This window comes from Agrobacterium sp. 5Ca50, assembly GCF_055381905.1.
The window spans coordinates 285232-341688 of sequence record NZ_AP026440.1 but is presented as its reverse complement, the minus strand read 5'-3'; the positions used below and the strand labels follow the sequence as shown (position 1 = coordinate 341688).

Annotated in this window: 57 protein-coding genes and 4 pseudogenes (1 of these 61 only partly in view); 31 read left to right on the top strand and 30 right to left on the bottom strand. The window is 53.6% G+C overall.

The window, feature by feature from the left end:
- Positions 1-268: 268 nt before the first annotated feature.
- Genes ACZ5FM_RS23800 through ACZ5FM_RS23780 form a run of 5 tightly spaced genes read right to left on the bottom strand, consistent with a single transcriptional unit; the run spans position 269 to position 5003 of the window.
- Positions 269-1282 (bottom strand): proline racemase family protein, encoded by a 1014-nt coding sequence (locus tag ACZ5FM_RS23800; RefSeq protein WP_464041446.1) that lies wholly within the window; start codon positions 1280-1282, stop codon positions 269-271.
- Between the two features lie 37 nt (positions 1283-1319).
- Positions 1320-2093 carry an ABC transporter permease gene (locus ACZ5FM_RS23795; RefSeq protein ID WP_250984748.1) on the bottom strand — a complete coding sequence of 258 codons (774 nt, stop codon included), beginning with the start codon at positions 2091-2093 and terminating at the stop codon, positions 1320-1322.
- 1 nt (position 2094) lies between these two features.
- Entirely contained in the window at positions 2095-2943 is an 849-nt protein-coding gene (locus tag ACZ5FM_RS23790) for an ABC transporter permease (protein ID WP_250984749.1), read from the bottom strand.
- Between the two features lie 4 nt (positions 2944-2947).
- Positions 2948-3958, bottom strand: a complete 1011-nt coding sequence (locus tag ACZ5FM_RS23785; RefSeq protein WP_464041445.1) for an ABC transporter ATP-binding protein — start codon at positions 3956-3958, stop codon at positions 2948-2950.
- A gap of 4 nt (positions 3959-3962) precedes the next feature.
- On the bottom strand, positions 3963-5003 hold the full coding sequence (locus tag ACZ5FM_RS23780) for an ABC transporter substrate-binding protein (RefSeq protein ID WP_464041444.1): 1041 nt from the start codon (positions 5001-5003) through the stop codon (positions 3963-3965).
- A 143-nt stretch (positions 5004-5146) separates the two neighbouring features.
- Between ACZ5FM_RS23780 and ACZ5FM_RS23775 the strand changes: the two genes are divergently transcribed.
- On the top strand, positions 5147-6142 hold the full coding sequence (locus ACZ5FM_RS23775) for a GlxA family transcriptional regulator (protein WP_464041443.1): 996 nt from the start codon (positions 5147-5149) through the stop codon (positions 6140-6142).
- Positions 6143-6242: 100 nt separating this feature from the next.
- Here the strand turns inward: ACZ5FM_RS23775 and ACZ5FM_RS23770 are convergent, their stop codons facing one another.
- The 3 genes and pseudogenes from ACZ5FM_RS23770 to ACZ5FM_RS23760 all read right to left on the bottom strand — a co-directional run bounded on the left by ACZ5FM_RS23770 (position 6243) and on the right by ACZ5FM_RS23760 (position 9258).
- Positions 6243-6737, bottom strand: coding sequence for an N-acetyltransferase family protein (locus ACZ5FM_RS23770; RefSeq protein WP_464041442.1), 495 nt, complete (start codon positions 6735-6737; stop codon positions 6243-6245).
- 72 nt (positions 6738-6809) lie between these two features.
- Positions 6810-8105 carry a hypothetical protein gene (locus tag ACZ5FM_RS23765; protein ID WP_464041441.1) on the bottom strand — a complete coding sequence of 432 codons (1296 nt, stop codon included), beginning with the start codon at positions 8103-8105 and terminating at the stop codon, positions 6810-6812.
- Positions 8106-8203: 98 nt separating this feature from the next.
- Positions 8204-9258: pseudogene (locus ACZ5FM_RS23760) on the bottom strand (class I SAM-dependent methyltransferase).
- Between the two features lie 912 nt (positions 9259-10170).
- Between ACZ5FM_RS23760 and ACZ5FM_RS23755 the strand changes: the two are divergent.
- From ACZ5FM_RS23755 to ACZ5FM_RS23730, 6 genes are all read left to right on the top strand, one after another.
- On the top strand, positions 10171-10512 hold the full coding sequence (locus ACZ5FM_RS23755) for a hypothetical protein (protein ID WP_464041440.1): 342 nt from the start codon (positions 10171-10173) through the stop codon (positions 10510-10512).
- Positions 10513-10599: 87 nt separating this feature from the next.
- On the top strand, positions 10600-11406 hold the full coding sequence (locus ACZ5FM_RS23750) for an N-6 DNA methylase (protein WP_464041439.1): 807 nt from the start codon (positions 10600-10602) through the stop codon (positions 11404-11406).
- Positions 11407-11474: 68 nt separating this feature from the next.
- Positions 11475-11729, top strand: coding sequence for a type II toxin-antitoxin system VapB family antitoxin (locus tag ACZ5FM_RS23745; protein ID WP_464041408.1), 255 nt, complete (start codon positions 11475-11477; stop codon positions 11727-11729).
- Entirely contained in the window at positions 11729-12166 is a 438-nt protein-coding gene (locus tag ACZ5FM_RS23740) for a type II toxin-antitoxin system VapC family toxin (RefSeq protein ID WP_464041438.1), read from the top strand. The genes ACZ5FM_RS23745 and ACZ5FM_RS23740 overlap by 1 nt, the downstream gene beginning before the upstream one ends.
- 19 nt (positions 12167-12185) lie before the next feature.
- Positions 12186-12869 carry an SOS response-associated peptidase gene (locus ACZ5FM_RS23735; protein ID WP_464041437.1) on the top strand — a complete coding sequence of 228 codons (684 nt, stop codon included), beginning with the start codon at positions 12186-12188 and terminating at the stop codon, positions 12867-12869.
- An 8-nt stretch (positions 12870-12877) separates the two neighbouring features.
- The gene (locus tag ACZ5FM_RS23730; protein ID WP_464041436.1) at positions 12878-13069 is read left to right on the top strand and encodes a hypothetical protein; all 192 of its coding nucleotides are present in this window, start codon (positions 12878-12880) and stop codon (positions 13067-13069) included.
- A gap of 72 nt (positions 13070-13141) precedes the next feature.
- Here the strand turns inward: ACZ5FM_RS23730 and ACZ5FM_RS23725 are convergent, their stop codons facing one another.
- The 3 genes from ACZ5FM_RS23725 to ACZ5FM_RS23715 all read right to left on the bottom strand — a co-directional run bounded on the left by ACZ5FM_RS23725 (position 13142) and on the right by ACZ5FM_RS23715 (position 15535).
- Positions 13142-13963 (bottom strand): autotransporter outer membrane beta-barrel domain-containing protein, encoded by an 822-nt coding sequence (locus ACZ5FM_RS23725; protein WP_464041435.1) that lies wholly within the window; start codon positions 13961-13963, stop codon positions 13142-13144.
- Complete coding sequence (locus ACZ5FM_RS23720; protein ID WP_464041434.1) at positions 13921-15243, bottom strand: hypothetical protein; 1323 nt, start codon at positions 15241-15243, stop codon at positions 13921-13923. The genes ACZ5FM_RS23725 and ACZ5FM_RS23720 overlap by 43 nt, the downstream gene beginning before the upstream one ends.
- A 124-nt stretch (positions 15244-15367) precedes the next feature.
- Positions 15368-15535 (bottom strand): hypothetical protein, encoded by a 168-nt coding sequence (locus tag ACZ5FM_RS23715; protein WP_464041433.1) that lies wholly within the window; start codon positions 15533-15535, stop codon positions 15368-15370.
- Positions 15536-15653: 118 nt separating this feature from the next.
- Between ACZ5FM_RS23715 and ACZ5FM_RS23710 the strand changes: the two genes are divergently transcribed.
- From ACZ5FM_RS23710 to trxB, 8 genes are all read left to right on the top strand, one after another.
- Positions 15654-15995, top strand: a complete 342-nt coding sequence (locus tag ACZ5FM_RS23710; RefSeq protein WP_464041432.1) for a carboxymuconolactone decarboxylase family protein — start codon at positions 15654-15656, stop codon at positions 15993-15995.
- A 91-nt stretch (positions 15996-16086) separates the two neighbouring features.
- Entirely contained in the window at positions 16087-16650 is a 564-nt protein-coding gene (locus tag ACZ5FM_RS23705; protein ID WP_464041431.1) for a TetR/AcrR family transcriptional regulator, read from the top strand.
- 106 nt (positions 16651-16756) lie between these two features.
- Positions 16757-17440 (top strand): DsbA family oxidoreductase, encoded by a 684-nt coding sequence (locus ACZ5FM_RS23700; RefSeq protein ID WP_464041430.1) that lies wholly within the window; start codon positions 16757-16759, stop codon positions 17438-17440.
- Between the two features lie 103 nt (positions 17441-17543).
- The gene (locus tag ACZ5FM_RS23695) at positions 17544-18098 is read left to right on the top strand and encodes an OsmC family protein (protein WP_464041429.1); all 555 of its coding nucleotides are present in this window, start codon (positions 17544-17546) and stop codon (positions 18096-18098) included.
- Positions 18099-18171: 73 nt separating this feature from the next.
- Positions 18172-19287 (top strand): alkene reductase, encoded by a 1116-nt coding sequence (locus ACZ5FM_RS23690; RefSeq protein WP_464041428.1) that lies wholly within the window; start codon positions 18172-18174, stop codon positions 19285-19287.
- A 237-nt stretch (positions 19288-19524) separates the two neighbouring features.
- Complete coding sequence (gene trxA, locus ACZ5FM_RS23685) at positions 19525-19854, top strand: thioredoxin (protein WP_464041427.1); 330 nt, start codon at positions 19525-19527, stop codon at positions 19852-19854.
- A gap of 60 nt (positions 19855-19914) precedes the next feature.
- Positions 19915-20277 (top strand): thioredoxin family protein, encoded by a 363-nt coding sequence (locus ACZ5FM_RS23680; RefSeq protein ID WP_464041426.1) that lies wholly within the window; start codon positions 19915-19917, stop codon positions 20275-20277.
- 142 nt (positions 20278-20419) lie between these two features.
- On the top strand, positions 20420-21382 hold the full coding sequence (gene trxB, locus ACZ5FM_RS23675; protein WP_464041425.1) for a thioredoxin-disulfide reductase: 963 nt from the start codon (positions 20420-20422) through the stop codon (positions 21380-21382).
- Positions 21383-21830: 448 nt separating this feature from the next.
- Here trxB and ACZ5FM_RS23670 read toward each other — a convergent pair whose 3' ends face one another.
- From ACZ5FM_RS23670 to ACZ5FM_RS23655, 4 genes are all read right to left on the bottom strand, one after another.
- On the bottom strand, positions 21831-23087 hold the full coding sequence (locus ACZ5FM_RS23670) for an aminotransferase-like domain-containing protein (protein ID WP_464041423.1): 1257 nt from the start codon (positions 23085-23087) through the stop codon (positions 21831-21833).
- 1 nt (position 23088) lies between these two features.
- On the bottom strand, positions 23089-23853 hold the full coding sequence (locus ACZ5FM_RS23665) for an amino acid ABC transporter ATP-binding protein (protein ID WP_464041422.1): 765 nt from the start codon (positions 23851-23853) through the stop codon (positions 23089-23091).
- Positions 23850-24776: an amino acid ABC transporter permease gene (locus ACZ5FM_RS23660; protein WP_464041421.1), complete on the bottom strand. Its 927-nt coding sequence runs from the start codon at positions 24774-24776 to the stop codon at positions 23850-23852. The genes ACZ5FM_RS23665 and ACZ5FM_RS23660 overlap by 4 nt, the downstream gene beginning before the upstream one ends.
- 77 nt (positions 24777-24853) lie before the next feature.
- The gene (locus tag ACZ5FM_RS23655) at positions 24854-25708 is read right to left on the bottom strand and encodes an ABC transporter substrate-binding protein (RefSeq protein WP_464041420.1); all 855 of its coding nucleotides are present in this window, start codon (positions 25706-25708) and stop codon (positions 24854-24856) included.
- Positions 25709-25836: 128 nt separating this feature from the next.
- Here ACZ5FM_RS23655 and ACZ5FM_RS23650 point away from each other — a divergent pair, with 128 nt between their 5' ends.
- Complete coding sequence (locus ACZ5FM_RS23650) at positions 25837-26748, top strand: LysR substrate-binding domain-containing protein (RefSeq protein WP_464041419.1); 912 nt, start codon at positions 25837-25839, stop codon at positions 26746-26748.
- Between the two features lie 104 nt (positions 26749-26852).
- Here the strand turns inward: ACZ5FM_RS23650 and ACZ5FM_RS23645 are convergent, their stop codons facing one another.
- The 3 genes from ACZ5FM_RS23645 to ACZ5FM_RS23635 form a co-directional block, all read right to left on the bottom strand.
- A complete protein-coding gene (locus ACZ5FM_RS23645) occupies positions 26853-28100 on the bottom strand; it encodes a MalY/PatB family protein (RefSeq protein WP_464041418.1) in 1248 nt (415 codons plus the stop codon).
- A 217-nt stretch (positions 28101-28317) separates the two neighbouring features.
- A complete protein-coding gene (locus tag ACZ5FM_RS23640) occupies positions 28318-29463 on the bottom strand; it encodes an enolase C-terminal domain-like protein (RefSeq protein WP_464041416.1) in 1146 nt (381 codons plus the stop codon).
- A gap of 91 nt (positions 29464-29554) precedes the next feature.
- On the bottom strand, positions 29555-30124 hold the full coding sequence (locus tag ACZ5FM_RS23635; protein WP_464041415.1) for a recombinase family protein: 570 nt from the start codon (positions 30122-30124) through the stop codon (positions 29555-29557).
- A gap of 294 nt (positions 30125-30418) precedes the next feature.
- Here ACZ5FM_RS23635 and ACZ5FM_RS23630 point away from each other — a divergent pair, with 294 nt between their 5' ends.
- Positions 30419-31033 (top strand): hypothetical protein, encoded by a 615-nt coding sequence (locus ACZ5FM_RS23630; RefSeq protein ID WP_312948354.1) that lies wholly within the window; start codon positions 30419-30421, stop codon positions 31031-31033.
- 302 nt (positions 31034-31335) lie between these two features.
- Here the strand turns inward: ACZ5FM_RS23630 and ACZ5FM_RS23625 are convergent, their stop codons facing one another.
- Together ACZ5FM_RS23625 and ACZ5FM_RS23620 are read right to left on the bottom strand one after the other, a co-directional pair.
- Positions 31336-31626: a type II toxin-antitoxin system RelE/ParE family toxin gene (locus tag ACZ5FM_RS23625; protein ID WP_464041414.1), complete on the bottom strand. Its 291-nt coding sequence runs from the start codon at positions 31624-31626 to the stop codon at positions 31336-31338.
- Positions 31619-31879 (bottom strand): type II toxin-antitoxin system ParD family antitoxin, encoded by a 261-nt coding sequence (locus ACZ5FM_RS23620; protein WP_312948350.1) that lies wholly within the window; start codon positions 31877-31879, stop codon positions 31619-31621. The genes ACZ5FM_RS23625 and ACZ5FM_RS23620 overlap by 8 nt, the downstream gene beginning before the upstream one ends.
- A gap of 300 nt (positions 31880-32179) precedes the next feature.
- Between ACZ5FM_RS23620 and ACZ5FM_RS23615 the strand changes: the two genes are divergently transcribed.
- Positions 32180-32857, top strand: coding sequence for a YciE/YciF ferroxidase family protein (locus ACZ5FM_RS23615; RefSeq protein ID WP_312948348.1), 678 nt, complete (start codon positions 32180-32182; stop codon positions 32855-32857).
- 219 nt (positions 32858-33076) lie between these two features.
- Here the strand turns inward: ACZ5FM_RS23615 and ACZ5FM_RS23610 are convergent, their stop codons facing one another.
- Positions 33077-34771: an FAD/NAD(P)-binding protein gene (locus tag ACZ5FM_RS23610; protein WP_312948346.1), complete on the bottom strand. Its 1695-nt coding sequence runs from the start codon at positions 34769-34771 to the stop codon at positions 33077-33079.
- Between the two features lie 302 nt (positions 34772-35073).
- Here ACZ5FM_RS23610 and ACZ5FM_RS23605 point away from each other — a divergent pair, with 302 nt between their 5' ends.
- The 5 genes from ACZ5FM_RS23605 to ACZ5FM_RS23585 all read left to right on the top strand — a co-directional run bounded on the left by ACZ5FM_RS23605 (position 35074) and on the right by ACZ5FM_RS23585 (position 40232).
- The gene (locus ACZ5FM_RS23605; protein ID WP_312948344.1) at positions 35074-35274 is read left to right on the top strand and encodes a hypothetical protein; all 201 of its coding nucleotides are present in this window, start codon (positions 35074-35076) and stop codon (positions 35272-35274) included.
- A gap of 126 nt (positions 35275-35400) precedes the next feature.
- Positions 35401-36384 (top strand): L,D-transpeptidase family protein, encoded by a 984-nt coding sequence (locus ACZ5FM_RS23600; RefSeq protein WP_464041413.1) that lies wholly within the window; start codon positions 35401-35403, stop codon positions 36382-36384.
- 316 nt (positions 36385-36700) lie between these two features.
- Complete coding sequence (locus ACZ5FM_RS23595) at positions 36701-39055, top strand: bifunctional diguanylate cyclase/phosphodiesterase (protein WP_464041412.1); 2355 nt, start codon at positions 36701-36703, stop codon at positions 39053-39055.
- Positions 39056-39065: 10 nt separating this feature from the next.
- Entirely contained in the window at positions 39066-39536 is a 471-nt protein-coding gene (locus ACZ5FM_RS23590; protein WP_312948340.1) for a BLUF domain-containing protein, read from the top strand.
- A gap of 417 nt (positions 39537-39953) precedes the next feature.
- Positions 39954-40232 carry a DUF3253 domain-containing protein gene (locus tag ACZ5FM_RS23585; protein WP_464041411.1) on the top strand — a complete coding sequence of 93 codons (279 nt, stop codon included), beginning with the start codon at positions 39954-39956 and terminating at the stop codon, positions 40230-40232.
- Between the two features lie 42 nt (positions 40233-40274).
- Here the strand turns inward: ACZ5FM_RS23585 and ACZ5FM_RS23580 are convergent, their stop codons facing one another.
- The 7 genes and pseudogenes from ACZ5FM_RS23580 to ACZ5FM_RS23550 form a co-directional block, all read right to left on the bottom strand.
- Positions 40275-41345 carry a zinc-binding metallopeptidase family protein gene (locus tag ACZ5FM_RS23580; protein ID WP_312948553.1) on the bottom strand — a complete coding sequence of 357 codons (1071 nt, stop codon included), beginning with the start codon at positions 41343-41345 and terminating at the stop codon, positions 40275-40277.
- A 797-nt stretch (positions 41346-42142) separates the two neighbouring features.
- Positions 42143-42754, bottom strand: coding sequence for a general stress protein (locus ACZ5FM_RS23575; protein WP_464041410.1), 612 nt, complete (start codon positions 42752-42754; stop codon positions 42143-42145).
- A 39-nt stretch (positions 42755-42793) separates the two neighbouring features.
- A complete protein-coding gene (locus ACZ5FM_RS23570; RefSeq protein WP_464041544.1) occupies positions 42794-43081 on the bottom strand; it encodes a PepSY domain-containing protein in 288 nt (95 codons plus the stop codon).
- Positions 43082-43429: 348 nt separating this feature from the next.
- Complete coding sequence (locus tag ACZ5FM_RS23565) at positions 43430-43798, bottom strand: response regulator (protein WP_312948334.1); 369 nt, start codon at positions 43796-43798, stop codon at positions 43430-43432.
- A complete protein-coding gene (locus tag ACZ5FM_RS23560) occupies positions 43788-47201 on the bottom strand; it encodes a chemotaxis protein CheB (protein ID WP_312948332.1) in 3414 nt (1137 codons plus the stop codon). The genes ACZ5FM_RS23565 and ACZ5FM_RS23560 overlap by 11 nt, the downstream gene beginning before the upstream one ends.
- A gap of 35 nt (positions 47202-47236) precedes the next feature.
- Positions 47237-47809 (bottom strand): PAS domain-containing protein, encoded by a 573-nt coding sequence (locus ACZ5FM_RS23555; RefSeq protein WP_312948330.1) that lies wholly within the window; start codon positions 47807-47809, stop codon positions 47237-47239.
- Positions 47810-48539: 730 nt separating this feature from the next.
- Positions 48540-48722 (bottom strand): annotated as a pseudogene (locus tag ACZ5FM_RS23550) (tetraacyldisaccharide 4'-kinase); the annotation flags it as partial.
- Between the two features lie 326 nt (positions 48723-49048).
- On the opposite strand from ACZ5FM_RS23550, the gene ACZ5FM_RS23545 reads away from it, so the two are divergent.
- From ACZ5FM_RS23545 to ACZ5FM_RS23520, 6 genes are all read left to right on the top strand, one after another.
- Positions 49049-49516 (top strand): hypothetical protein, encoded by a 468-nt coding sequence (locus tag ACZ5FM_RS23545; RefSeq protein ID WP_250984795.1) that lies wholly within the window; start codon positions 49049-49051, stop codon positions 49514-49516.
- Positions 49517-49608: 92 nt separating this feature from the next.
- On the top strand, positions 49609-50013 hold the full coding sequence (locus ACZ5FM_RS23540; RefSeq protein WP_464041409.1) for a Rap1a/Tai family immunity protein: 405 nt from the start codon (positions 49609-49611) through the stop codon (positions 50011-50013).
- A 17-nt stretch (positions 50014-50030) separates the two neighbouring features.
- Entirely contained in the window at positions 50031-50306 is a 276-nt protein-coding gene (locus tag ACZ5FM_RS23535) for a hypothetical protein (RefSeq protein WP_250984797.1), read from the top strand.
- A 1293-nt stretch (positions 50307-51599) separates the two neighbouring features.
- Positions 51600-51854 carry a type II toxin-antitoxin system VapB family antitoxin gene (locus ACZ5FM_RS23530; protein ID WP_464041408.1) on the top strand — a complete coding sequence of 85 codons (255 nt, stop codon included), beginning with the start codon at positions 51600-51602 and terminating at the stop codon, positions 51852-51854.
- Entirely contained in the window at positions 51854-52291 is a 438-nt protein-coding gene (locus ACZ5FM_RS23525) for a type II toxin-antitoxin system VapC family toxin (RefSeq protein WP_312948320.1), read from the top strand. The genes ACZ5FM_RS23530 and ACZ5FM_RS23525 overlap by 1 nt, the downstream gene beginning before the upstream one ends.
- 147 nt (positions 52292-52438) lie before the next feature.
- Positions 52439-52777, top strand: a complete 339-nt coding sequence (locus ACZ5FM_RS23520) for a hypothetical protein (protein WP_464041407.1) — start codon at positions 52439-52441, stop codon at positions 52775-52777.
- 313 nt (positions 52778-53090) lie between these two features.
- On the opposite strand, the gene ACZ5FM_RS23515 is transcribed toward ACZ5FM_RS23520, so the two are convergent.
- A complete protein-coding gene (locus ACZ5FM_RS23515) occupies positions 53091-53456 on the bottom strand; it encodes an ArsR/SmtB family transcription factor (protein WP_464041406.1) in 366 nt (121 codons plus the stop codon).
- 414 nt (positions 53457-53870) lie between these two features.
- Positions 53871-55076 carry a CHASE3 domain-containing protein gene (locus ACZ5FM_RS23510; protein ID WP_464041405.1) on the bottom strand — a complete coding sequence of 402 codons (1206 nt, stop codon included), beginning with the start codon at positions 55074-55076 and terminating at the stop codon, positions 53871-53873.
- A gap of 489 nt (positions 55077-55565) precedes the next feature.
- Here ACZ5FM_RS23510 and ACZ5FM_RS23505 point away from each other — a divergent pair.
- Both ACZ5FM_RS23505 and ku read left to right on the top strand, forming a co-directional pair.
- Positions 55566-55973 (top strand): annotated as a pseudogene (locus tag ACZ5FM_RS23505) (non-homologous end joining protein Ku); the annotation flags it as partial.
- A pseudogene (gene ku / locus ACZ5FM_RS23500) lies at positions 55973-56457 on the top strand (non-homologous end joining protein Ku); it runs 326 nt beyond the window's last position. The pseudogenes ACZ5FM_RS23505 and ku, both read left to right, overlap by 1 nt.

Sequence of the window (56457 nt, the reverse complement as noted above, 5' to 3'; positions counted from 1 at the left end):
GTGTGATGCCTCCCGCTTTTTCAAGCGGTAAATCGAGGCACCGAGCCGATTAGCCCATCTATGCTGATTTCTCCGATACTCTTCATTCTGGTCTTGGATCACGCCACAGCGGTTCCGATCCAAGATTGTGTCATCGCGTCGCAACGAATGGTCAGCCAACCGCGCTGAAGCTGACTTCTTAATCTCGCTGGGTCAGGGATCAAAGGTACTGTTTTGCCATGGCGGGACAGCGGACGCACACAGGTTGTGCGTCCGCCAGAAAGCTTCGTCAGAGAACCATGAAGCCGGCGTCGACTGGATCGTCGCGATTGATGGTCCAGGCCGCGGTGCCCAGCATTCCGGCCGTGCCCTTGACCGTCGGACGCACGGCACGCACAGAACCAAGCGTTGTTTCGCCGATCAGGCAGCCTTCGAATACACCTGATCCCAGGAGACCTTCGGAGGTGATCGTCTGGTTGAGGGAAATGACGCCACGTTTCTCGAAATAGGCCATCATCGCAGATGTACCTGTTCCGCCGGGTGAACGGTCCAGCTGGCCAGCAGAGAAGACGTGCACGTTTTTGTAAAGGCATCCCTCGATTGTTGGTTCGTGCCAGAAGGTGACGAAGTTCAGGTTGTTGATGTGGGATTGCGTGGGATGCTGCACCTTGACCTTTTCACGGATCGCCTCTCGCGCTATCAGGCCCATACGCGAAAGCTCGGAACCGTTCTCCGGCGCGATGCGCAGTGTGGTATTGCGAAGGTCGATGATGCCGAAGTAGTTACCACCCCACACAAGGTCGGCCTTGAGGGCGCCGTAGCCGGGCAATTCGAACTCAATATTCTGTTCGGCGACGTAGGCTGGAACGTTTTCGAACCGGGTCCACAATACGCGATCACCCTCGTGTGCGACCTCGGCAACGACCAGACCAGCCGTCGTTTCGAAGCGGATCTTTGTCAAACCGCCAGCAGAGCGTCTCACCAGGCCATTGGCGACCATAGCCATGGCGACCGCGATCGTTCCGTGACCGCACATGTGCGAATATTCCTTGCCGTCGATGTAAATCAGCCCGGCATCGAATTCAGAAGATGATGGCGGTGTGAGAAAAACGCCGAACATGTCCGCATGTCCACGCGGTTCGCGCATCAAAGCCTTGCGCAGCCAGTCGTAGTTTTCCTCGAGAAAAGCACGCTTTTCGAGGATGCTCGAGTTAGCCGGATAGGGCACGCCGCTATAGATGATGCACAGCGGTTCGCCTTCCGTATGGGTATAGATTACGTTGTACACGTCCTGAACGCGCATTGTATGTCTCCTGAGAATGTTGGGGGATGGGAAGGGTTTAACTTCCAGACAGGAAGTCCAGACCGATCAACCAGTCGATCAGAATGATCGCGATAGCTGCGGCCAAGATTGTCAGCGACGAGACCGCCGCAATGGATGGGTCGACCGAATACTGCACGTAATTGAACAACTGTACCGGGATGGTATTCAGCGTCGACGTTGTATTAAAAATCGATAGCTCGACATTGATGAACGAGGTGATGAACGCAAAGATTCCACCCGAGACAAGCCCGGCTCTTATTTGCGGAAGCGTGATGAGAAAGAAGGTCGACCATGCAGAAGCACCAAGATCGCGCGATGCTTCCTCCAGCGACAGTTGCTCATGTGAAAACAGCGGCAGTAGCGTGCGCAGCACGAAGGGCGTGATGATGACGACATGGCCAACCAATAATGCCGGGAAATTGCGAACCAGCCCGATTGAAGCACCATACTGCAATAACGCTGCGCCGATGACGATATGTGGCAGGACCAGCGGTGACAGCAGCACCGCTGACAGCACCGACTTCCCGGGAAAGGAATAGCGTGCCATTGCGATCGAGGCAGGCAGTGCGACCACTATCGCAGCCAGAGTTGCCACGCCGGCAAGACCGGCACTTGTCAGGAATGAACGCACATAGGTAGGATTTTCGAGCACGACCGCGTACCATGACAGCGTCAATCCCTGGGGTGGAAAGGCCAGAAACTTCGTTTCGGTCAGCGAGACGCCGATCACCACGACCAGCGGCAGCACCAGATAGGCAAGCGTGGTCAGCGCGATAAGTCGAATGATCATGTCAGTTTCCTTTCACGTCACGCGCGCCGTAACGCGCCAGCCATGACGAAAAGCCGATAAGGGCCATGGTGAAAGTCAGGAGCGTGATCGACAGCGCGCCACCATAATTGAAGTCAAAAACCGTCGAATACTGCTGGAAAGCCAGCATCGCCAGGACAGTCACCTTTCCTCCAGACAGAAGCGCCGGTGTGACATAGGCACTTATTGCCATTGAAAAGACGATGATCCCTCCAGCCATGACGCCGTGCATCGTGAGCGGGAATGTCACACTGAAGAACGTTCGCACGGGACCTGCACCCAGATCGCGCGATGCGTGTTCCAATGCAGGCTCGACCCTCGCCAGTGCGTTTCCGATCGTCAAAACCATGAACGGCAGCAAAATATAGACCAGTCCGATCAGGATACCCGTTTCCGTTCCTAGGAAACGGATCGGACGATCAATCAAACCGGCGCCCATTAACGCGTCGTTCACGAGACCTGTACGCCCCAGAAGAACCATCCAGCCGAACGACCGGACAATGTTTGAGGTAAAAAGTGGAAGGATCAGCAGGATCACACAGGCCCGGCGCCAACTGCGCCACTTGACGATACGCACGAGGTACCACGCAAGCGGGTAGCCGAGGATTGCGCAGATCAATGTCGACAGTATAGCGAGCCGGAAGGTGACGCCAATCACCTGCCAATGGTAGCCATCCATAAGGATCCGGCCATATTGGGCAAAACCGAACTGGCCATCCGGAGCGGTCAGTGAGGCAACGAGTACCACGCCGAGTGGCATCAGGAAAAATGCCGTGAACACACAGACCGGCAGTGCCAGCAGCCAACAAAGGGTCAGGCGAGAGGTAAACATCGCCCTAGCCCTCCAGAGTATGAAGGTCTGAGGGATCGAAAGCCGCGATAACCTCGGCGCCTTCGGTAACGCCGTCCGGTAACGCACGGTATTGGCGGGCGTGCAGTGTGCGTGCACCCGACTGCATGTAAATGTTGGACGTGCCGCCAACATAGGTGGTCGCTGTGACACGCCCGGGCAGTGACAGCCAGCCGGCCGGCACATCGTCCAGGTGCCGGAATACACGTAGATTTTCCGGGCGAAGAATGCCCTCTGACTGTCCCTCGGCAAATGAGCGGCCGTTGGAACTCATGGGCAGAACGGTGGCTTCACCGATAAAATCAGCCACGAAGCGTGTCTTTGGCTGGCGATATATTGTCTCAGGTGTGTCGATCTGCTCGATACTGCCTGACGACATCACAGCGATACGATCTGACATCGCCATGGCTTCGTCCTGATCATGGGTCACGAAGATAAACGTGATACCCAACTGGACCTGCAACTGTTTCAACTCGATCTGCATGCGTTTGCGAAGCTGCAGATCCAGCGCTGACAATGGCTCGTCCAGAAGCAACAGTTTGGGTTTGTTGACGATGGCACGTGCGAGCGCCACACGCTGTTGTTGTCCTCCAGACATCGCGCGCGGGCTGCGGGGCGCCATTGCCGCGAGCCCGACCATATCAAGAGCTTCCAGCGCGCGGACTTCCGCCTCCTTGCGCGACGAGCCGGCACGTCGCGGGCCATAGGCAACGTTTTGTAAAACCGTCATGTGAGGAAACAGTGCGTAGTTCTGGAAAACCGTGTTTAGTGGTCGCCGTTCAGGCGCAAGCCCCGTCACGTCTTCTCCGTCAATCATGACACGCCCGCCGTTTGCGGACATGAAACCTCCGATGATCCGCAAAAGCGTCGTCTTTCCACAACCCGATGGCCCAAGCAAAGAGATGAACTCGCCCTGGGTCACGTCCAGCGACACGTGATCGAGCGCACGATGATGACCAAAGGACTTGGTGATGTCTGTAATTGCGAGCAGCGTCATTGGATCAGTTCGCTATTTCGCGGTTCCAGCGATCAGTGATGGCAGGTCGCTTGGCATTGACTTCAGTCCAATCGAAAAGCCGCAGGTTCTTGATCGATCCGCCGGTGCCCCATGGCAGCTTGCGCTCGACATCATCAGACAGCGTCACACCTGTAATGGCCGGACCAAGATAGAGTTTCTCCGCCAGGCAGGTTGCGGCTTCGCTTGTCAGAGCCGTGTCGATGAACTTCTGCGCAGCCTCTTCATTCTTTGTACCCTTGACGATATGCATTCGTGCATCAGTCGCCCACACCCCTTCGCTGGGAACGGTGAAGCCGATCGGCAAGCCGGCGTCGATCAGATCCCATGCACCGACATTGAAATGAGCGCCGATGACGACCTCATTGCTCTGAAAAGCGTTCGATGCTGCGCCTGACGTATCGTAGAGAAGTCCCGAGTCCAACGATTTAAGCTTCGAGAAGGTCGCATCGAGTGTTTCGGTCGCGTCACCGAAGGCACCAGCCAGGAAAATTACGAACGGTACGCCGGCAGAATTGTTAGGCGAGGGTATGGCCACCGCGCCCGCATAGGCTGGATTCCACAACTCTTCCCAGCTTTGGGGTGCCTCAGTCACCTCGGAAGTATTGTAGATCAGTCCTAGTGAGTAATAGCCGGCGCTGACGGCAAAGACATGATCACCGTTCTTGTACGCTGCCTCGGGTTGAAGTGCACCGGCATTGGCAAGCTTGGCCAGATCGATTGGTGCTAGAACCCCTGCTGCCTCTGCGATCTCGCTGACGCCACCATCCATGTAAGCAACATCAATAACCGTGTCGCCCGTCTGCTGTTGGAGTTTGGACAGTGTCGTGGTCGAGTTTCCAATCTCCGCGATGACCTGGATCCCGGTTGCCGTGGTGAAAGGTTTCGCAACACAGGCATCGAAAGCCTCTCCCCAGTTGCCACCGTAATAGGCAACCGTAATCGACTGCGGCGCCGTCTGCGCAACTCCAACCTGCGAAATGAATGCGATGCTGGCGACCGTGCCGAGAAAAATGCTCTTCTTCATCTGATAGCTCCGTCTCTGGGGTAACGCGTTGTGCGCTTGGGATCGTTGTCCAGCCACGACCATAGCAAAGACGTCAACATACCTGTTGAATAATCCGGACACATGATTGAACATAACCGACGAATTGATGAGTTGGATCAGCCATGATGAAAGTTCAGGAAAACAGTTTCGAACTGCGCATAGCGTTCATTTTGCAGAACAAATTCACGCTGGCAGCGTTTTCCGGTTTCATTGACGCTCTGAGACTCGCAGCTGATGATGCCGCCAAAAGCCGACAGATCCGCGTCGGCTGGGAGGTCTATTCACTGGCCGGTGGTGCAGTCCATGCCAGTTGTGGCGTGGCAATTGCCACTTTGCCGATCCCACGCGATGCAGCAGGGTTCGATTATGTTGCTGTCTGTGGCGGTAACAGTTTTGATGATGACAGACCTGCCCCTGCCTTGATGAGTTTTATCCGTTCTGCCCGTGCACAAGGTGTCGGACTGCTCGGTATCTGTACGGGGAGTTTCGCTCTGGCACGGGCGGGATTGGTCGCGTCACGTCGCTACTGTATTCACTGGAACGTTCTTGAAGCGTTTAAGAGCCGCTTCCCGCGTGCGCAGATATCGCTCGACCGAATTTTCGCAGACGAAGGCGACGTAATAACTTGCGCAGGCTCTACTGCTGCAATCGACCTCGCCCTTTATCTTATCGTTCGACATTGTGGTCGTGAACGGGCCCAGCAGGTGATGCGACACATGATGCTCACATCGATGCGCCCGGCCAGTGTCCCGCAAGCGCACTTTTTCCAGATGCCACCCGATGGAACGGATAGCCGTGTGCGCAAAGCGCTCTACTTCATGGAGCAACAGCTCGATCAACCGCCCAACGGCCCCGCAATAGCACGCTATTGCGCGATCTCAAGCCGCCAGCTGGAAAGATTATTCCGCGCCAATTTGGGGCAGACGATCGGACAAACGTTTCGGAACATGCGGTTGAACTACGGGCGATACCTTCTTTCAGGCGGCTCGCTCTCTGTCATGGAGATAGCGAACATTACCGGCTTTGCCGACACCGCACATTTTTCTCGTGAGTTTCGTCGCGCCTTCGGTGATACGCCGACAAACTACCGGGCCGCTTCGAGCCCAGATCGTGGCTAGCGGTGTTCTTCAAAATCACAACTGCGCGCAGTTTGACACAAAGTGAAGCTCTTGGGAGCGACATCTGCCACCTACGGCGTCTTATGGCCATCGACATCCATTATTGCGCTTGCTCAAGCGATCTGGTCATCAGGATCTCATCAAATCTATTATCATCTTCTCGAAAACCATCCGGGATAACACCGACCTCCGCAAAACCTCTTTTACGATAAAAGCGCCGTGCCGGTTCGTTATCCTCGCGGAGCACCAGCTCGATCTGCGAGATATCCTCTGTTTGAGCGTAAGCCTCGACCGCTTGCAACAGGGCGGACGCAAGACCTGATCCCCGCAAGGATTGCCGCACATAAACCATGACAAGCGTAGCGCGATGACGCATCTTGGCTGGTTGTGATCGTTTCAAGCCCATAAGGCCAACAGGCACGCCCTGAGCGAAGGCTACGAATATCGCGATATCCATTCTTTTCCGCCATTCAACATCCTCAAAAGCGCTCCATTCATCATAGGTACTCGCGAACGAATGAGGGGCACGCTGGAGCGCCTCAAGCCGGATCTGCCTAAATGCATCAAGGTCTTGCAACGATACCTTTCGGATCATCCAACTATCCTTTGGCATGGGTCACCTCTCGGCTTTTGGTCTAGGTACCGCTCCAAGGATCTGGCGTAGCCGCTATCGTTCCCGCGATAGCTCGTCGCACAAGTGAGCCCAGAATGGATCCCCTGTGAAGAACGATAGATCGCCCGCAGTCAACTCAAGTGGTTGTTGTCCATAGGCCGCGGCAATGGCCAGACCATGTCTGGACTTTTCCGTTTCGCACAGCGGGTCGGCGTGAAGAGGTTTAAGCACCCGGTGCCCCCACATGCTCGCCTGTCGATCGCCTCTGATCGCCGTCAAAAGAGCATGATCATGATCCGGATCTAGCGCCTTGGTGAAGAGTTGGCGCATCAGCGGAAGGTAAATGACCTGTCTGCTGCCGCCGAGCAGGCGGACACCCGGAAGTATCGATGTCACGATTGCCATCATCAGCAGGTTGGGCACCAGTCGCCGCTCCCGCAGAGCTTGAGCGACGTGTTGTGGATCGAAGGGAACGCTGAAGCCCGATCCATTAACACTGACAAGTACATTACCATCCAGCCGCAGCGGAAAAATCCGTCCTTGGCCAAGTCCCCAGAAAAAGTCAGTCGTGCGCCTGACCCATCCTGCCCATGGGCCATTGTTCAGATGTTCGATTGCGTGCAACAGTTTCTCTGCAACGTTGCCCTGCCTGATGAAACGTCTGGACAACCAGGAATCGTGATCTTCAAAATGTTCCGCCACGAGATCCCCGACATCCCTGTCATCAAACTGAACAAGCTGCAGCAAAGGCGGGAACGTCTGCTGCCAAAGAGCCTTGTTGCCAGCGATTATTGCATCTGCCGCCGTTGGAAATGCCGCACTCGGCAGGGCGTCTTTCAGCAAGGCTGCGGCGCCAGTTTCGGCAACGGGATCGTTGCATTCGAACCTGAAGCTGAAAGAGTTTCCCGTTGCGCACAGGTTGGTCGATCCCATTCGTTTGCGTGAAAGGCCGAAAATATTGGCTGTTCCGGCACCTGTAGCAAGAAAGCCCGGCCCTTTACGTCCTCTTTCGATAAATTTAACGGTCGAGCAGCCAAAATATATGTGCCATCGCCGCCTGTGGGAGCTTAAGCCAAGCGCGCTGAATAGGTGCGTGTAAAATGCGTCTGGATCAATCATCAGGAAGCAGTGTGGTCCGCTTTGAATGACTGGCAGTTCCGCTATTTGTTTTGCGGCATCATTTGCCTGCTCATGGTCGGCTCCCGACTGAAGCGCGACACAAGCAACAAGTTGCTGTAAACGTCCCATCGCATCGTTGCGAACAGCGCAGCCTCCACGTTCAATTTCACCGTAAACCGCATGCGCGTAGTCGATCAGCGGTCGCGTCCAGAAATCAGAAAGTTCAGGCATCAGTAATGTTAAGGCGCGCCTGACCTGAGACGCGGACACGAGAGCATCGTCACTTCGTCCACCCTTGACTGCCATGTGCGACGCCTCCCATCGACCGGTTAGTTTATCATCGAAGCCGCAGCTGACACTGCACTACGCCACAACAACTCCTCGGGAAGCGGGTCATCGACGTCTTCGACGATGACCATGGGAAGCTGCTCGTAATTATACGCGCCGGAATGGCAGGCTTCACCAGAGAAGATATGAAATCTGTGATCGAGGTCCGGGCATTGGATGAAACAATCGTGTAGAAATTTCCGCTGTTCCAGGTGATGACGCTGTAGCGAAAGTAGGGTTTCAGGGCCGAGACTGAAGTCGCCTGATCAACCTGAAAATCAATCATCTTGTTCAAAACATCCCGTTTTTTTTCGGCGATTTGCTTATCGGAAAAGAACCGTGACTTGAAGTGATCGTCTTTCTGACGTTCACGCTCCACATAGGTCGCTGCGTCCCGGTGCAACAGTTTCTGGACCTGGATCAGAAGACCATCCGGTTTAATTGTTTGCGCGACAAATTGATTTTGATTGATCCGGTCGGAGCCATACATCTGGAAAGTGGTATCTTCGAGCAATACGTCGTATCCCTCACGGAAGTGTGTGAGACGTTTATCTGCCGCATAGCGCTCGCTGGTCAGTTCGAAGAACGGCCCGTGGAAGAAATGCGCGTGATGACTGCCACGTTTTTCAAAAAAACACACACGATTACCATCTGTCGGGCTGCAATTGAGCGTCTTGACCCGTCCATCACCAAGTTTGGCCAGCGAGCGTGTCAGACTGCCAGCACCGGCTCCAAGTGTATAGAAAGTTGCCGGTCGGTTGCTCTTGGCCCAGGACTTCAGGCAGAAACGGAATATCGCAGCTCCAAGTCGACATTCCTCTTCAAGGCGATAGGGAATACTGGCAAAATAGTGGTTCTCGAATTTTCCCCATAATCGCCGATGTGTGTCGGCAAAGCTCAGGCAGTCGACATCACGAGACAGAAGAGCCGGGTCGTGTAGCGGCGCCCCGAAATCGGGCGCACCTTCCAGACCGCTCGCAGTCCGTTCGAAAAACTCCGTGAAGGCGTTGAGCCTTGGCGCGAGGCGCCACCGGTTGATTACCTGCTGATCAACCATAGCATTGTCTCCCTCTTGAGCCAGTTGCACAGAGCGCGCGTAACAAAACGGACGCCAAAGAGCGCTTTAAGTTCTGTGCTCAGGAGACTTCGCATGAGCGAGTGGCGCAATCTGACGATATCAACAGATTGACTGCTTGGCTGGAAAGTTTCGTGAGTGCGGAACCCTTGTTCAAGTTGCACGCCATGATCCGGGCGTAGTCGGTCCCGCCTCCCGCTGCGCGGCCACTATGTTGAGGCTCCTGCGGCGACGCTTTTCCGGCCCTGGCGTGTCGAGAATTCCCGAAATCCCGCCTGAAGGGCGGCCGCTTTGCTGATTTCTCCGATACTCTACATTGTCCTTCTTGGATCACGCCAAGGCGGTTGATCCAAGGCCGTGTCATTACATGACTTAGAGTGGTCAGTCGGCACGACTGAAGAAAGTAGGGCGTGCCCGCACGCGATGTATCGCGACTGCGGCGCACATTCTCCTGTTTGCCTGGTTTCCCCCCTGCATTCGGAGTGTTTCGGCGATCATGGGGCAAGCGCGCTGCGCGCTGTCACTCCGTCAAAAAAAGGCTTTCACCCTTCGGCCGAACCTTCCGTTTTTTGTTGCCTCCATGACCCCTGTGACGCCGGACCAATCCGCCAGTGGGCTGGCTTCACCCTCCCCCCTTTGCCCGGGAATACATACCTATTCCCAATCAAATTTGAGAGGGAGCGCCAACCGGGAAAATAGGAGTGTTTCGTGAGCCCTGAGCCTTCTTTGAAATATGTCGTGGTCGAACATGCCGGATATCAGGGTGAGCAGGATGTCTTCAGCCACCCTGATTTTAGGGTCGCGGCGAAGTGGCTACGGATCGGTATACCGATTTTGAGGTCAAGAACATGCACATCGACATCGCTTGTGATCTGCCCAATGGCGATCGTACCTATGAAATCTAGTCCAGCACCAGAAATGGTCCGCTACTCGTTGGCCTGGAGAAACCCCCATACACAGCCACCGGGACCACGCGTTTTGCACGCGGTTGTCGTGACGCGGGGTGAAAAGTGCCCTCAAGAAATCCTCGATCTGTGGTCGCCGGGTTGTGGTTATGCCGTGACGTGGGAACTGGTGACGCAGCGGCCTATTCGGCGCTGGAGCAAGGAAGCGAGAGCAAGGGTGCGTCGCAAGAACCTTGAACGACGCATGAGGGCCAAGTTTCCCCTGTTTGCGGTCGTGTTCATCGCGCAGGAGCTGGAGAAGCGCCCACAATATTACGACGGCGATTACTAACCCGCCTCCTACGTCCTGCCATCAATAACAATCCATCTCGCCTGAACGCTCAAAGGTTCAGTCGCGCGTTTTCCTATGGGTATTCCTATGTCCAGTTCTCATGTGTCCACCATCGTCAAGCTGTTCGAAAAGTGCCGGTACAAGCACGATCTGTATGCTGTGTTTTCTGACTGGTGCCAGTGCGCGGCGATCTCGTTGAGCAATGCCGTCGATCTGCCTAAGCGTGATGAGCGCGAGAAACAATATCTGGAAGTGGTGCGCCGGTATGACCCGGCAACATTAAAGGTGTTTCCCGAGATCCTTGGCGCGGTCGTGATGGCGTTGGAAGAAAAGCCAACGGATATCCTGGGGCAAGTGTTTCATGCGCTGGAGTTGCACAACACAGCCCGAGGTCAGTTTTTTACGCCCTACTCCATTTGCGAAATGATGGCGAAGATCAACCTAGGATCAGGCGACGATATTGCAGCCGTCATGAAAGGCCGCGGTTATATCCGCGCGCAGGAACCGGCTTGCGGTTCTGGAGCGATGGTTATTGCGCTGACCGAGGCCATGAAAGACGCAGGCCATAACTATCAGCAGTGCTTACATGTGACCGCAATTGATATTGATCGCCGTGCTGTTCACATGGCCTATATTCAGTTTGCCCTTCTCCAAATTCCGGCTGTGATCCTTGAGGGCAACACGCTTTCACTTGAGTTTCGCGATGAATGGAAAACCCCGGCGCATGTCCTTGATCAATGGGATGCAAAGTTCAGGTTGTGGGATCAGATCGACAGGGTGAAAGAGCTTTGTTCGTCGGTTTCTGCGCCTGTGTCGCTTCCGTCCGTCAAAGCCAACAACCTACCAACGCAGGATTATGCCGTTGAAAAAACGGGGCAAATTCGCCTGTTCTAGCAATCCATTATTGTATATACGGATATCCTGTGTTATATATCCGTATATACAAATCAGGAGTAATTGGCATGGCCCAACTCTATATTAAAGATGACAGCGTGAATGATCTGGCCGTCGAGGTCATGAAAATCACGAAGGCCCCCAACAAGACCGAGGCTGTGCGCCGAGCGCTTCAGCATGAACTTGATCGCGCAAAGGAAACGGTTCCTTTGAGAGAGAGGATCAAGGAAATTCAGGATCGGGTACGCAGCCGAATTGGCCCTAATCCAAAATCAGAGCCTTTCGATATGAAGGCGTTCTTAGATGAGCAGTGGGAAATCTAATGTACCTGGACGCATCCGCTATCGTAGCTATTCTGGCCGAAGAAGAAGACGCGGGATATTACATCGCCAAGTTGGAGGACAGCAAACGTCAGATTTTCTGCTCACCCCTGACTGTCTATGAGGCAGTGATAAGCTTGGCTCGCAACGAGGCAACCAAAACTGTCGGCGCACAGTCGCCTATTCCCCAACAGTGTATCGATGACGCACAGGTCGACGTCGCCTCTTTGCTCGAAACCCTCAACGTCAAAGAGATGAGCATGAACGCGTCGATCCACGTCAAGTCGATCGCAGCGGCGAGAGAATATGGCAAGGTTGTCGCCAGTCCTGCACGGCTGAATATGGGCGATTGCTTCGTTTACGCGATGGCAAAGGAATATCGTTTGCCGCTGCTGTTCAAAGGTGATGACTTTACGAAAACCGATATTGAGCGGGCATAGAGCGAGATAGGGAGGCATTATGTGCGGTCGCTTTACCAACGAAATGACCTGGAGCGAGATTCACGCGCTCTACAGCATTCTGGATAAAGGACCGCCGCCCTCGAACATGCCGCCACGCTATAACATCGCCCCCACCCAGAGCGTTCATTTCGCGCACAAGGATAGCGACGGTCATTTGATGGTCGATTATGGCCGCTGGTGGCTGGTGCCGTTCTTCGCAAAAGAGTTGCCGAAAGCGGCAATGTTTAATGCCAGGATTGAAACCGTCGATACGTCAGGTGCGTTTCGGGAGCCGTTCAAATCGAAACGCTGTCTCATTCCTGCAGACGGATATTTCGAATGGACGACCAGCACTGAGGACGGCAAGAAAGACCCATGGCTGTTTCAGATGCCAGAGGCACAAGGTTTCTCGTTCGCGGGCCTTTGGGCGCATAATGACAAGCTCAACGTGACGAGCTGCACGATCATAACAGCGCCGGCCACGCAGAAGATTTCAGAAATCCATGATCGCATGCCAGTCATACTCAATCCCACCGCCTATGACGAATGGTTTGATACCGATATCAAGGGTGACGACGCAAAGGCAATATTGCGAAGCCAACATCTGAATGAGAGTCTGGAGTTCCATCGCGTCGGCCGAGGCGTGAACTCATCGCGCTATGACGGAACAGATACGAAAAAACCGATCATTAATTCGCAGTGAGGTCGTTAATGAAATGGCGCGTCACGATTGAATATCTGACAAACAACGGTCCGGTTGATGTCGATTATATCTTCGATGACATAGATGACTTTCCTGACATCATTGAACGCGGTCCGCACTACCAGTCGATAATCAAATGCACTGTCGTTCCTGTGTTGACCGGTAGCAGGCTCACGGTTGAAGCCGCTAATGAGTTGTAAGCGGCTGCGCCGAAAGGTATCTCGCCGGAAGGGTTTAGTTGTGTATCGGCGACGAATGCACCGGTAGTAACATCAGAACTTGACCTTCCAGCCCGAGCGCACCCACACGGTTGGGTCATCACCCTCAGAGGTGACGCTGACGTTTAGAGAGGCTGTGCCGCCAGCAACATCGACTTCCGCACCCATACCACCGCGCAGCCAGAACTGGTTGGTGTCCTGCCCGTCGAAACTGAAAGCGGAAAGACCGGTGATGGTGCCGCTGGTGGCTGCGGTTTCGTTTTCAAACCGATAGGCGGCTTCGGCGCGTGCCAGCAGGCGAATGCTATCGTTCAATGCGTGAACGCCATCGATACCGGTACGAACAACCGTGCTGTGGTCGCTGGTTGAATTGAAACTGGCCGGGAAGCCACCGACGGTTTCTGTGTAAGCATCGAGCTTTGCATGGGCATAGGTCAGGCTGGTGTATGGCGTGAAGTTCCAGTCATTGGCTGAGAATGCATTCAGCCAATCGAAGCGTAGCTTTGCACCCCAGGTATCAAGATCGGCTTCACCATGCGAATAATCCATCACGCCGCCATTGAGATAACCGCGCGTGACCGTGAATTTGCCCGGTGCGTAATAAGCGCCGACCGTGGCGTAGACATATCCAGCGACCGGAAGCGTCACTTCCGGCGCAATATAAAAGCCCTTGTTGATGAAGTTGCCGCCGGTATCGATATCCTGATCGGTGTAGAGACCACCAAAGGCAAACCGGGCTGTTGCGCCACCTTCAAGGCCAAGGCCGTAACCGAAGTCGGCAAGGCCAAATGCGCCATCGCTGGCGGAGCCATTGTCATAACCAATGTCTGACGTCACCCAGATCGACTGCTGGCCAACGTCGAGCAGATTGCGCATCGGTTCGCCATGGCACCGTTGAGAACAGTGCCCGCGTAATTGATACCGACATTTGCAGATGGTTTGGCGGCCAGCGAGGCGTAAAACTCGTTCATGTCGATGATGCCGGAGCCCGTTGAGGAAACACGCGCGATAAACGCGGTGTCGTTTCCGGTCGTCCCGACCAGGATACTGCCATCGGCGCTAACACCCGTTGCGCTTCTGGTGAAATCACTTGTGATGCTTGCGCCACTGTTGCGCAACCAGTCTTCCACCGAGATCATGCCGGTCGCAGATGTCCAGCGGAAAGCGCGGTACACGTTGCTAGCACTGCCATCCTCCGACGAACCCACCACGACCGATCCATCGGCATTGACGCCACTAGCTTCGGAATACCCACCGCTATTCAGGGTTCCAAGGCTGACCATGGTGTTGGTGTCTTCCGTCCAGCGGAATGCGCGCGTGGCGTTGGAGGCGTTGCCGTCAAATGCGCGACCGACAACGACCTTGCCATTGACACTGACACCGAAGGCTACGGAATCGGTGCCGCTATTGAGGGCCCCAAGGCTAACCATGGTGTTTGATGCTTCGGTCCAGCGGAACGCGCTCATGTAGGTGGCGTTGCCGTCATGTGCGCTACCGACCACCACCTTGCCATCGGCACTGATACCGTAGGCTTCGGAAGAATGGCCGTTATTGAGAGTCCCAAGGCTGACCATGGTGTTAGTGTCTTCTGTCCAGCGGAAGGCGCGGTAAACGTTACCGGCACTGCCATCAGCGGCAAAACCGACCACGACCTTGCCATCGGCACTAACGCCTCTGGCAAAGGAGGAAAAGCCGTTATTGAGAGTACCAAGGCTGACCATGGTGTTTGAGGCTTCGGTCCAGCGGAAAGCACGGTTCCTATTGCTAGCATTGCCATCATTGGCATAGCCGACCACGACCTTGCCATCGGCACTGACAGCTTGAGCATAGGACCTTATCCCGTTATTCAGGGTGCCAAGGTTGGTCATGGTGTTTGTGGCTTCAGTCCAACGGAAGGCGCGAATATCATTGCCCGCAGCACCAACATCTGCATTACCGACCACGATCTTGCCATCGGCGCTGACAGCTTGAGCATTGGAAAATGATCCTCCATTGAGGATGCCCAAGTCCTGAAAACCATCCGGTTCCGCAGACAGGGCCGCACCGGCCGACAGCACGCCAAATGCACAGGCCAGCAATGTCAGGGCTGTTGATGTCTTCAAGAGTTTTGCACGCGGGAGAGTGCCAATGTGGCTCAAATTATATATGGTATTCATAAGTAACAAGTTCCCCATTCCGGTCCGCCAGGACCGAAAACCCTCAAGTTGAATCGGTTTGAAACAAATCAGTTACTTGCGATGTTGATGATCAAGACGTTCAAGTTAAACGTTTTTACGCCACTTAAAGTAGTGGAGCACATTGGCATGGTTGTCCTGCGCCAAGCTTGCGCAGGACCATGTCAGCGCAGATCAGAACTTCACCCGAGGTATCGAGGTCTGCTTCGCCGCGGGAATAATCCATCGCGCTGCTATTGAGATAGCCAATGCGTGTACGACGAACAGCGCTCATCGCTTACGGTCGAGTTTGCGTTTCTGTCTGCCCTTCTCAAAAGACAACTTGACCACAAAACGAGACAATGCTAACTAGTCTACCAACTAGTTGGTTGATATTGGTGTGAGTGAAAAAAATGGAAAAAAATTGGACAGAAGAACTGAAAGCTTTGGTCAAGCGAGTGGGAATTCTAAACAAGGCCAATGCACCGGTTGCGAGCGCCTTTCACAAGTTAGAAGCCGCTACGCGCGAAAACAGCGTGCTGGACGCCAAGACGCATGAACTTATTGCGCTTGCCGTAGCGGTTACGACGCGTTGCGACGGTTGCATTGCGGCACATGCTGTTGCGGCCAAGAAGGCTGGTGCGACCAAGGAAGAAATCGCGGCTGCTCTTGGTACGGCCATCGCGCTCAACGCTGGCGCTGCGTACGTCTATTCTTCCCGTGCTTTGGAAGCTTACGAAGAACTCGGCGAGTGAGCCAGAAATTTGGTGTGTTTCTTCGTATTGACAATCTACCATGTGGTAGGTAGTGTTTTATTCTAAGCTATCCAAAGCTCGAGGAAGAGATATGGCTGTTAGCACACGTGAGGCCTTGGTTCAAACCGCTGAAAACCTGATGCGTACACGCGGTTATACCGCTTTTAGCTACGCAGACTTGTCCGAAGCGGTGGGCATCCGCAAGGCGAGCATACACCATCACTTTCCGACCAAGGAAGATCTGGGCGCGACGATAGTCGAAGAGTACATTAACCGCGTTCGAACCGAATTTGGCCGGATCGAGTTACAGCATGAGCATGTGATCGGTCGTCTCGAGGCATTCCTCCAGATTTTCAGATCGAGTGCCGATGGCGGCTTGTTGCCACTGTGCGGCGCACTCGCAGCTGAAATGTCGGCATTGCCGCTTAGCTTGCAGCAATTGACGCAGCGTTTCTTCGACATGCAGTTGAGTTGGCTCACTAAAACCTTGGAGCAGGGTATACAGCTTAAGGAAATTCCGAAAGGTAGTGGTGCCAAGCACAAGGCGTTCCTTCTGTTGAGCATCCTGGAAGGCTCGAGCTTTATCAACTGGGCTATCAAGAACGAAGATCCGCTGACCCCGAACGTTGTGCGCCTTATCGTAGAGCACGCCTAACACACCTGCAGTTCGTCCCCGCAAAACGGACTGCTGCTCGTTTTTGACTAATTAACCTACCTACTAAATGGTATAGGTATGCGCAGTTGCGCTGATGGAGAAGGCTATGAAAACAGTAAAAGTTGAAGTCTGGTCGGACTTCGTTTGCCCTTGGTGCTGGATCGCAAAGAAGCGCTTCGAAAAGGCCGTCAATTCGCTGTCCGGCCAAGTCCATGTAGAAGTGACCAACAAGGCCTACCGCCTCGCCAAGGGACTGAGGCCGATGGATTACAAGACTGCGTTGCATCAGAAGCTGGGCGGTGCAGCTGGAGCTAATCGGATGATGACCGCGGTCGGCACCACCGGCCTCATTGAAGGCTTGGTCTACAACTTCGACACTATGCGTTTTGGGGACACAAGTGCCGCTCACGTTCTGATCAAAAGCATCAGGTCACCCGTCGTCGCCGAGTTGGTTGCCGAGCGTGTCTACAAGGCTGCGACCACGGACGGACTCAACATTTTCGATCAGGACGTGCTGGCGACATTAGCCAAGGAAGCCGGCGTCATCGATACCTCCTTTGATTTTGCTTCGACACGCATCCTCGCGGAAATAGAACGCGATGAAATGGAAGCAAACCGCATAGCCAATGGCGTTCCCTTGTTTCTGTTCAGCGGCAAGGTCTACGTCTCCGGCGCCCAGGAGGCCCACGTTTTCGAGCGCGCCATCCTGGATGCCGCTCGCGAGATGCCCGAAGCCATGAGCGGCGCAAGCGAAGGCGAGAGCTGCGGCATCGACGGCTGCACCCACTGATCAACCGGCCGCTCCGGCCGCCTAGCCACCCCCAATCAATCGACCGCCATGGCCGGATGTTGGATCCCTCGCGCGCAAAGCGCATTTCGAAAGGAACTATGAAATGACTAACAAGCCCAATGGTATCGATGTTGCCGCCCTGCAGCAGTTTGCAAAAGGTGTGGCAGAGGATGCTTCCAAGCGCAACGCGCGCTTCAATGTTAAGACCAAGTGGGATGGCCAGACCCGCTCGGTGGCTACGGTCAACCACTATTCCCTCAGCGGCGTGAAGTACGAACGCGACTTCCAGATTGCGGCCGATGAGCCGACCGAACTGCTCGGTCAGAATTCCGCACCTAATCCGCAGGAACTGCTTATGGCAGCCCTCAACGCGTGCCTGACCGTTGGCTACGTCGTTAATGCTGCAGCCATGGGCATTACGGTGCATAGCCTAGAAATCGAGACTGATGGCGAGCTCGACCTGCGCGGCTTCCTTGGGCTCGATGAAAGCGTAAACCCTGGCTACGACGAAGTGAGTTATGTGGTGCGCCTGCGCGCAGACGCCTCGCCTGAACGTCTGGAAGAACTGCACCAGGTCGTGACGAAGACTTCCGTGAATCGAGCGAACTTCTCGAAAGCTATCCGCGTGGTGTCCACACTGGAAGTCTTGGAAAACTAAGGCCGGACCCTCCTAAAATTCATCATCCCGGCAGCCCCTGATCGGCGCTGCGATAATTTACAAGAGAACCATCATGAGCAAGCTTTTCACCTCCTACGACCTAGGTGGTCTGCCGTTGGCCAACCGCGTTGTCATGGCCCCGATGACCCGGACGCGGACGCCGGAGAACATTCCAAGCGACCTGACCGCACTCTACTACGCTCAGCGTGCTTCAGCCGGTCTGATCATTACCGAAGGTTTGCCCGTCTCGGAGGAGGGGCGTGGCTACCTGTACACCCCAGGCCTGTACACAGACGAGCAGACCGAGGGCTGGCGCAAGGTCACTGACGCTGTGCATGCGAAGGGTGGCAAGATTTTTGCCCAGCTCTGGCACGTTGGCCGCCTCTCCCACGTCTCAATCCATCCCGGCAGTGGCGCTCCAGTGTCTTCGGGTGAAGTGCCGGCGACCAGCACCATGGTCTACGCCTGGGCTGAACCGGGCAAGGAAGGCCCGGTCCTTCCAAGCAAGCCGCGTGCCCTTAGCACCGAGGAAGTCCAGCGGGTCACTGAGGACTTTGTTGCCTCCGCACGTCGGGCGATGGATGCCGGCTTCGACGGCGTCGAAGTAATGGCGGCCAACGCCTTCCTGTTCGATCAGTTCCTGAGCAGCAAGCTCAACACCCGCAGCGACCAGTACGGCGGTTCCATTGACAATCGCCAGCGCTTCCTGCTGGAGACTATAGATGCCTTGGCCAACGCTATCGGCGGTGAAAAAGTGGGCGTGCGAATCTCGCCGTTTGGCCGCATCTACGACATGGAAGCCTTTGAAGGAGAGGCGGAAGCGTGGGCGAGCATGGCCGCAGCGTTGAACGAACGGACGCTGGCATTCGTACACCTGAACTACCAGACCACCATTTCGGATGCTGGTACTCCAGCTGGCTTTGGCGCCTCGTTCCGTAAGACCTACCAAGGCACCCTTATTGGCGCTGGCGGCTTCACGAAAGATCTGGCCGAAACCGAGCTGGCAAAAGGAGAACTGGACTTGATTGCATTCGGCACAGCATTCATCTCCAATCCCGATCTTGTGGAGCGGATGCGGAACGGGTGGCCGCTGGCAGAGCCTGACCGGTCCACCTTCTACGGTGTTATTGGTGCCAAGGGCTACACCGATTACCCGGTGTACGACGCAGGCAGCGGTCGCGCTGCGTAGCTTGGGGAGCCAGTAATCTTTGTGCCAAATGAGTGAAAAGGCCGGCGGACATTCCGCCGGCCTTCTGCATTTGTTTCGGTCCCAAGCGAACGACAGTCAATTTTGCGAAATCAAAAACCGCCCTTGACAACTATCACCGTCGATCCTATCTACCTACTACTAGGTTGGGTGTGAAGTCTTGCACTCACCTGTGCAATCGAAACCGCGGAGGACGCCCTCCCATAGATGAGGTTACAAATGGCTACCCGTAGCACCACCACTTTAAACTTTGATGCCGATGTGATCCAGAGCAAGACGCCGGTCTTAGTCGACTTCTGGGCCCCCTGGTGCCCGCCCTGCAGGGCCATCGCGCCTTCACTGGAGGAGATTTCTGATGAGCTTGAAGGGAAGCTCCATGTCATCAAGGTTGATATCGATCAGCATCCCGACTTGGCCCAACGTTTCGGTTTAATGTCTATCCCCACCCTCAAAGTGTTCGTTGATGGTAAGGTTGTCAAAGAGATCGTTGGCGCCATGCCCAAGCAGGCGCTAAAGGCGCAGGTGGGGCCGTTTGTAGAGGCCATGTAGGTTGTAACCAGCTGGCCGACCTCGATGTGAGGTCGGCAGCTCAGCGAAAGGGTAAAGTCGATGAACGTAACTCTGCCCTCGTGGGCCGGGCTGGTGGAAGAACTGGATGCAACAGAATTCAACCGCCTCACCCGCTCCAATACCACTCCCCTATTGCTTTACATCGGGGCGCCATGGTGTCCCCCATGCACGACAATGGGGCCAGCAGTTGAAGCTGCCTCCGAAACGCTTGGCGACCGGGTTCGATTCGTTAAGGTCAATGCGGCCGCCGACTCACAGCTGTTGAAAGCATTGAAGGTCGCGTCTGTGCCAATGCTCATATTGTATGGCGAACACGGCCACGAGTTGGCGCGATTCCTTGGAGTGTTGTCGGCACGCGAGCTCGTGCGGTGGGTGGATACGACGCTCGCTGAGTTGGCGTGACGGGCAGCTACCCACTCCTCAAATCTTGGTGTTTAACCTGCAGCTCAAGCTTGTTCGCGCCTCGCTCGCCCGAGTGCTGCCTGAAGTGCATGCCAAGCGCGCGAATAACGCACACGTAAGAAATTCAGAAGAAGGATAGGCTATGAACGTCTCTCTTGAGAACCATAGAAAGCTCATTATTTTGGGTTCTGGCCCCGCCGGCTGGACCGCAGCCGTCTACGCTGCCCGCGCCAACCTTAAGCCCTTGGTGATCACGGGTCTGCAGCAGGGTGGCCAGCTGATGACCACGACTGAGGTGGACAATTGGCCGGGCGACGCCCAAGGCTTGATGGGACCAGATCTGATGAATCGTATGCAGGCTCATGCCGAGCGCTTCGATACGGAAGTTATTTTCGACCACATCCATACTGCAGATTTGTCCCAGCGCCCCTTCAAGCTGACCGGTGATAATGCCGAATACACCGCCGATGCGCTGATCATTTCCACCGGCGCGACGGCAAAGTATCTGGGCCTCCCGTCGGAAGAGGCGTTTAAGGGACGCGGCGTATCTGCATGTGCCACTTGCGACGGGTTCTTCTATCGCAACCAAGACGTCGTCGTGGTCGGTGGCGGCAATACTGCTGTGGAAGAGGCGCTATACCTATCCAACATCGCCCGCAAGGTCTACCTAGTCCACCGCCGTGACATCCTCAAGGCGGAGAAAATAATGCAGGAAAAGCTGTTCAAAAAGGTGGCAGAAGGCAAGATCGAGACCGTCTGGCACCACGAGGTGGACGAGGTGTTGGGCACCGACGTAGGTGTAACCGGGGTGCGATTGGTGTCCACTCTGGATGGCAGCTCCCGCGATATCGACGCGCAAGGCCTTTTCGTGGCAATCGGCCACCACCCGAATACCAGCCTGTTCAATGGCCAGCTTGCGATGAACAACGGCTATCTGAGAATTCGCTCGGGTCTGGGCGGCAATGCCACTCAGACCTCGGTGGAAGGCGTGTTTGCCGCCGGCGACGTGGCTGACCAGCACTACCGCCAGGCAATCACCTCGGCTGGTTTCGGTTCCATGGCAGCGCTGGATGCCGAGCGCTATTTGGATTCTACTCGCACTTAAGACACGACATGCTGCGGACACCCTTGAAGACCGGGGCCATCTGCTCGCAGCTGAAGATTCCATTCGGAAACCCGCATCATCAGGTGGCGGATCGCCATTTGGGCCAGACACACGATAACTCGTAGCCGAGCGTGAACACCCCAGATAAGCAAAAGTCGTCGCAGCCCACGCTAAACCTTCGCTCTTGGCCAACCGCATTTCGCTTGATAAGCAGAATGCGGTTGAGCAGATTGATTAAAGAATAGCAGCTGCAGTCATCGATGCAGGATTTGCGGATGATGGATTGCTTTCGATGATTGCCTAGTGAGTCTCTTAAGTGAAGTGCCGCTTAGAGATCAACATTTTACGCCCCGAGTTCGAATGGACTGCGTCATTCCCTGCCGGAAGCGAGCTTTGCCCCGGAGCGCCAGTTGTGTAGAAATCACTCGCTAAGGCCGCGTCCTCGTCATTAGAATGATCTTACCCGCCTCGTGGCATCGGCTACAGCCGACCGGACATCGTCCGCGATCGTTCCATTCTTCAGATCGTAATAGGCCTTCGCAAGGCGTTGGATACCTTCTTCGATTTTGTGGGGTTCCTCATAGGAATAGCAAAGCCTGAGCGCGTTTTCGAGAGGTTCATTTGGATAGCACCGTCGGCCGGAATAGACTTTCACGCCGCGCTCCAGCGCCAGCCCCGCGAGTTCGTCTGCATTGACTGCATCCGGGAGACGCAACCACAGATAATAACCGCCTTCTGGAACTCGGAAGTCGCTATCCGGCATTAAGCGCAACAACGCATCGACCATAACGTCGCGGTGCGTGCGCAATTCCTTAGTTACGATATCGATATGATATTCGATCTCGTTCCCGCGCAGCAGCTCAACGAAAACCCGCTGGTTGAACGGACTAGTGCCTCCATCCGCCTTTTGCACGGCCATCCGTTGTATGATCTTTTCATCAGCGATAACCCAGCCGATTCTCAGGCCCGGCGCCAAGATCTTGGATGCCGTGCCAAGTGCGATTACCAGCCCTGTCGTATCAAGACTCTTGATTGGTGCAACCGGCTGCCCTTCAAAGCGGATACGACGATAAGGATCATCCTCAATAAGAATGAAACCGAACTTGCGCGCCAATGACAAAAGCTTGTGACGCCGAGCTAGTGTTGTCGTTAGACCGGTGGGGTTGTGGAAATCAGGTACGTCGAAGAACAGTTTGGGAAGTTTTTCACCACGTTCAGACGCATCTGTGAGTTTCATCTCTAATTCATCGACGAGCACGCCGTCTTCGTCCTGCCCCACAGTCCAAAACGCAACTTCATGCGTTCGCAGAATGCTGAGCGCGGTCATGTATGTTGGCGCGGTAACGATCACGCCATCGCCTGGCTCAATGAAAACGCGGCAAGCCAGATCCAACCCGTGTTTGGCGCCGTTGACGATCAGTATGTTTTCAGGGCGGCAGACGACGCCGTCCCGTGCAACGTATTCGACGATCTGCTCGCGCAGTTCCTCTACGCCGAAAACGTCAGAATATTGCATCGTTTCGGATCGCTGCGTCGCAGCCATGACCGCTTCACGGCTAATATCTGGCAAGCACCGAGGAAAAGCATAGCCATCCGAAAAGTCAAAATCGACCTTTGACGAGCCGTGGCCAGCGTTAGTGGCAACTGATCTTAGCGCAAACCTGTAGTCGATTTCGGGCGTAGAGAATTCCATATCGTTTTGCATGTCACATTACCTTGCTTAAAAACGAGCGTGTTCGCTCTTCTCGTGGCGCCGACAGCAACCTGTCCGCCGGCCCGCTTTCGACGATTTCTCCGTCCACCATGAAGTGGATCGTATCGGCAACTTCTCGTGCGAATCCCACTTCATGAGTGACTAAAATCATTGTCCGACCCTCATCGGCCAGGTCTTTCATCACACCGAGCACTTCGCCCACCAGTTCCGGATCGAGGGCCGATGTAGGCTCGTCAAACAGAAGCAATGCCGGCTTCATTGCGAGGGCACGGACGATGGCAATTCTCTGCTGCTGACCGCCCGACAACTGTGCTGGATACGAATGCTCCTTCTGCAGTAGTCCTACCCGCAACAACAGGTCTCGGGCGAGCTGTATTGCATCGTTCTTTCCGGCACGACCGAGGGCTACGGGAGCCTCGATGATGTTTTCAAGAACGGTTAGATGAGGAAAGAGGTTGAAGCGCTGGAAAACCATTCCGATCTTCTGCCGCTGGTGGGCAAGATGACGCTCGTCCAGCTCGCGAAATTTTTCCCCATGCCTTGCGTAGCCGATGGGATCGCCAGACACAAAAACCATGCCGCTCGACTGAGTTTCCAGCCGGTTGATGCATCGAAGAAGGGTAGATTTGCCCGCACCCGACGGACCGATGATACAAGCGACCTCTCCGACATGGACGTCGAAACTGACGTTACGCAGGACGTTTAGCGCGCCATAGGATTTGCTGAGATTGCGAACCTCGACGATTTTTCTGTTCACGATGCTGCCTCCCGTTCCCGGCCGGCCTTGGCTGACATGCCGACCGACCAGATGCGCTTCATTGCAGACACCAGGCGAGGTTTCTTCTGCGGGGCGAAACCTCGTGAATATCTGCGCTCCACGTAATATTGCCCGACGCTCGCTACGGAGGTGAGAACCAGATACCAAAGGCTTGCCACGACCAGCATTTCAAGCACGCGAAAATTCTCACTGTAAATGCGTGTGGACTGGGTCAGGAGGTCGCCTGCTGCAATGACCGAGACGAGCGATGTCGTCTTGAGGAGTGAAATCAGCTGATTCCCCGTTGGCGGAATGATGACCCTGAGGGCCTGCGGCAATACGATGCGAAAAAGAACTTTCGCAGGCGGCAGACCTAGCGCCTTAGCCGCCTCGTTTTGCCCCTTGTCAACACTCTGCAGCCCTGCCCGGACAATTTCCGACATGTACGCGGCTTCGTTTAAACCGAGGCCAAGCAACGCTGTAACTGTCGCCGTCATCACGGCGTTGGTCGAAATGTCCAAGAAAACGGGGCCGCCGGGAATGCCGAGCCAAATGTGCGGAAAAATGATTCCGATGTTGAACCAGAATATCAGTTGCACAAGAACAGGCGTTCCGCGAAAAAACCAGACAAATGCAGACGACAGAGCCTTTGCAACGGGATTGGGTGAGAGACCCATGATCGCCAGCACCACACCCAGCACGAGCCCAATTAGCATGGATCCGCCGGTGAGGTAGAATGTCACGATCACCCCATCGATGATACGCGTGTCAAAAAGGTAGGCGGGAACGATACCGAACTCGAAGATATCGTTTCTGCTGACGTGATAGACAAGCGCGGTGAGGCAGAAGACCAGCAACGCGCTGAAAATCCACCGCCAGGGATGGCGGCGTTGAAGAATGTGAAACTCGTATTGTTCCGTCATGATACCATCCTGAACCGGAGACCTGCGGTCGGTTTGGCGGCCATTTAGCCGCCAAACCGACCGTCTGGCTCAAAAACTCATTTCGAAGCAGCGTTGTAAGTCGCCTTCTCGATTCCGATCTCAGCAAGACTGTATTTATCAAGTATCTTCTTGTATTCGCCGCTGGCGATGATCGCATCAAGCCCGCGCATCAGCGCATTGCGGAGGTCCTCATTGTTCTTGCCGATCACCATTCCATAAGGCTCCGGGGAGAACTGGTTTCCTGCTAAAGCGAGCTTGCCAGCCGATTTTTCCGCCTTGTAAGCAGAAATCGGATAGTCGTGCATTACGAGATCTGCACGGCCGCTTTGCAGTTGCAGTAGCGATTGCGCGTCCTCGGGAAACTCGTTGATGGTGATCGGCTTTCGGTTTGCTTCGACGCATTTCTTGGACTGACGCTTGGCAAAGGTCGTCGCAAGATCGCCTGTCTGCGATGCGACGATAAGACCGCAGACATCATCGAGGGTCTTAATGCCCTTGGGATTTCCGCCCTGGACTATGATCCCTGTGCCAACATTTGCGTAATTGACAAAGCCCACGCTCTGTTCACGTTCGACCGTGTCTGTCACCCCAGTCATGCCGACATCGAAACGGCGTGCGATGACGCCGGGGATGATGCCATCAAACTTGATATTGACCCAGGCGACTTTTGCGCCGAGTTCTTTAGCGATTGCCCGGATGATATCGGCATCGACGCCGACATACTCTCCCTTGTCGTCCAGCGAGACGATAGGCGCGAATGTCGCGTTGACAGCGACAGTGATCGTCTTGTCCTCAATAAGGCCCAATTGCGCCGCAAACGATGCGGAACTGATAAGCAGAGAGGCGCAAGTGGCGGCCCCTAATTTAATGATCCGACTGAAATTTGAGTTAAATGCACTGTTGTTCATCATAGTTACCCCTTATCGATTAGCACATCTTATATTGATGAGTTTTCCTGCAACTCCACCTTGCCAGCGCCTCGATATTGCTGTCCAATCCTAATATTGGTCGCAAATATAAGTTTAGGTTATAGGATGAGATGAACCTCAAGCAACTCGAAGCGTTTAGGGGCGTTATGATTGCGGGAAGCATGGTGGGTGCTGCAAAGCTTCTTCATGTATCGCAACCCGCTATCAGCCAGATTATCAACCAACTCGAACGGGACATCGGGTTTGCGCTCTTCAAGCGTCAGAATGGAAGGGTCTACGCCACACCGGAGGCCGACGTTCTCTTCTCCGAAACCGAGCGCGTCTATGCTGGCGTTAAGGACCTCGAGCGTCTCACCGAAGGACTGCGCTTAAACAAGTATGGTAGTCTGCGATTGGCCGCATTTCCTGCCATTAGCAGAGCTGCTCTTCCCCGCATTCTCTCAACGTATCAAAACGGGAGACCGGACATCCACGTTTCGCTGCAATCCACACCCTCCAGAAATCTGGCTAACATGGTGGCACGTCGGGAAATAGATTTGGCGCTTTCTGCGCTTCCTAGCGACAGAGACGAAGTCATGGGTACGGTCGTCGGCGACCTAAGGACCGTCTGCGTCCTTCCAAGAGGCCATTCGCTTTGCGAAAAGACCATAATCCATGCGACGGATCTAGCCGGTGAAGCCTTCATCTCGCTGGGTAAAGATGACCCGTCTCGCCCCTCAATCGACAAGGTCTTCGATACGGCCGGAGTCAAGCGCAGGCTTTGCGTCGAAGTTAGCCAATCTGATGTGGCCTGCGGCTTCGTCGCCGAGCAATACGGCATCGCAATCGTCGACGAAATGACGATGTCATGGTATCGTGACGACAAAATCAGCATACGGCGTTTCGAACCGGAGATATGTTTCAAGATATGGCTTCTCGAGCTGCGCAACACGAAGCGCCCCCGGCTCCTCAATAACTTCTCGCAGTATTTGAAAGAGGAAACATCTAAATTACTGGACGATATTCAGAAACGTGTTTCGTAGACACCACCACCTCAGTGGGATTAGCCACGGCGGTTGCTCAGCGTCGGTGTTGCGCGCTCTGGATCGTGTTTAGCCGAAGTGTCAGGGCCGCTCGCAATGCGCACTCATTGCCCTACTTTCGATGAGACCGTCCCAACTATGCGTTTAACAGCCTCATCGACGGTAGAGCGCGGACAGGCCAGGTTTATCCGCATGAACCCCTCTCCCTCCACACCGAATTTAGGACCGTGATCGAGCCAGATTCTTGCTTCCTGGACCAAAAAACGATTGAGGTGTTCAGGATCGGTTATGAAGCCGCGGCAATCGATCCAGGATAGGTAGAGCGCATCGGCGGAAAGGACTGTCATGCCGATATTTGCAGCGTGGATGGCATTGGCAAAATATAAATGATTGTCTCGCACGTAGGACAGCATAGCCTCGAGCCACGGCTCACCATGTGCGTAGGCGGCCTCAGCCGCTACCATGCCCAGAACGTTGACGAGTTCGAAAGCATTGCGGTCGAGCTGGCGACTGAATTCCTCTCGGAGGCGCGTGTTTGGGATAATGACATTTGCGCTTTGCAAGCCCGCCAGATTAAAGGTTTTGCTCGGCGATGTGCAGGTCACACTGTTCTGCCGGAAATGCTCGCCAAGCGAACCGAATGGCGTATGGCGCTTTCCCGGATTCAGAACAAGATCTTCATGTATTTCGTCGGCGATGACAAGAACACCACGTCGCAGACAAATCTCGCCCATGGCCCGCAATTCCTCCTCGGACCACACATTGCCTGTAGGGTTGTGGGGATTGCAGAGGATGAACATTTTCGTGTTCGGTAGAATTGCACGCTCGAAGACGACAGGATCGAACTGGTAGCGTCCATTTTCCAAGACGAGTGGTGCTGTCGTCACGCGGCGTCCGTTCGCAAGCACGTCATCGCGGAAATGCGCATAAACTGGCGGCTGGATAAGAATACTGTCGCCTGGATGGGAGAAGGCCTGAATCGCGGTTTTTACGCCTTGGATGATCCCCGATATCTGAACGATCCACTCCGGCGAAATGTCCCAACCGAACCGCCGTCCCTGCCAGCTCACGATCGCATTCAGATATGAGGGCATCGCCCCGCCCGGATAGCCGAAAACGCCGTGATTGACGGCTTCGTGCAGAGCTTCCAGAACTACAGGCGGCGCTCTGAAATCCATATCCGCCACCCACATTGGAAGAAGGTCGGCATCAGGATTGAGACCGGCCAAGAACTTGGAGGCTCCTGTCCACTTCATCGAATTGCTTGCTTTGCGGTCGATGATCTCGTCGAAATTGAACGACTGAGATTTTTGCTCATGGGAGCGATGCTCCGAATTCAAGGTAAGTTCCATCTCAAAATCCCCCATACATGCCAATATACCTACTAGTAGGTACTTTTCTTGTCAATGTCCACGAGAACTATCGTTGGTGTCCTTTGATTAGAAAGGCAGGATTACTCTGAAATCGATGAGATTTTCGTGGCGGGCTCATGCAACATATTTTGGATGAGCTTGCCGCCTGGGATAAGGGCGATGACTTGAAGGTTTTTCAAGCCATCGCTCAAAGCCATCAAGCTAGGTTATTTGCAATGTAAGCGAAGTCTATATCTTCACCTAGACCGGGTAACTGTGATCCATGAACGAAACCATCGTTGTCCATAGGATCGAATATTGTGTGAAGATATTCCGGTGGCTTTTCATAATCGAGAAGCGGGTGAAGTAGACCCCGCTCATAATAGAAGCAGTTCGAATTTGCCAGGCAAAGCGCTAGATTTGCTGCACCACTTCCATGAATTTCGCAGTTCATTCCAAATGAGTGAGCGGTGTGCATGACCTTAAGGCAAGGTGTAATTCCCCCTGCATTGAGAACGCCGGCCCTGAGCATGTCGCAAGCACCGTATTTGATCCATTCCGCTCTGCTTCGGTTCTTGCCGGAGACCGTCTCGGGCGCGGTGACAGGAATATCAAGCTTGTCGGAAAGCCAAATGTACGAGGACATACTGGTTTCGTCCATTGGCTCTTCAAACCATTCAAAATCAAGCTTCTCAATTGCGCGGCCAATTCTGAGCGCTTCTGTACGGCTGTAGTAGTGGTATCCATCCAGTATAAGTTTGATGCGAGGTCCGACAGCATCGCGGACTGCCTGACAGGCGGCGATATCTTTATCTGCGTCCGGCGCGCCGGGGGTTGGCGGAAACCAGGTGTGAAGCTTTATCGCGCGGTAACCGCGTTCTACCAACTTGACGGCATATTCGGCAAATTCCTCCGGTGTTGAAAGACTTCCCCCTTTACTGCCTCCCGGCATGATAGAACCATAGGCCAGGATTTTGTCTCGGTGAGCTCCCATGAGCTTGTAAACCGGCAACCCGGCCTTTCTGCCAGCAAAGTCCCACAGCGCCTGATCCACGGCGTTTAAGGAACGGTCATTGAAGCGACCGCCCGCTCCCCGTTGGCGTTGCGCCATATCAGTGAACATTTTCTCGCGAGAAAAAGGGTCTTCGCCTATCAGGACCGGTCGCACGTAGTTATTGAGAATATCTTCCGTTAGCTGCTCAGGATGCTGGAAGGAAAAGCCTTCAGTGCCGTCATCCGCTAAGATACGTAACAATGCATGTTTTACGCGCTTTGGCGTGGAAGGATGTGCATGCCCTCCGCTATCGTTAGCTTTGTAGCTGGTATAGTTGAATACGTCTGTTTTGACCTCGATGATTTTCACAAAACCTCCTCAGTTTTGATAACAAACCATTTTCGGCGCCCCAGATGTCGAGGTCAAGCCAATGAGGATTCACTTTGACTTTTTATGCCCTTTAAAACCCCCGAGATTTACTCGTCGCCGTTTTACCTATCGCCCGATAAACGGTCATTCGTGACACATTCAGTTCACGTGCAATAGCGGATTTTGTCATACCATCCGTGAACCGGCGTCGGATTTCATCATCATCAATTTGCTTTTTCCGTCCCTTATAAGCGCCCGACGCTCTAGCGGCTTCAATACCGGCCCTCTGGCGATCCTTGATGAACTGAAGCTCCATATCAGCAACCATGCCGAGGATCGTAATCACCATTTTCCCCATTGAACCGGTTGTTGAAATTTCAGGTTCGAGCACGCGTAGCGAGGCACCCTTTTCCTCCAACTCGTGAGCCAGGTTGAGAACGTCGCGAGTAGATCTGCCTAGCCGATCCAGGCGAACAACAACCAGCTCGTCGCCGGCGTGTAGAAAATCCATGATCGTTTCCAACTCAGAGCGCCCTTTGCGGGTCGACCCCGATCCGGTTTCGGATCGAATGATCTCACAACCTGCTTGCTTCAGCCTTTCATTTTGAATGGCCAGATCCTGATCGTGTGTGCTGACGCGTGCGTAGCCAATGCGAGCCATGGCGATTCCGTAACATTAGGGTGGTTGGCAATATGTAACGTCACTTTTTGCAAAAAACTACCCATATGTGACGTCCTTTCCGTGTCACATGGATATGTAACGTTGAGGTATACCCTAATAATACTTTGTCTGGACTGCTCTTTGGCGAGACCCTGAGCAAAGGACATAGGACGACCAGCCTCAGCCAATGGCTCGGATATTGATTGGGTTTACCGCTTTCGGGGTCGAAAAGGCTGTAGACATACTGCACCTTGAGTGAAATGACATGTCATAAGGGTGACTGGAATCTGCAAGATGAGTGTGATGAAGCAACTGAGGTGGGTTGGAGTGGCTTTATTAGCCCTCGGCTTTCCTGCAGCTGGAATATTGCCTGCTTGGGCGGGGTTCGAAAACGGCCCTCTTGAAGTTGGTCAAGTTGTCATATTGCTGGGTGGTGCAGCCATCGCGCTCTGGTTTGCAATAGATAATCACACAAAGCTTCGATGGTTTTGGCTTGCCGTCGCTATCGTTTGGGCGATCTTGGCATTTCGCGAGCTCAGTTGGGGTGGAGTTTTCATGGCCCCGTTGTCCAACGGCGATGAGGGACCGTTTTTCTCTTCATCGCAGCTTTGGTACAAGCCTTTCATAATGCCTACACTCGTCGTCGTAGGCCTGATCTGCGCCGTATTTTCCATTAAGGGCAAGGGTATTTATGTTCTCAGGTTTCTGATCGTCACCTGGCGTTTTCCATTTGCCGACATTCTTCTGTTTATTGTCGCAATGATTGTCTCCGCTGGTGCGGAAGGACATATGGGTTTGAATTTTGGCGACTGGGGGCACATGCAGATACTGGAAGAAATGTCAGAGACTGCAGCTTATGTTTTCCTGATGTCAGCGCAGGCAAGAGTGAAGCTTGCCCTGAGGCGGTAAGGACAACTCGTAAACCAGAGCGCTTGGACCGTCACCGTACAGCCTGATAGAAGTCAGACCGTTGGGCCCGCCGATCACTGAGGAACAAACTGCAATTGATTGAGTTCACCTACAGAGCGCGGGCCGTGTCAACCGGACGCGACAGGGATGGTGAACATCGCGGTTTTTCCGGTTTCTCGCGATGGCCAACGAAACGGCAGACGAGCGCCCCACCTGTCCGGCTTGCACTCAATACTATTCAAAGTCGCCGACCTTGCAGAGTTGTTCCGGATACCTCACTCCACGATCATTCTGGATTAGCCTTAGAGAAGCCAGTTTTCGACGTCACGGGGACCGTAAACTACCGCCACGACGAAAATTCCATAATCCATTGGCTCGTAAATAACGATGTAACGCCCTTCAATCAAAATTCGGGCAGTGGGGCTAAGATCGGGACGCGCCGATCCCATGCGGGGATGCTCGGCTGCCAATTCGGTCTTATCCAGAATACGGCGCAAAAGAGCGTCAGCTGCTCTTTCATTATCAGGTGCTATCGAATGCCAAATCTCGCGTAAATCATACTCGGCCTGAGGACTGAAAATGGATTTAGCCACGTGAGCGTGCTTCCGCCTTCAGCGAAGCTAACAAATCGTCTGCAATGATATGACGGCCTTCACCACTAGCCATACCTTCATCATAAGCAATCTTCAGGCGTGCAAGCTCCATACGGCGTACTTCTTCACGTTGCTCCCAGAGCCGGAGCGCATCGCGAACGATCTCACTATTTGAGGCATACCCACCACTGTCGACAGCGCTTTTCATAAGCTCTGCTTGATAGGGTGTAAGAGAGACGTTGAGTGTACGCATGTTTGTGGCTTTCATTCTTCAAGCTTATAACACGACCAACAAGGATTGCCAATAATTGGCAAGATTAGCCGCAACACCACCCTGCCCTGCGCAAATGTCCATGGTGCCGTCAGTTTGGCCTTTCGATGTGATTGGGGACGAGCGATACCATTCTCGGTATCCTGACCCCCATAAACCTCTCCAGCTGTCGATAAGACTTCCGTCATCTTCCACCACCCACCTGCTCATTAATCGGAACCTTCAGTCGGCCGCTCTCGTTCACTCCCGCCAGATGAGTGGCATCACAAGGGAGTGAACGAGATGGCAACGGCCGAAAAGTCTACCAACGAAAACAAAACCTCGAAAAACACCGCCAAGAAAACCGCACGAGCCTCTGGGACGAAGAGCAATGCTGCGAACACCGAGACACGCAAAAAGCGTGCACAGGCCGTAGCGGCTAAGTCCGCGGCTCGGAAAGAAACACGCGCTTCTGCGAAGGACGATAAGAGCCTCTCAGACCTTTTTGAGCACGCGCTCGGTGACATCTATTATGCCGAGAAAAAGATCTACAAGGCGTTGCCAAAGATGATCAAGGCTGCTGACCACCCTGAACTCGTCGAGGCGCTGACCTCCCATCGTGAAGAAACGGCTGGCCAGATCGAGAAACTGGAAGCGATTTTCGAGCTTATTGGCAAACGAGCTAAGGCCGAGAAGTGCGATGCGATCGACGGTATTTTGGAAGAAAGCGAGAGCCTGCTCGAAGATTTTGGCTCGAGTGTTGCAGCAGACGCCGCGATCATTTTCAGCTGCCAGGCGATTGAGCACTACGAAATCACACGCTACGGCTCGATGCGCGCTTTTACTGATGCTCTTGGCATGGATGAAGCAAGGCAGCACATCGACGACATCCTCGCCCAGGAAAAAGCAGCTGACGCGAGCCTCTCGGGACTTGCTGAAGACTCGGTGAATGCTGCAGCGACCGAGTACGACGACGAGTAATCGTATTGCTCCGTTAAAAGAGGCTGGTCGCGCGGAACGCCGGCCAGCCTTTTTCGTAGATTAAAAAACCAGAAGCCCCACTATCAAAATGGCAAGTATACCATCTGCTCTCCTGGCTTTTGGAAATTGCGTCAGTCCTCGCCCTTCCGCGTAAGGATCCCAATCTCTGTTACTGCGGACAACCAGTCACGTGCGCAACAGAAAATTTTCGCGTAGAGACTATGCAGTTTGGAAAGCGCGGGAGTTTTTTGATTTGATCGGACTTGCGGCACGACGACGACGGGTTGATCGCGTCACGTCGTCAATGATCGATTGGGCGACAGTCTGGCCGAGCTCCGCAGCACTGGTGATGCCTTGGACAAAAGGCCGCTTGTGCAAGAGGTAGGAAACTGCCGGAACGTATAGACGCCGCACCGGCTTTGTCCCGGCGATTAATGGCCGACATTTTTCGTCAACATCGATCCCGCCGGAACGTGTTTGGTTTCCCCGTGGTGTGACGGTTCGCGCTGGAGATATGACGCCACTATCTTGGAGAGACGGAAACGGTAAATCTTCAGCTGACAGGTTTTTTTGACCCGTGGCGTCGATGAAGGTATCAAACTGAAGTGTGCCGCCCTCGAACGTAAGTGTCGCACCGCGCTCAAGCTTGTCCGTTGAAATCTCCGGTCGGTCGCCAAGTGCCACGATTTCCAGCTTCTTCGCCCGATGCAACGCGACCAGACGCTCGATCGAAAGATGCGGAACAGTCGCGTAGTCGTCAGCAAAAATGCTCTTAAACGACTTGTTGAACCGGGCAAGGTCATCAGCTGTGAGGAAGTTTACAGCACTTTCGATGATTTCATGGGTGATGAGGATCGCATACCGCCATGCGACGGTGTGTTTCGCTGCGTAATTATGTTTTGCTTCCGCTAGATTGGATGCCGCCCATTCGAACGGGTCATACCTGTCCCTGACGCCGTAATACGCTTCTGCAAACGTATCTACAGTCAATTCCCCTAGTCCTATAAGCCGAGCATATTCTGGGTCGGCCGACGTTAGTTCCTGACGGAATAAGTCGAACAGGTCATCGAGCAGACCACTGCTGCCGAGCGCCAGGCGGGCGTCGACAGCCTGCCTCGTGCAAATCAGCGGACTTTCATATGGTATCGGAAAGTAAAAATCTGCCTCTGGTAATAGTCCCTTGCGCGACATCATCGAGACCTCAAACTCCTTGTGACCATCGTCGGTGCAATATTCGAGGCAACCATCTGCTCTACGCCTAAATGTGCCAAATGCCGTTGCAATCGTCATCACAGCATCGATCGCGCTCAGCGATGTACCAAGTATGCCGATTTTGCTGCTCGGGACCGACTTCAGGGCCGTAGCGGGCCATGGAGCGACAAAATAACCGGGTGATGTCTCTGGCGCAGATGGAAAGCTGTGCCCTGTCGCAACAATAACGTAGTCGAAGAGCTCGTAGGCTGCCTCGCCGCCAGACTGGATCTCAAAATGATGACCGCTCTGGGCGATGTCTAAAACCTGACAGCGTTCCCGAACGCAGATTGTATGTTTCGCCTGCTCACCCATCGCGATGAGTGTTTCGAATTGTGCCCGAAAATAATCACCAATGACAACGCGTGGATAAAAGGCACGATCAGATATGGCGTCGTGCTCTATATCGAAATCTTCAAGATACTTTTCTGGTTGTGCCGCGAGCCAAGCAACTAGGGACTGAGGAAGATCAGGGATTTCGACGCTTGGAATGTTAGAGAGCATCGACGGATCGTTGATGCCGCGCTGATATGGCGTTCCCTTGCCAGCCACATCTGAAGCTTCGAAAATGACAATTGCTAATGCTGACTTCGACTTGATGAGATCTTGAATGGCATACAGGGCCGTCGGGCCCGACCCGACGATGGCGACGCGTTTACGCATTTGAGGCTCCAGAAGCGCGGGACGCGCTGCACCGCCACCAAACGATTTTATCGACCGCCTGTTCCCGTTCACCTCGTGCTACACTGATAATATCCCCAAAATGACCACTTACGCGAACACGCAGAGGCTGAATGCAAGCGTAGCAGGTTGGGGTAAAAATTTTAGGTCGCAATGGTTGCGCGACCCGAACGCGCTCTCCCGGTTATCAGAGCAATCTAACAGCTAGCTGTCGGCTCAGAGATCTTTTTGCCGGTTCGCGCGTTTTACTCCTGACAAATGTCTCGAGCAAAGGAGAAAATGCGATGGACCATAATAAAGCAGCTTGCAACGAGTGCGCCTTCTTTGAAGATCATGGGACGGAGCGCCAGCATACAGACGACGGAGGTCTCTGTCGGTTCAACCCACCTGTGACCCAGCCCGAAGCTAATGAACGCGGATTGTGGCCGGTGGTAGCCACCAATGACTGGTGTGGACATTTTTCACCCGAACATCGGGCCATGTAATTTGAAATAGAGCGGCGTCGCTGGCACAAAATAAAGGCCGTCGGAAACGGCGGCCTTTATTCAGTCTTTATCGAAATAATCCTCTCCATCGCCGGTGGAGAGTCTATCACCAATCGGTAGCTCGCCATGCAGAATGCCCTTCGAAACCTATCACTGACCACCGCCCTGATGCTTTCATCTCAAGCCGTGGCAGCGCCGATTGACGCGCAAGCCATTAATACGTCCGCCATCGCTTCCCTTCCGATCGAGGCGCAAGTGGAAAAACAGACCGAGCCCAATCCAGCCATTGTGCATCTGCAGGTCCTCGTCGACCGCGCCGGTTCGTCTCCCGGTGTCATCGACGGATATTTCGGCGATAATCTGTCGAAAGCGATCGCCGGTTTTGAGGCGCTTCAACGCTTGCCTGTGGACGGGAAGTTTGATCCTGACGTGCTGGGCCGTCTCGCTGCCGATAATGCGCCAGTGATCCAAGCCTACGCAATTACCGAGGACGATGGCAAGAATATCGTCGAGAGCATTCCAAAGGACTATGCCGAGCAGGCCAGAATGGGCCATCTCGGTTATACCAGCATCGCAGAAAAGCTGGCAGAACGTTTCCACATGCATATTGCGCTGATCAAGGCACTAAACCCGACGGCGTCCTTCAAACCAGGCGAAGCGATAGCTGTTGCCATCCCCGGCGCTACCAGCACCGGTTTAGTCAAGCGGATCGATGTTTACCGCAAGACGGCGCAGGTGTTCGCTTTCGCTGAAGACGGTATGCTTCTTACGGTTTACCCGGCAACGATTGGAAGCGAAGGTTCGCCCTCGCCGACTGGCATTCACAAGATCAAGGGTGTATCGCGCATGCCGACCTATACCTACAATCCAAAGATCAATTTCCAGCAGGGCAACAATAAGGAAACCCTTGAACTGCCGAGCGGGCCGAACGGGCCGGTGGGAACCGTTTGGATCGACCTGACCGAGCCGACTTACGGCATCCACGGGACGCCTGAGCCTGAATTGGTCGGCAAGGTCGGATCGCATGGCTGCGTGCGGCTGGCGAATTGGGATGTCGAGGAACTGAGCGGAATGGTTAAGCCTGGCGTCGAAATAAATTTTGTTGAGTAATCATGTGTTGGGAAGAGCGCCTGTCTGTCCAATTCGCTGCTCAGGTACAAATTTCATCGGTAGCAGGAAGAGCGAGCGCAAATGTTATTTCGCGTTGGCTATCCAGCCATGATGTGATGATGTGGGGAAAACCTCTGCTAGCCGACACCATCCCCGCCGCCACGATCAATGCTCTCAAAAGCCGAGGTAACTACAGTCGCGTAAGCGATCCCGATAGAATTATTTAACCTTGCTGACTAAAGTTTTTGAGTGCCCAATCACACTGGCATCGGTATTAATGTCTGCAGCGTAAGGTATCTCCCTCTCGGAGAGCCTTATGCAAGCCATTTATACCTGCCTCAAAGAAACGCACGATCACTACCTGCTACTGCTAGCTGGCGCGGTTTGCATGATTGGTGTCTACGCATCGTTCGCTATCGCCAAGCATGCTGGTCGACTGGAAGGGCGAGCCAAAACGCTATGGCTCGCGATTGCTATCTCGGCTGCCGGCTGCACGGCGTGGTCCACGCATATGATCGGCTTACTTGCATTTAATCCAGGCATGCCAAGCGGCTTCGATCCAGCACTAATGGTTCTTTCTCTTATCCTGACCATCGTAGGAATCGGGCTCGCCTTGAGCTATGCGATCGGAAGTCGCAATAGGATGCACCGTTTTGGTGCCGGATTGCTTCTCGGCACAACGATTACAGTCCTCCATTATCTGGGGCAATCTGCGTACATGGTAACAGGCGTCGTCAGTTGGAACATCGAACTTGTTGCCCTTTCAATCCTCGCGTCATTGCCGCTGTTTGGATTGGCAATGGTTTTGCCAGGAGAGCGCCGTCGAGCGTTGCGGCCATTTGCAGCGCCCTTGCTAGTCGTTGCAATAGCGCTTCTGCACTTCGGTGGCATGGCCGCCTTGCAAATCGAATTCGATCCCCGCATTGAAATCCCTGTGGCGAACCTATCTCCTGAACTAGTGGCCCCCGTACTGGCCCTGGTGAGCGCAGCTCTGGTCGCTCTGGCGTTCATGGGCCTGCGGTTTGCCTTGAATGCCCGCGCTCAAATTATTCGGGATCAGGTTCGTCTGAAGCAACTCGCCGACCTCGCCGTCGAGGGATTGGCCATTTGCGAAGATCAGATCATCGATTCGGTCAACGACAGTCTAGCGCAAATTACAGGCTTCTCTAAAGATGAGCTTTCCGGGCGCCTGCTGCAGAGTATTCTGCCAAATCTGACCATCGACGCGATAGCCGAAAAGGAAGAGCAGGACACCGTTCTGCTCAGTTCGGGTGGCGATATCGTCCCCGTGCGTGTGCTGCGTAAAACGGTTCAGGTCGGTAGTCGAGATAGGATCGTCATTGCTGTCCGCGACCAAAGCGAGCGGTTGCAGACTGAGGCAAAGATACGAGCGCTGGCGTTTTCCGACCCCCTGACTGGTCTGTCTAACCGCGCCAGCTTCGGCGAGGTATTGGCCGTAAAGTGTTCCAGGGCAACCACTGCTGACAAAGCTTTTGCTCTGCTGCTGCTTGATCTCGATCGTTTCAAGGCTGTCAACGACACACTTGGCCATTCAATGGGAGATAAACTGCTGAAGCGCGTAGCGGCGCGAATCATAGCTTGCGGTGAACCGATTGAAGCCATCGCCCGATTGGGTGGTGACGAGTTCGGAGTCATTGTTACGAATGCCGACCTGGCTGACGACATCGCTAACAAGATTATTGACCTTCTGTCCCGCCCTTTTTTGATTGACGGCAGTATTGTCGACATCGCAACGAGCGTTGGGATTGCAATAGCGCCGGAAGATGCAGCGGATCCCGAAACCATATCGCGACATGCCGATCTCGCTCTTTATGCAGCAAAGGGACATGGTGGCAGCGTTGCTTGCCGTTTTGAGCGAGAGATGAGCAATCGAGCTAATGCTCGTCGTGCACTCGAACTAGATCTGCGGCGGGCCTTGACGCGAGAGGAGTTCGAAGTCTTCTACCAGCCGCAGGTCGATCCCAAGAGCGGGCGGTTCCAAGGCGCAGAGGCCTTAGTCAGATGGCGTCATCCGACGCGCGGCTTGGTGTCGCCTGCAGACTTTATTCCGCTCGCTGAAGAGATCGGCTTGATCGCACCGCTAGGGGAATGGGTTCTGCGGACGGCGTGCCTTGAGGCCAAAACCTGGCCAAGCCATATCACCGTCGCCGTCAACCTCTCGGCCGTTCAGTTACGCGACAGTGGGCTCGCACGAACAGTCGCAGGGATTCTCGCGGAAACGGACTTCCCCGCGTCCCGGCTCGAACTTGAGATCACCGAGAGCGCTCTTCTGCAAGATGAGGCCGTGACTTATAACATATTGCACGCTCTGAGAAGCATGGGCATTCGTATATCGATGGACGATTTCGGCACTGGTTATTCGTCCCTCAGCTACCTTAGTCGCTTTCCGTTCAGTAAAATCAAAATTGACCAATCATTCGTAAGGCAAGTGCCGGGGGACAATGATGCGGTTGCAATCGTTCAGGCAATTACATCGTTGGCCGCGAGGCTACGCATGACGGTTACAGTCGAGGGCGTAGAGACTGACGAACAGCGCGCATTCATCGTTGCGGAAGGATGTGATCAGATCCAGGGTTATCTCATCAGCCGACCAGTTGAAGGGGAAACCATTCGAGCGATGTTCCATACAACAGCCAAGGCTGTGGCGTAGGAGAAACAACATGCCGCTTTATCGATTGCTTTATCGAAGCGAATTTTCTCTCAAAGAGGCCGACGGCCCCATCGAGCAGCAGATAGCCGCCATCGTTGCTTCCGCCGCACAGGCTAATCAGCGAGCCGATCTCACTGGCGCTTTGATCGCATCCAACTGCACATTCATACAAGTTCTGGAAGGGCCGTTGGCGGCACTGGAAGTGACATTTGAAAAGATCTGCTCAGACTTGCGGCATAGCCATGTTCGGCTAGTCGAGTTCGCGGCTGCCGAAGACCGCGTGTTTCCGGAGTGGAAGATGGTTCGCGTAGAAGAACGCAGTCAGGTTCTGGACCTCTGCGTCCGCCTTGGCAGTGAGGTAGAGAGCCGCCTTGATGTGACAAAAACCAGCGCGATAGTATCACTGATGCGCAGCATTCTTTTAAATAGAGCCACTGCTGCTGATGGCGTGTCGCCCGTAAGTCTGAACGATGTGAATTAAGGTCCCTACGACGGGAAAAACTAGCCTGAGGATCGATCTTTTAAAGTAGGTTTGTGGTCATACGCAAAACACGTATTTCCTCGTCATTATCAAGAATTCCTCGATGGATTTCTGAAAAGGTTTCGAAGTTTTACACCCTGCGACCTCGTAGGTAACCTCTGTTCGTCCTACTGAGATGATCGTTATCTGTCGGCCTGAAGGCATAGAATAGTTTTTACTAACTTCAATCACATCGGCCCTCATCGCTTTAAAAGAAATACCTATATCAACTAGGTAGGTCTCGATAAGTTTGGCACAAAAGAGAATTTTTCATTGGGTTTTAATTCGCCACAGAGGTCGACGTTCCGCTTACCATGATCATTTAGCGTTGTGCTCGCCAAGTAACTTTTAGGTCTTTGCAGGTTACAGGTAATTTCGATGACGGAGACTATTGAGGAAAAGATTTTACGCTTTGTTGCAAGTCGTCCAGATGGCACGACCTGCCCAAGCGAAATTGCGCGGAGCATCGCGAAGGACAACGATGCTCCCTTTTCATGGCGGAGATACATGCCATCCGTCCACGAGACCGTCGACAGCATGATCGCGCGAGGCGAGATTACCTTGACCTGGAAATCATCCGAGTTGTCGAAACGAGCGGGACCATATCGGATCGGTGCACGTAAAGCGGACGCCGCTGACGAAGCCCAGGCGGACTGATCGGCACATGACCCATCATCTGCTCATCGCACAGCAATCATATTAGTGCTGTCTAGACCTCACTATGAGACGATTAATGAAATCAAGTTTATCGACAACGGGCGGCGGCAAAACAAACGGGTAGATATCGCTCTGCCCCATTGATCTTTGAAATGTGTTCAATGCCAGACTGATCGGCACCCATGCGTTGACGAGTTGCTGCGCGTTATCTGCTCTGTAAGGATCAAAGTCTACCTCAGCATCCAGCTCGTGATGCCTGAAGGGTTCGATAGACAGACCAAATGCTCTCGTCGATTCAAGGGTATCGACAATGTGGAAGAAATGCGCCCAGCACTCGGCAAAGTCTTCCGATGGATGACAGCTTGCGTAGGTGGAAATAAAGTTTTCCTGCCAGTTAGCGGGAGGGCCTTCCGAGTAGTTTCGCTGCAGGGCAGCTTCGTAGTCCTCCCTCTCGTCGCCAAATAGCGAACGCGCTTCGGCGATCATGTCACTGTTTTCGACAAGCTGCTGAAAATAAAAGTGGCCGATTTCGTGGCGAAAATGTCCGAGCAGAGTGCGGTATGGCTCACCCATGGAAACACGAACTGTCTCGCGCACAACGTCGTCAGCCTCTGCTGCGCGCAAACTGATCAGACCGTCTTCGTGCCCAGTCATTGCCGGAACAAGATTGCCCAACCCGTCGACTACGTCTTCAAGGAAATCGAATACCAGTCCAGCATGTGGATCCACATCACGCCCGGGGCACGGCAATCCAAACCTAAGGATAGAGTAGAAAAGTTGTCGCTGAGCCGAGCCGATTTTCTTAAACCGCTCCAAGCCTTGTGGTAAATCCGTGTTTGGGATGAGCCGATTGTAACGAGCCGGGATTGCAAGAGTGTGGGGATCGTCCGACCGAACTAACCAGTTACTGCCATCAATTGCTGCATTTGCGCAAAAACGCCATTTTTCCCCTGGGCGCGACAGAATGCTCCAGAGACCGTCTCCAGCGTCATTCAAGGTGTGCAGGGTCATGGTGTCGGGAACAAAACCAACGGGTGAGGCATCGGCACCCACGCTAAAATGATTATCGAAATAGAGCGGAAGTCCACTCACATCGCATTGATACAGGCGCAAAGCTTTCGTCTCCATGGTCGTGTCGCTAACAAACGCGCGACCTGCTAAAAAGATCAACAGCCTGACGCCCTTTTCGTCCATATTCGATCTTGGACGATAATGCCCGCAAACCCTTTATCTACGCAGTTGCGTAGACGAGAGAAATGCATGAATATTCTGGAACGACATCGGAGCTCACGCATTGAAGTGATGAGACTTTCTCAACGTCTTGTTTGCTCATAATCCTCTGTGCAGCACTCTTTAAAGCCCTCCCCTCGGAGGGCTTTTTGTTGTCCAGATTTGATGAATTATGCTCTTGGGTCCACGATATATTAGACTTAAGGAACATTCATAGACGCTTCGAGTTCAACGACATGACACTTGGCTGAACCGTGAAATGCGGTCGTGTTCCACGAAAACTCAAGATTGCGAAGCATCGATGGAGCGATATTTCTTTCACTTACGAAAAAACGACGAACTCATAGCAGATGACGACGGTTCGGAATATGCCAGTAGAGAGAGTGCTCTCCCGCCAGCGCCGACGCGCGAGAAATAATCGCAAATCAAATTCTTGCAGGCCAATTGGTCCGGCGTTGGAGCCTAGAGGTCACTGCGTCTGATGGATCACTGATTGCAACAATTTCGTTTAGAGAGTTTGTATTGAGTTTGGTTGGTGCGAAGTAATCGGCGCGATGCCTTTCATTGTACCTACGTTGTAGCCAATCTAAGTTCGCTCCACGACGCTAAGGAAACATAGATCTCCCATGTAAAAAGGGCCACTCTGTTGAGTGGCCCTAATCGCTAACACCTGACTCTCATCAGGCTAGTGGATCGCGCCGGTAACGTCCGCGTTCCGCATTGATCTGCTCTGTAGTATACGGCTCAGCCGTATCATCAAATCTCGTCCAACCTTCATTGCTGTAGGCTTGACGCCGCGCAGCGACATCAACAGATTGTGGATTGCGGAGGATAGCCTGAGAGCTGGCGACCTTATCTTCCTCAACCTTGGCTGCAACGACAGCGCCACCACGACGTACACCCTCTGCATAAACGTGCGCCTCATTCTCGGAAACGCCGGATTCAATCATAGCGCCAACAATACCGCCTGCTGCTGCTCCGACGACTGCACCGGCAGCTGCACCTGCCGCCGTTGCCGCCAGCCAACCTGCGGCGACAACTGGGCCCACGCCTGGGATCGCCAATAGACCAAGTCCGGTAAGAAGGCCGCCAGCGCCACCCGCGACTGCACCCAGTCCTGCACCTGCGCCAGCCCCTTCGGCGGCATTGTTGCCTTGGCCTTCGACCTCTTGTTTGCCGTTCTTATTGGAAATAATGCTGATGTGGTCAGATGGTACACCAGATTCTTCGAGAGATTCGACCGCATCCTTTGCAGCCTCATATGAATCGTACAGGGCGGTAATAGTGCGCATTGTTAATGGTCCTTGAATTTGCGTTGGTGGATACTTGGCTCAATCCGCTGCAACAATGTTGCCTTGGAAGTCCAGAGCAACGCTGCCCTGTTTTCCATCTTTGGTAGCTGTGGCACGCCACACGCCTTGTGTGTCGAGCTTGAGGTCCGAAACGTCAACGTATCCAGCTTCCTCGATGCGGGACTTTGCTTGATCTTCGGTGAAGCTGTTCGCTCCTGCGACAGGAGCGCCAGGATTTTGTTCGCCGGAAGAGGATACTGCTGGTGTCGTCTGTGAGCTCGTTGGTGTTTCACTCTGGGCGAAGCTAGGGGCAGCAGTAAGAAAAATGGAAGCTAGGCCGAGAATAACGTTTTTCACTGAGTAACTCCTAAATCCTGCGTCATATTGAGATGCGATCTACAAACCCTCTGGCGAAAAAATGGTTCCCTCGATCACGAGCAGGTTAGGCGGCAGTGTCCCAATGGAGAATATGCTTACCATTTCCAACGCTTGAATGACGTCGCTTGCGCTCGTCGACGGCAATACAGCCATCAGTAAGCTTCTCGACAAGCTCCGGATTCGGGACCAGCTTGATCATGTTAATACGATCAAGCCGGAAGCATTGATGATCGATTACGAAGCGTTGTCTCTGATGTTATCTTAGCTACCAACGAGCTATGGTCAGAAAGTTGAGCATCATGCGTCGTGGCGTGTAGTCGTGAAGTCGTTGAGTTTTCCGATCAGCGTAGACGGATGGCAGGGTTTCTGACAGACAAGAGACTGCGGATAGTCCTGTTCGAGTTTGCTGGGGTTTGCGTGTCCCGAGTGGAAAACGAAGGGAATTCCTGAACTGGTAAGGCGATCGGCCACTGGAAAGACTTCGCCGTCTATCAGGCGTACGTCCAGAATGGCACAATCAACGGTGTTCGTTTCCAGAAATTTCAAGGTCTCGCGAATGCTCGCGTACGGTCCTGAAACATGCCAGCCTTCGTCTTCAAGGGTCATCTGGATATCAAGAGCGACGAACATCTCATCTTCAACCAGCAGAACAGTTTTATGCGTCATATCTCACCGAGCTTGGCATTTTCAGTATATGCGACAGGGTCGGACCATTGGTTTGGGTCTCGATCCTCGCTCCCAGCTGCCGTGCCGAGGTTGAAAGCAGAACCGTCCCGAAACCCGCATGGCCGTCGGCCTTAACGTCCGAACTGCCGACCTCGTTCCAAATCAAAATCATACCGTCCTCTGTCTCTGCCCAAGTGACTGTTAAATCACCCTCGTTCCTTCCAAGGACCCCATGCTTAACTGCGTTGGTGGACCATTCATGGAGAATAAGCGTGAGAGGCGTGATGCAGCTGGTGGAAACAGGGAACGGGCTATCGCATATACTGACTCTCCCAGCATCCGAATATGGAGCGAGGATTATTTTGACAAGCTCCTGCATGTCAACGGGCTCCTTACGGTGCTGGTTCGAAGCAAGCGTGTGGGCGTTTCCAAGTGCCACTAACCGGCCTTCAACATCATCAACAAGGGATTTGGTCGTCTCGTGCTTGCGAGCTGCTACGCGCAAGATACCGCCAATCATCGCAAAGAGATTCTTCACACGATGATTCATCTCGCTCAGCATCAGTTCGCGCGCTTCGGCCAACTCGTTCTCCGCCGTCACGTCGACGCTTGCACCAATGATGCGCGGCGGGTTACTGTCTTCGACATAGCGGCCAAAAGTCTTTATCCAGCTGAAGCGCCCATTGCCTTCCAGCCGCGTCGTGATCTCGAACGCCTCATGGGCGTCGGCCTCCGCATGGGCAAGCGCGGCGCGCATCCGTTCGCTGTCATTCTCTGATAGTCTGGCTAAGAATGCGTTCAACGAGGGACGTTCGTCCGCAGTTTGCAGCAGTGCCATCGCAGCACCTCCGAACACGAACTGCTGCTTGCTAGGAACGTACTCCCAGACACCAATGCCTGAGGCCTCAATCGCCAAGTCATGGCGATCTCGCTCGGCCGCGAGCTGGCTCTCTACGCTAATCGCGTGGCTAATATCAGTCAGGACGATCGTCGCGCCGTCAATCGTTCCATCATTCGTGCGGTAAGGTAGGATCCTCAGCGAGAACGTCCGGTCGCTATCGCGATCGGATACCATTTCCTGATACTCTGCTCCGTTCTCCATTACGCTCTCAACACGAGACGTCAAGTCGAAGCTGAGCAACCGGCTTGCAACGTCGGACAGGGGACGTCCCCGGTCTGTCGGTTGGAGCGGAAAAATAGATGTTGCAGCCTTGGTGTAGGAGCGAAGTCGACGCTCCCTATCCAACACGATCACTGCAAGGCTGGTAGATTCGAAGAAATTTCTAAGGTCGGTATTGGCAACCGTCACCTCGTCGACCTTCGTCTTAAGCTCGTCGTTGACCGTTGTTAGTTCCTCGTTAGTCGACTGAAGCTCCTCGTTCATCGACATCATCTCTTCATTAGAGCTTTTTAACTCTTCATTTGCAGTTTCAAGCTCCTCAGTCGCCGAACGCAAACGATGTTTTGCCGATCGCAGTTCGCGCTCTAGGCCCTCGACGTGGCCGTTGTTCGGCTCAAGGTCGATAAGATCGCCTGCATCACGTTGGGTGAACTGATCGATTTCCTGAAAGACTATGAGAAACGAGCCAGCTTCAAGCGGATCGCAAATAATGTCAGTTTTGAGTGTGCCGAAATCCGTGAGCACCTCGACGCCGCGGGCCAGAACGCGCTTTTTGGCGGACTGAACCTGACGCACGAGCGGTCCTAACTGCTCGCGGACGCCGGGACGCGCCAACGTCGCCGCACTCGATTCGCTGACACCGGTAACAGGAAACTCGAAAAAGCGGCTTAGTCTGCCGTATGCCGCGACGATCTGGCCATAGTTATCGAGAACGACACTGGCCGGCACATATCTCTCTATTAAGCGAGCTGTAGCCTGCTGCTCGACGGTGTTGCTTGAATCTGGTGCGGAGGTGGTGACCTGCGGCCGTCGGAGATCACGCCGCTCGCCTGGAAGGGCGATGGGATATGTTGGAGAGCCAGGCAGCCGCTCGAATAGCCGCGCTTTCTGGTCGATCACGGAGAAAACATTGTCGAAGCGGCCAACACTCTCGGACGATCCCAGGAACAGGTATCCACCGGGTCGAATGGCATAATGCATCAGAGGCATCACCCGCTTCTGCAGCTTATCATCGAAGTAGATCAGCAAGTTGCGGCAGGAGATCAGATCGATCTTCGAGAATGGCGGATCCTTGATCAGGCTATGGCCGGAGAACCGGATCATGTCGCGGATCTGGCCTACAAAGTTGAAGCGTTCCTTATGAGGAATGACGTAATGTTCCTGCAAATCGTGCGGGATGTCGGCAAGAGAGGCGATTGGATAAGAACCCTCTCGCGCTATCTTCAACATGCTTTCGTCGATATCCGTCGCAAAAATTTGCACATTGCAAGGCAGGTTAAGTTTGCGGGCTGCTTCTGCAAAGAGGATTGAGATCGTGTAGGCTTCCTCGCCACTCGAACAGCCAGGAATCCATACACGCACGCCATCTTCTGACTGCGAGCCTTCCCTTAACAGCGGTTGGATGGCCCGTTCCGCCAAAACTTCGAAAGATGGCCTGTCGCGGAAAAAACGTGTGACGTTGATCAGCAAGTCGCGAAATAGCGCTTCGCATTCTGCATGATCATTCTGGACGCGTTCAAGATAGTCTGCACCCTTGTCAATACCCAACACATGCATGCGGCGCTCGACCCGCCGTACGAAGGTCGTTCGTTTATAGTCAGCAAAGTCATGGCCAACGACGCTCCGCAGCGCTGTGCAAAGATCGTCGACGTGATCGGCAACATTCGAGGCTTCTTTCTTGTCAGCGCCTTGGTTCTTTCTGAAGAAGAACTTTCCGATACAGTTGAGGATTTGATCCGGGGGCTGAATGAAGTCCACCAGCCCTGTACCGGTTGCGGCTACTGGCATACCATCATACTTGGCCGTCGAAGGTTCCTGAACGACGCAGAGACCGCCGTTTTCTTTGACCGCTCTCAGACCAGTTGAGCCGTCGGCACCTGTCCCGGACAGGATCACGCAGGCGGAGTTGGCGTTCTGGTCGCTGGCAAGCGAGATGAAAAAATCGTCAATCGGCCTACGCAGGCCGCGTGGCTCTTCAAAGTTTTTTAGTGCGAGTCTTCCACGATCAATGCTCAGGCTCTTGCCAGGTGGAATGATGAAGACAGTGTCGGGCTCGATTGCCTCTCCCCCGTCGCATTGTCGTACGGATAGCTGTGTGTGCCGATCCAGTAACTCGGCAAGCATGCTTTGATGATGAGGATCGAGATGCTGAACAACCACAAAAGCAAGCCCGGTTGGCACCTCGGCTGCGGCGAACATCTCTCGTAGAGCTTCAAGGCCACCAGCTGACGAACCTATTCCAACTACGGGAATAGATTGCTCGGGTTCGAGACTATTATCCAATATTATTCCTCGGGCTCTTTAGCAATGCTGGTCGACTAATACGGCGAATTGGTTTCCAATTCAGCCAATGTCAATTTCGCCTGTGCGATCGTGGTTGTTGAATTGGCAATTGTCGACAACGTGCCCTCCACCATCACGTTGTGTTCATCAAGGAGCGGCCTCAGACGCGATAGAGTTTCGCCAAGAGCGTCGTCGTAGGCTCGCAAGAGGTCCGCATGGGTTCTGCTCACGTCGAACTGTGAAGCGATGATATAGCGAACCTCGCCATTCGAGGCTTTTAACTTTGACATAAATAGTAGATTGACGAACGGACTGCCGTTTTTGCGAAAATTAACGATCGGCGCTCGTACGGTCACATCCCCGCCATGTATGAACGCGTGCAACTTTCGCTTAGCACTGTCGTTCTCAGCATATTCGCCATTCGGGCGCTGCTGAAGAAAACGGCAATTACGACCGATCACATCACTGCTTTCGTAGCCGGTTAGCGCGTAGAACTGCTGACTTGCTAAGACCAATGGATTATCTAGTTCTGTGCTTGCCAATGCCAAGGCTATAGAAGAACTTCCGAAGAAATCTTTTAGCGCTGGCTCGATTTCGATGTCCCTCATGTCGCTCCAAACTTTTGTTGCGTTTTGATCCCATTTGCACGCTGGGAGCTTCGTGTGAAGACTGCAACTAGATATTGATTAACTAACAAACGTCAGTTGGGTTCACCACAAATGATGCTCTCAGTAACGGTAATTTAGATGATGCCCAACCTCTCATGAAAATGCGTCACTGAGCTCAAAGCTCATCCAGATAAGGGAAGCGTGTCCCGCAGCGATCGCCGTCCGGGTGGCAAAGCCGCTCACAACCTAAAGCCATTCGCCGCCTTATGCGCATCAGGGACGCATTAGCGCCAAATCGCTTAACAAGCTTTGACCTCTCGCAATATTCGCGGCGCTGACACGGCTCGCACGCGATTTCGATAGTGGCAAGACGGATATCCCGAAGTGTGAGCTCGCTTTTGTCTTTAAGTTGAATTCGTCGTTTATGCATTTTGTTTCACACTCCTATCTTCGCACTGTGCCTGTTGCCTCGGGACCGACCGGGACCCCGGACCGCGCTGCCCAGTCTACCCCATCACCTATCGAGGGTTCTTCCCAACGAGCCATTCGCTGTTGCCACTCACGCCACATTCGCATCGTAGCTTGGGAAGCAGCATCGTGATGACACACTGTTTTCGTTGTTTTCGGGCAATCTCCCAGCGGTTGACAGGCGCAACCCGGTCGCAGCTCTTGCAGTGGATCGCGAGCGTTTTCCATTCTGGCCACGAGGCGAATGTGTACTCGGGATCATGGTTTTACCAGCTCCCCCGACTGTGAAGTTACCGGCACCGACTACCGGAACATCTACTGATGGACGGTTCTCGCGCCGCATCGTTTTACCAGAGATCCTGCCGTAAACCTATGAAAGTGGTTTAAGTGCATATGCCCGCCAGCCCGGGTTTCTCCACCAGAAGGGCGAAGCGTTCGAAATCATCTTTTTGCTTCTGCTGCGATTTCTACTAACCTGAAATGTAGATTTCCAACAGCGTTAAGCGATCTACGATCTGAAATTCTAACTGCGCGGCTGGACTTCGTTCGTTGCATTCATGCGCTACCCTTTCGTTGGATAATATCCCCTGACCTGCGCTTTGGCTATGCGCCTACAGTACACGCCCCGATGCATGGTATTCGAATAGATTCAACGATGCAGAGGCGGGCCATATCGCGCACGGCCTGCTCCTATGAATCGTTGCAAAATTTCACTATTGTACCCCCGACGGGGGGGCGACAAGCCCTGTCAAAAATGTATGGTGAAGTATAGTGGCTACACTGTTTGATAACGCGCTTGATGAAAATCGGCTTCTACGTCCTGAATTCCTTCAGGCCTTTGGATTCAAAGCTCAGATATTGCCTGATGTTCTCGACAAGGCCGCGTTCCTTGGCCTGGCAAGGATTGCTGGAATTTCTGGAGGGTCTGTCTTTATCTATCATGCCGAGTTCGGCAAGCAGCCGGAGAAAACCACCAGTATCGATCCGGTTCGCGCATGGGACAGTCTTTTTCAAGTTTTCCATGAGGACGTCATTCTGGAATTCTCACCAAGTCCGCTTTTTGTCTGGCTGCCCGCTGGCGAGCGCTTTCACGTCGTATTCGGGAGCAAGGAAATGATCGCCCAACTCGACAGTATGCGGGATCAGGCAGGCTCGTTTTCCGCATTCGTCGACGCGTCGCGCTCGACCGAGAAAGGCAAGAAATTCCTGCTCGAAGCCTATGAGCGATACACGATCTGATGTTGCCCGTTCCAGCGTGCATTGGGTCATTCACGTCGAATAACCGCCTGCGTCGAAGTAACGCCGGTGCAGCCAGATCAACGGAGCGGAAGATGACAGCAGCGTACCAATTCCGGACATCCTTTCCGGCGGCGATACTGTCGATAGGTTTGGCGATCAATGTTGCATCAGCACAATCAGGCAACGATCCCGGCCGCGACTGGGCAATCAGCGGAACTGAACTGCTCAAGGCGCTCGAAGGAAAGTCCGATGATGGCGCTCTGCACAGTGAGGCTGATCGTATCATGTCAGGCGCGCGCGGTAGTGCTTATATAGCTGGGGTGGCTGATGCTACCAGCGGGACGGGGTGGTGTGGGGCCGGATCGGTTCTCCCCCATGAGTTTACAGACCGCGTGTACACGCATCTTCGAAGCGTCACGCCAGACCGTCTTAAAGGGAGAGGATCGACATTGGTGATTGAGGCGCTGGCTGCTATTTATCCCTGCCCTGCGAATTAGAGAGGCGTTATCGAGTTATGTTATTGGAGATATTGATTTTTTCAGCAGCGTTTTTGGCGGTCATTCTTCTGGCGGCTCACCAAATTGTCGCGCAGATCAAGGAATACCGATTTTATAAGAGTAACGGCGGTGACTTTTCCGTCGATAGCGGCGCGGACAATGTTAAGCTTGATGAACGTGTTTATATCAATGCTCTCGGCCTCACGAATTGGCAGCGCTTCTATCTGTTTCGTCCGTTTTACATAATACTGCTTATAGCCTTCGCCAGCATGATGATATTCTCTCTGTTCTGAATGGTATGATAATAGTCCCGTCCTGACAGCCTTCATTCAGCATTCGTGATGTCGCGGCGCTTGCTTAACCACAGGCGTGCAGTTCCCACGGCAGATCCGGTCGCAATTTAAGATCTTCGAGTTTTGTATCAACTCAGCAAACAGACCACTTCCATTCCTCAGGAACAATTATCAAATGTAGTAGTCACTGGTGCAGTCAGTCGGCACGACTGAAGAAAGTAGGGCGCGCCCGCACGCGATGTATCGCGACTGCGGCGCACATTCTCCTGTTTGCCTGGTTTCCCCCCTGCATTCGGATCGTTCCGGCGATCATGGGGCAAGCGCGCTGCGCGCTGTCACTCCGTCAAAAAAAGGCTTTCACCCTTCGGCCGAACCTTCCGTTTTTTGTTGCCTCCATGACCCCTGTGACGCCGGACCAATCCGCCAGTGGGCTGGCTTCACCCTCCCCCCTTTGCCCGGGAATACATACCTATTCCCAATCAAATTTGAGAGTGAACGCCAACGGGGAAATTAGGAGTGTTTCGTGAGCCCTCAGCCTTCTTTGAAATATGTTGTGGTCGAACATGCGGGTTATCAGGGTGAACAGGATGTCTTCAGCCACCCTGATTTTAGGGTCGCGGCGAAGTGGCTACGGATCGCTATACCGATTTTGAGGTCAAGAACATGCACATCGACATCGCTTGTGATCTGCCCAATGGCGATCGTACCTATGAAATCTAGTCCGACACCCGAAATGGTCCGCTACTTGCTGGCTTGGAGAAATCCCCATACACAGCCATCGGGACCGCGTGTCTTGCATGCGGCACTCGTTACGCGGGGTGAAAAGTGCCCTCAAGAAATCCTCGATCTTTGGTCGCCGGGTTGTGGTTATGCGGTGACGTGGGAACTGGTGACAGCGGCCTATTCGGCGCTGGAGCAAGGAAGCAAGAGGAAGGGTGCGTCGTAAGAACCTTGAACGACGCGTGACGGTCAAGTTTCCCCTGTTCGCGGTCGTGTTCATCGCGCAGGAGCTTGAAAAGTCTCCGCAATATTATGAAGGCGATTGACTAACCCGCCTCCTACGTCCCGCCGGGACGCAAAGTTTAAGCTGTGGGATCAGATCGACAAGATGAAAGAGCTTTGTTCGTCCGTCCCTCCGCCTGTGTCGCTTGTGTCCCTCACGACCAACGACCTACCAACGCAGGAGTATGCGGTTGAAAAAACGGGGCAAATTCGCCTGTTCTAGCAATCCATTATTGTATATACGGATATCCTATGACATATATCCGTATATACAAATTAGGAGTAATTGGCATGGCCCAACTCTATATTAAAGATGACAGCGTGAATGATCTGGCCGTCGAGGTCATGAAAATCACGAAGGCCCCGAACAAAACCGAGGCTGTGCGCCGAGCGCTTCAGCATGAACTTGATCGCGCAAAGGAAACGGTGCCTTTGAGAGAGAGGATCAAGGAAATTCAGGATCGGGTACGCAGCCGAATTGGCCCTAATCCAAAATCAGAGCCTTTCGATATGAAGGCGTTCTTAGATGAGCAGTGGGAAATCTAATGTACCTGGACGCATCCGCTATCGTAGCTATTCTGGCCGAAGAAGAAGACGCGGGATATTACATTGCCAAGTTGGAGGACAGCAAACGTCAGATTTTCTGCTCACCCCTGACTGTCTATGAAGCCGTAATAAGCCTGGCTCGCAACGAGGCGACCAAGACTGTCGGCGCGCAGTCGCCTATTCCCCAACAGTGTATCGATGACGCACAGGTCGACGTCGCATCTTTGCTCGAGACCCTCAACGTCAAAGAGATGAGCATGAACGCGTCGATCCACGTCAAGTCGATCGCTGCTGCGAGAGAATACGGGAAGATTGTCGCCAGCCCTGCACGGCTGAACATGGGCGACTGCTTTGTTTACGCGATGGCAAAGGAATATCGTTTGCCACTGCTGTTCAAAGGCGATGACTTTACAAAAACCGATATCGAGCAGGCATAAAGCGAGATAGGGCTGGCGGTATTAATTGCTTCCCAACTACACCGCTCTCCAAATTTGCGTATCGCTGTAAAGTTCAATTGGTTAGGGAACCAACAACGGACCAGTGACTTGTGACCACATACAGTTTTGTGGTTTGGGGTTATCACTATGAAGATTATTCTAGCTCTCACAGTCTATAGCGTCGTCAGCATGACCGCGTTAACAAGCTTCGCACAGACGAGCAATGACGCTGCCGTGCAAGCCTGCCAGTCCACAGGGCTCATTGCGCTCAAACAGAGAGCGCCCGAGATAACAGACCTTGTTTTCGATATGGAAACGCTCGCAGTTAGCGCGGCCGACACGAAAGTTGAAGACGTTGCTGTGAAGACTGTAATTATGGGCGATGCATACATCGCTCGCGGTGGTCAGACTGGAAAGCCGGATCGCTTTGTTTGCCTTATTGGAGATAAGGGCAAGGTGCTTCTTACTTTCTTTACCGCGCAGTAGTCCCTTCGAGAGGGGGTGCAAACCCGTTGATCTAGGTCGGGATGATGATGTGCAGCAACTTGCCCGGTTCGTTGCTTCAGCTCACCTTGGCTCTCATGTTACTCTTGCGGGCGGTCAGATCACAATACGCCGATTACTGCGGGGGGTTTGGTTTCCTGGACCAGTGCCAAACTCGACTATCGCGTCGTTCTGCGCATCCGCAACGTGCCATCGAGACGGCTTTATGTGTTCAATCCGGTACCAACGCACAAGGATTTACGCCGTCTGGTCAGCGGCAAGATCCGCGAAGAACTGATTATCGCAAACTGGCCTGTTATCGGTCGCGCGCCAAGTCCCGACTGTCGAGTTTTGCTTCAACTTTCGTAGTGGTGTCTTTAAATACATACATGTTCTTAGCCGCAAATTCCGGACTGAAAATTTCGTCAAGCAAATTCAAAACACGGTGCACTCCTACGTTTGTGCAGGTGTAGTAGACAATTTGAGATTTACGGCGTGTGCTGACCAAACCGTCCGACCTCAGTTTTGCCAGGTGCTGGGATACAGCAGACTGGCTTATGGTCATTTTTGAACAAAGCTCACCAACAGACACTTCTCGTTTAGTCATGAGCGAGAGCATTTCAAGCCGCGTAGCGTTTGAAAGATTGGTCAGCAACCGGGCTTTTGATGTATTTGAGTACATTCTACCAAGCTCCTAAATTAGGCGTTAGATGCCATAGGGGAAAGCCCAAGAATTGTCTGAAACAGCAGCTTACGTTTTTCGGCTGTCTGCGCACGCAAGGGTGAACCTTCCCCTCAGAGGTAAGGACCATCTCAGGTTCGCAAACCAAAGCACGCTCAGATCGTAACCGTACGGCCTTAATCGAACACAGGCCCTTGGGTCCCGATCACTTCGGAACAAACTGCAACTGATTGAGTTCACCTTCAGAGCGCGGGCCGTGTCAACCGTACGCGACAGGGATGGTGAACATCGCGGTTTCTCCGGTTTCTCGCGATGGCCAACGAAACGGCAGACGAGCGCCCCACCTGTCCGGCTTCGCACTCGATACTATACAAAGTGGCCGACCTTGCAAGGTTGTACGGAAGGAAAAGGACATCAATCTTCAGCGTAGACTCTGAAGGTGCTGATGGGTTTGGAAATGTTCTTTACCCGTTGAAATCCCGCATCCTCAAACTTTAGCTTTCGGTGCTTTCTGACATGATCTCTCACTGATCGTGAAACGCATATTCCACCAGGCTCTGAAATGCTTTCCAACCGCGCCGCTATGTTCACCGTGTCGCCAAAAATATCCCCATTGTCGATAATCACGTCGCCAACATTCATCCCGATTCTGAACCGAAGCTGATCATTTTCTGATCTGTCGATGTTTTGAATTCCCAAATGCTTTTGGATTTCAATAGCGCAATCGATTGCTGACAGGGCACTCGAAAAAGCCGCTACGATGCTGTCTCCGGCAGTCGTGATGATGACGCCACTGTGGTCCTCAATGATCGCATCAATGCCGTGTCTGGCCGACTTGAGCCGATTGAGTGTGTCTGCTTCGTCAATTTCCATCATTCTGCTGTAGCCGACCAAGTCCGCCGCCATGACCGCCATCAGGCGTCGATCGGCGTGCCCCAGAAGCTCATCTCTCGTCTTCTCGGCCGCTTTTGCGCGCGTGACCGTCGCGCGCACGACGAGAATACTCAAGCCCCCTGCGAGAGTTGCGAATAGTACGAGCAGGATTTGCATTCGCCTCTTTCCGAGAGCGACCGCGTCCAGCCGCGTGGCTAACTGCGCGACACCATCTTCTTTCATTTGGAGGATAACAGCCCGTATGCCATCCATCAGGATTTTGCCCTGACCGGACCTCATGAGTGCAATCGATGCTGCCTCATTCAAGCGACGAAGCTCGACGCTTTGCTGGAGCTCAGATTTCTTCTGCGCAACGAGACTTCGAAGCGCTGCGATATTTGATGTCTGCACAGGGGTGCTATCTACCTCGGCGAGTTTGTCAATGATGTTGTCCAACGACGCCATAGCGACGTTGTAAGGATTTAAATAGAGTTCATCACCCGTAAGAAGATACCCTCGTTGCCCTATCTCCGCGTCTTGAATGGATGACATCAGATCAGCGACACCGTTCTGGTATGCAACGGTTACTCGGAAAGCCTGATCTGCCTCCGAGTCTTCTGAGGCTATCCAAACCGATAGGAATATTGCGACGCAAAGAACAAGCCCAACGACTGTGGCAGTGATGGGCATCGCTCCGCTTGCAAGCTTCCCAGAAATCCTTGAATCAATGACAGAAGCGCGACGCATGTGTGTGATCCTGCTGCTAATAGCTTTGCCGATTCGTCAGCGGATTCTCGCCTTTATCTGACAGATTAAAGAACGTTTGACTCTGAACTTCGTTCAGAAAGTTTCAATTTGGGGATATTGCCCTGTCCATTGTCGAAATGCTTGGTTCCGCTGGAGAGAAAAACCGCCATCCGAAGCTATCAGCGCGTCTAAGAGCCTGGTCGAAATTGCCGACGCTTCATTACATGTTTGCTTTCAGGAGACCTTTTCCGAGATTGCCAAACCACCGTCAACGACCTTTCCCCCAGGCGAGCTTCCACGATCGCCCGAGTTGTTTGGAACAAGGGAGGACCGTTTCGTTCTCGATCGGAACGAACCGGGTGCGTGACGGTTGATTCGCTGTCAAGCGTCACTCGGAGTATCTCGTGTGGCCGCGCATCGAGCACAGTGGAAAGGCTTCTTGAAGGTTGGTGAAGTGAGTTGTGGGATCGCGCTCTACACAGCGGCGTCACCACATTGAACTATGACTACCAGGTTTGGTCTTCGAAGAAAGCATTCGAGGAAATGCCGAAGATTAAGCTTGAGGCCGAAATGTTTGATCTCGCCCGACATATCACCTCAACCAAGAAAGGCACGTTCGATCCGGCGACATTCGATGATCGCTACGAAGCTGCCCTCACTGAACTCGTTGAAGCGAAGGTCTCCGGTAAGGCGCTTCCCAGGCGAAAGGCCGTCGAGATTTCAAAACCGAATGACCTGCTGGAAGCGCTTCGTCAAAGTGCTGTCATGTCGAAAGGTGGTGAAGCGAAACCGAAACGCGCTGCGGCCAACGCCAACAGGACAACGACCAGAAAACCCGCAGCCCGAGGGGCCGCTAAAAGTTCGTCATCGTCCTCGGCACGCAGAAAGGCTGGTTGATCATGCCTAGACCTTATTGGCGCGGTTATCTTAAACTCAGCCTTGTGACCTGCCCTGTTACGATGTCACCGGCTACGTCGGAGAGTGACAAGGTTCGCTTTCACACTTTAAACTCTCAAACCGGCAACCGCGTCATTTCCCAGTACATCGACTCCGTGACGGGTAGGTGGGTGAAAGAAGGCGACGATGTTCGCGGTTACGCGGGGTGAAGACGACTACGTCATCCTTACGGACGATGATCTCGATGCTGTCGAACTCGACACGGCAAAAACCATCGACGTTGAGAAGTTCGTACCAGCCGATAGGATCGAATGGGTTTATCTCGAAAAACCGCATTATCTGATGCCTGAAAGCTCAGTTGGCAACGAGGCATTCGCCGTTATCCGCGATGCCATGAAATCTGATGAAGTTGTTGGAGTTTCGAAACCCGTCATGGGCCGCCGTGAGCGTGCGGTTGTGCTGGAACCCCGCGACGATGGCATCG

Coding starts and splice junctions, on each gene's coding strand:
- ACZ5FM_RS23785 (WP_464041445.1), bottom strand. CDS start 3,958: ATGACGCTGCTCGCAATTACAGACATCACCAAGTCCTTTGGTCATCAT.
- ACZ5FM_RS23730 (WP_464041436.1), top strand. CDS start 12,878: ATGAAATGGCGCGTCACGATTGAATATCTGACAAACAACGGTCCGGTT.
- ACZ5FM_RS23650 (WP_464041419.1), top strand. CDS start 25,837: ATGAACCTCAAGCAACTCGAAGCGTTTAGGGGCGTTATGATTGCGGGA.
- ACZ5FM_RS23795 (WP_250984748.1), bottom strand. CDS start 2,093: ATGATCATTCGACTTATCGCGCTGACCACGCTTGCCTATCTGGTGCTG.
- ACZ5FM_RS23750 (WP_464041439.1), top strand. CDS start 10,600: ATGTCCAGTTCTCATGTGTCCACCATCGTCAAGCTGTTCGAAAAGTGC.
- ACZ5FM_RS23530 (WP_464041408.1), top strand. CDS start 51,600: ATGGCCCAACTCTATATTAAAGATGACAGCGTGAATGATCTGGCCGTC.
- ACZ5FM_RS23720 (WP_464041434.1), bottom strand. CDS start 15,243: ATGAATACCATATATAATTTGAGCCACATTGGCACTCTCCCGCGTGCA.
- ACZ5FM_RS23660 (WP_464041421.1), bottom strand. CDS start 24,776: ATGACGGAACAATACGAGTTTCACATTCTTCAACGCCGCCATCCCTGG.
- ACZ5FM_RS23615 (WP_312948348.1), top strand. CDS start 32,180: ATGGCAACGGCCGAAAAGTCTACCAACGAAAACAAAACCTCGAAAAAC.
- ACZ5FM_RS23535 (WP_250984797.1), top strand. CDS start 50,031: ATGTTATTGGAGATATTGATTTTTTCAGCAGCGTTTTTGGCGGTCATT.
- ACZ5FM_RS23690 (WP_464041428.1), top strand. CDS start 18,172: ATGAGCAAGCTTTTCACCTCCTACGACCTAGGTGGTCTGCCGTTGGCC.
- ACZ5FM_RS23700 (WP_464041430.1), top strand. CDS start 16,757: ATGAAAACAGTAAAAGTTGAAGTCTGGTCGGACTTCGTTTGCCCTTGG.
- ACZ5FM_RS23565 (WP_312948334.1), bottom strand. CDS start 43,798: ATGACGCATAAAACTGTTCTGCTGGTTGAAGATGAGATGTTCGTCGCT.
- ACZ5FM_RS23510 (WP_464041405.1), bottom strand. CDS start 55,076: ATGCGTCGCGCTTCTGTCATTGATTCAAGGATTTCTGGGAAGCTTGCA.
- ACZ5FM_RS23635 (WP_464041415.1), bottom strand. CDS start 30,124: ATGGCTCGCATTGGCTACGCACGCGTCAGCACACACGATCAGGATCTG.
- ACZ5FM_RS23520 (WP_464041407.1), top strand. CDS start 52,439: ATGAAGATTATTCTAGCTCTCACAGTCTATAGCGTCGTCAGCATGACC.
- trxB (WP_464041425.1), top strand. CDS start 20,420: ATGAACGTCTCTCTTGAGAACCATAGAAAGCTCATTATTTTGGGTTCT.
- ACZ5FM_RS23605 (WP_312948344.1), top strand. CDS start 35,074: ATGGACCATAATAAAGCAGCTTGCAACGAGTGCGCCTTCTTTGAAGAT.
- ACZ5FM_RS23740 (WP_464041438.1), top strand. CDS start 11,729: ATGTACCTGGACGCATCCGCTATCGTAGCTATTCTGGCCGAAGAAGAA.
- ACZ5FM_RS23620 (WP_312948350.1), bottom strand. CDS start 31,879: ATGCGTACACTCAACGTCTCTCTTACACCCTATCAAGCAGAGCTTATG.
- trxA (WP_464041427.1), top strand. CDS start 19,525: ATGGCTACCCGTAGCACCACCACTTTAAACTTTGATGCCGATGTGATC.
- ACZ5FM_RS23655 (WP_464041420.1), bottom strand. CDS start 25,708: ATGATGAACAACAGTGCATTTAACTCAAATTTCAGTCGGATCATTAAA.
- ACZ5FM_RS23695 (WP_464041429.1), top strand. CDS start 17,544: ATGACTAACAAGCCCAATGGTATCGATGTTGCCGCCCTGCAGCAGTTT.
- ACZ5FM_RS23755 (WP_464041440.1), top strand. CDS start 10,171: ATGAAATCTAGTCCAGCACCAGAAATGGTCCGCTACTCGTTGGCCTGG.
- ACZ5FM_RS23790 (WP_250984749.1), bottom strand. CDS start 2,943: ATGTTTACCTCTCGCCTGACCCTTTGTTGGCTGCTGGCACTGCCGGTC.
- ACZ5FM_RS23585 (WP_464041411.1), top strand. CDS start 39,954: ATGACGGAGACTATTGAGGAAAAGATTTTACGCTTTGTTGCAAGTCGT.
- ACZ5FM_RS23515 (WP_464041406.1), bottom strand. CDS start 53,456: ATGTACTCAAATACATCAAAAGCCCGGTTGCTGACCAATCTTTCAAAC.
- ACZ5FM_RS23715 (WP_464041433.1), bottom strand. CDS start 15,535: ATGAGCGCTGTTCGTCGTACACGCATTGGCTATCTCAATAGCAGCGCG.
- ACZ5FM_RS23590 (WP_312948340.1), top strand. CDS start 39,066: ATGCCGCTTTATCGATTGCTTTATCGAAGCGAATTTTCTCTCAAAGAG.
- ACZ5FM_RS23680 (WP_464041426.1), top strand. CDS start 19,915: ATGAACGTAACTCTGCCCTCGTGGGCCGGGCTGGTGGAAGAACTGGAT.
- ACZ5FM_RS23725 (WP_464041435.1), bottom strand. CDS start 13,963: ATGCGCAATCTGCTCGACGTTGGCCAGCAGTCGATCTGGGTGACGTCA.
- ACZ5FM_RS23775 (WP_464041443.1), top strand. CDS start 5,147: ATGATGAAAGTTCAGGAAAACAGTTTCGAACTGCGCATAGCGTTCATT.
- ACZ5FM_RS23705 (WP_464041431.1), top strand. CDS start 16,087: ATGGCTGTTAGCACACGTGAGGCCTTGGTTCAAACCGCTGAAAACCTG.
- ACZ5FM_RS23600 (WP_464041413.1), top strand. CDS start 35,401: ATGCAGAATGCCCTTCGAAACCTATCACTGACCACCGCCCTGATGCTT.
- ACZ5FM_RS23595 (WP_464041412.1), top strand. CDS start 36,701: ATGCAAGCCATTTATACCTGCCTCAAAGAAACGCACGATCACTACCTG.
- ACZ5FM_RS23670 (WP_464041423.1), bottom strand. CDS start 23,087: ATGCAAAACGATATGGAATTCTCTACGCCCGAAATCGACTACAGGTTT.
- ACZ5FM_RS23770 (WP_464041442.1), bottom strand. CDS start 6,737: ATGATCCGAAAGGTATCGTTGCAAGACCTTGATGCATTTAGGCAGATC.
- ACZ5FM_RS23575 (WP_464041410.1), bottom strand. CDS start 42,754: ATGCGCACTATTACCGCCCTGTACGATTCATATGAGGCTGCAAAGGAT.
- ACZ5FM_RS23710 (WP_464041432.1), top strand. CDS start 15,654: ATGGAAAAAAATTGGACAGAAGAACTGAAAGCTTTGGTCAAGCGAGTG.
- ACZ5FM_RS23745 (WP_464041408.1), top strand. CDS start 11,475: ATGGCCCAACTCTATATTAAAGATGACAGCGTGAATGATCTGGCCGTC.
- ACZ5FM_RS23645 (WP_464041418.1), bottom strand. CDS start 28,100: ATGGAACTTACCTTGAATTCGGAGCATCGCTCCCATGAGCAAAAATCT.
- ACZ5FM_RS23780 (WP_464041444.1), bottom strand. CDS start 5,003: ATGAAGAAGAGCATTTTTCTCGGCACGGTCGCCAGCATCGCATTCATT.
- ACZ5FM_RS23525 (WP_312948320.1), top strand. CDS start 51,854: ATGTACCTGGACGCATCCGCTATCGTAGCTATTCTGGCCGAAGAAGAA.
- ACZ5FM_RS23610 (WP_312948346.1), bottom strand. CDS start 34,771: ATGCGTAAACGCGTCGCCATCGTCGGGTCGGGCCCGACGGCCCTGTAT.
- ACZ5FM_RS23555 (WP_312948330.1), bottom strand. CDS start 47,809: ATGAGGGACATCGAAATCGAGCCAGCGCTAAAAGATTTCTTCGGAAGT.
- ACZ5FM_RS23540 (WP_464041409.1), top strand. CDS start 49,609: ATGACAGCAGCGTACCAATTCCGGACATCCTTTCCGGCGGCGATACTG.
- ACZ5FM_RS23735 (WP_464041437.1), top strand. CDS start 12,186: ATGTGCGGTCGCTTTACCAACGAAATGACCTGGAGCGAGATTCACGCG.
- ACZ5FM_RS23630 (WP_312948354.1), top strand. CDS start 30,419: ATGAGTGTGATGAAGCAACTGAGGTGGGTTGGAGTGGCTTTATTAGCC.
- ACZ5FM_RS23765 (WP_464041441.1), bottom strand. CDS start 8,105: ATGCCTGAACTTTCTGATTTCTGGACGCGACCGCTGATCGACTACGCG.
- ACZ5FM_RS23800 (WP_464041446.1), bottom strand. CDS start 1,282: ATGCGCGTTCAGGACGTGTACAACGTAATCTATACCCATACGGAAGGC.